This window comes from Nocardia sp. NPDC004340 (assembly GCF_053602575.1).
In genome coordinates this window covers 1-57671 of sequence record NZ_JBSGDW010000011.1, presented here as the reverse complement: position 1 = coordinate 57671, position 57671 = coordinate 1, and the positions used below count along the sequence as shown (strand labels likewise).

Annotated in this window: 51 protein-coding genes and 1 pseudogene (1 of these 52 running past the window's edge); 35 read left to right on the top strand and 17 right to left on the bottom strand. The window is 67.4% G+C overall.

Annotated features, from left to right (window positions below; translation table 11 throughout):
- A protein-coding gene (locus ACWEOI_RS30950) for an AAA domain-containing protein (RefSeq protein ID WP_452361863.1) crosses the window boundary here: on the top strand, positions 1–4134 show its 3' portion. The gene continues 1191 nt to the left of window position 1, outside the view; the window shows 4134 of its 5325 coding nt (coding positions 1192–5325); its start codon lies beyond the left edge, outside the window; it ends in the stop codon at positions 4132–4134.
- Between the two features lie 4 nt (positions 4135–4138).
- Here ACWEOI_RS30950 and ACWEOI_RS30945 read toward each other — a convergent pair whose 3' ends face one another.
- Positions 4139–6637, bottom strand: a complete 2499-nt coding sequence (locus ACWEOI_RS30945) for a DEAD/DEAH box helicase family protein (RefSeq protein ID WP_452361862.1) — start codon at positions 6635–6637, stop codon at positions 4139–4141.
- 217 nt (positions 6638–6854) lie between these two features.
- On the opposite strand from ACWEOI_RS30945, the gene ACWEOI_RS30940 reads away from it, so the two are divergent.
- The 3 genes from ACWEOI_RS30940 to ACWEOI_RS30930 all read left to right on the top strand — a co-directional run bounded on the left by ACWEOI_RS30940 (position 6855) and on the right by ACWEOI_RS30930 (position 9669).
- Positions 6855–8480, top strand: a complete 1626-nt coding sequence (locus tag ACWEOI_RS30940; RefSeq protein ID WP_452361861.1) for a DUF262 domain-containing protein — start codon at positions 6855–6857, stop codon at positions 8478–8480.
- 181 nt (positions 8481–8661) lie between these two features.
- Positions 8662–8985 carry a hypothetical protein gene (locus tag ACWEOI_RS30935; protein ID WP_433666906.1) on the top strand — a complete coding sequence of 108 codons (324 nt, stop codon included), beginning with the start codon at positions 8662–8664 and terminating at the stop codon, positions 8983–8985.
- Positions 8986–9288: 303 nt separating this feature from the next.
- Positions 9289–9669: a hypothetical protein gene (locus tag ACWEOI_RS30930; protein ID WP_433591114.1), complete on the top strand. Its 381-nt coding sequence runs from the start codon at positions 9289–9291 to the stop codon at positions 9667–9669.
- 122 nt (positions 9670–9791) lie between these two features.
- On the opposite strand, the gene ACWEOI_RS30925 is transcribed toward ACWEOI_RS30930, so the two are convergent.
- On the bottom strand, positions 9792–10385 hold the full coding sequence (locus tag ACWEOI_RS30925) for a YbhB/YbcL family Raf kinase inhibitor-like protein (RefSeq protein ID WP_452361860.1): 594 nt from the start codon (positions 10383–10385) through the stop codon (positions 9792–9794).
- Positions 10386–10593: 208 nt separating this feature from the next.
- Here ACWEOI_RS30925 and ACWEOI_RS30920 point away from each other — a divergent pair, with 208 nt between their 5' ends.
- Together ACWEOI_RS30920 and ACWEOI_RS30915 are read left to right on the top strand one after the other, a co-directional pair.
- Positions 10594–11730 carry a CapA family protein gene (locus ACWEOI_RS30920; RefSeq protein WP_452361859.1) on the top strand — a complete coding sequence of 379 codons (1137 nt, stop codon included), beginning with the start codon at positions 10594–10596 and terminating at the stop codon, positions 11728–11730.
- Between the two features lie 804 nt (positions 11731–12534).
- Positions 12535–14070 carry an alpha/beta fold hydrolase gene (locus tag ACWEOI_RS30915; RefSeq protein ID WP_452361858.1) on the top strand — a complete coding sequence of 512 codons (1536 nt, stop codon included), beginning with the start codon at positions 12535–12537 and terminating at the stop codon, positions 14068–14070.
- A 42-nt stretch (positions 14071–14112) separates the two neighbouring features.
- Here the strand turns inward: ACWEOI_RS30915 and ACWEOI_RS30910 are convergent, their stop codons facing one another.
- Positions 14113–14460, bottom strand: coding sequence for a hypothetical protein (locus tag ACWEOI_RS30910; RefSeq protein ID WP_452361857.1), 348 nt, complete (start codon positions 14458–14460; stop codon positions 14113–14115).
- 313 nt (positions 14461–14773) lie between these two features.
- Here ACWEOI_RS30910 and ACWEOI_RS30905 point away from each other — a divergent pair, with 313 nt between their 5' ends.
- The 4 genes from ACWEOI_RS30905 to gcvT all read left to right on the top strand — a co-directional run bounded on the left by ACWEOI_RS30905 (position 14774) and on the right by gcvT (position 18379).
- Positions 14774–15397: a hypothetical protein gene (locus ACWEOI_RS30905; protein WP_433666901.1), complete on the top strand. Its 624-nt coding sequence runs from the start codon at positions 14774–14776 to the stop codon at positions 15395–15397.
- 244 nt (positions 15398–15641) lie between these two features.
- On the top strand, positions 15642–16181 hold the full coding sequence (locus ACWEOI_RS30900; protein WP_433666900.1) for a hypothetical protein: 540 nt from the start codon (positions 15642–15644) through the stop codon (positions 16179–16181).
- Between the two features lie 2 nt (positions 16182–16183).
- Positions 16184–17269 carry an exonuclease domain-containing protein gene (locus ACWEOI_RS30895; protein ID WP_452361856.1) on the top strand — a complete coding sequence of 362 codons (1086 nt, stop codon included), beginning with the start codon at positions 16184–16186 and terminating at the stop codon, positions 17267–17269.
- A gap of 9 nt (positions 17270–17278) precedes the next feature.
- The gene (gene gcvT / locus ACWEOI_RS30890) at positions 17279–18379 is read left to right on the top strand and encodes a glycine cleavage system aminomethyltransferase GcvT (RefSeq protein ID WP_452361855.1); all 1101 of its coding nucleotides are present in this window, start codon (positions 17279–17281) and stop codon (positions 18377–18379) included.
- Between the two features lie 78 nt (positions 18380–18457).
- On the opposite strand, the gene ACWEOI_RS30885 is transcribed toward gcvT, so the two are convergent.
- Positions 18458–19228, bottom strand: coding sequence for a hypothetical protein (locus ACWEOI_RS30885; RefSeq protein ID WP_452361854.1), 771 nt, complete (start codon positions 19226–19228; stop codon positions 18458–18460).
- A 172-nt stretch (positions 19229–19400) separates the two neighbouring features.
- Between ACWEOI_RS30885 and ACWEOI_RS30880 the strand changes: the two genes are divergently transcribed.
- Positions 19401–20501 carry a branched-chain amino acid aminotransferase gene (locus ACWEOI_RS30880; RefSeq protein WP_452361853.1) on the top strand — a complete coding sequence of 367 codons (1101 nt, stop codon included), beginning with the start codon at positions 19401–19403 and terminating at the stop codon, positions 20499–20501.
- Between the two features lie 171 nt (positions 20502–20672).
- Here the strand turns inward: ACWEOI_RS30880 and ACWEOI_RS30875 are convergent, their stop codons facing one another.
- The 3 genes from ACWEOI_RS30875 to ACWEOI_RS30865 form a co-directional block, all read right to left on the bottom strand.
- Positions 20673–21386 (bottom strand): MBL fold metallo-hydrolase, encoded by a 714-nt coding sequence (locus ACWEOI_RS30875; RefSeq protein WP_452361852.1) that lies wholly within the window; start codon positions 21384–21386, stop codon positions 20673–20675.
- 109 nt (positions 21387–21495) lie between these two features.
- Positions 21496–22467 (bottom strand): carbohydrate kinase family protein, encoded by a 972-nt coding sequence (locus ACWEOI_RS30870; protein WP_452361851.1) that lies wholly within the window; start codon positions 22465–22467, stop codon positions 21496–21498.
- A gap of 127 nt (positions 22468–22594) precedes the next feature.
- A complete protein-coding gene (locus ACWEOI_RS30865; RefSeq protein WP_040815950.1) occupies positions 22595–22945 on the bottom strand; it encodes a HesB/IscA family protein in 351 nt (116 codons plus the stop codon).
- A 323-nt stretch (positions 22946–23268) separates the two neighbouring features.
- Here ACWEOI_RS30865 and ACWEOI_RS30860 point away from each other — a divergent pair, with 323 nt between their 5' ends.
- Positions 23269–23916, top strand: coding sequence for a DUF3043 domain-containing protein (locus tag ACWEOI_RS30860; protein WP_433666893.1), 648 nt, complete (start codon positions 23269–23271; stop codon positions 23914–23916).
- Between the two features lie 3 nt (positions 23917–23919).
- Here ACWEOI_RS30860 and ACWEOI_RS30855 read toward each other — a convergent pair whose 3' ends face one another.
- Positions 23920–24150 carry a hypothetical protein gene (locus ACWEOI_RS30855; RefSeq protein WP_452361850.1) on the bottom strand — a complete coding sequence of 77 codons (231 nt, stop codon included), beginning with the start codon at positions 24148–24150 and terminating at the stop codon, positions 23920–23922.
- Positions 24147–24269 carry a hypothetical protein gene (locus ACWEOI_RS30850; RefSeq protein ID WP_433666891.1) on the bottom strand — a complete coding sequence of 41 codons (123 nt, stop codon included), beginning with the start codon at positions 24267–24269 and terminating at the stop codon, positions 24147–24149. Before ACWEOI_RS30850 ends, ACWEOI_RS30855 begins: the two co-directional genes overlap by 4 nt.
- 86 nt (positions 24270–24355) lie before the next feature.
- Between ACWEOI_RS30850 and ACWEOI_RS30845 the strand changes: the two genes are divergently transcribed.
- The 6 genes from ACWEOI_RS30845 (at position 24356) to ACWEOI_RS30820 (ending at position 30331) form a co-directional block, all read left to right on the top strand.
- Positions 24356–25324 carry a helix-turn-helix domain-containing protein gene (locus ACWEOI_RS30845; protein WP_452361849.1) on the top strand — a complete coding sequence of 323 codons (969 nt, stop codon included), beginning with the start codon at positions 24356–24358 and terminating at the stop codon, positions 25322–25324.
- A gap of 29 nt (positions 25325–25353) precedes the next feature.
- On the top strand, positions 25354–25626 hold the full coding sequence (locus ACWEOI_RS30840; protein ID WP_433666889.1) for a hypothetical protein: 273 nt from the start codon (positions 25354–25356) through the stop codon (positions 25624–25626).
- A 65-nt stretch (positions 25627–25691) separates the two neighbouring features.
- Positions 25692–27644, top strand: coding sequence for a nicotinate-nucleotide--dimethylbenzimidazole phosphoribosyltransferase (gene cobT, locus ACWEOI_RS30835; protein WP_452361848.1), 1953 nt, complete (start codon positions 25692–25694; stop codon positions 27642–27644).
- Between the two features lie 3 nt (positions 27645–27647).
- Positions 27648–28394, top strand: coding sequence for an adenosylcobinamide-GDP ribazoletransferase (locus ACWEOI_RS30830; RefSeq protein ID WP_452361847.1), 747 nt, complete (start codon positions 27648–27650; stop codon positions 28392–28394).
- A 146-nt stretch (positions 28395–28540) separates the two neighbouring features.
- The gene (locus ACWEOI_RS30825) at positions 28541–29344 is read left to right on the top strand and encodes a bestrophin-like domain (protein ID WP_452361846.1); all 804 of its coding nucleotides are present in this window, start codon (positions 28541–28543) and stop codon (positions 29342–29344) included.
- 81 nt (positions 29345–29425) lie between these two features.
- On the top strand, positions 29426–30331 hold the full coding sequence (locus ACWEOI_RS30820; RefSeq protein ID WP_452361845.1) for a hypothetical protein: 906 nt from the start codon (positions 29426–29428) through the stop codon (positions 30329–30331).
- A 17-nt stretch (positions 30332–30348) separates the two neighbouring features.
- Here the strand turns inward: ACWEOI_RS30820 and ACWEOI_RS30815 are convergent, their stop codons facing one another.
- Together ACWEOI_RS30815 and asnB are read right to left on the bottom strand one after the other, a co-directional pair.
- Complete coding sequence (locus ACWEOI_RS30815; RefSeq protein ID WP_433666885.1) at positions 30349–31758, bottom strand: DUF1254 domain-containing protein; 1410 nt, start codon at positions 31756–31758, stop codon at positions 30349–30351.
- 75 nt (positions 31759–31833) lie between these two features.
- The gene (gene asnB, locus ACWEOI_RS30810) at positions 31834–33801 is read right to left on the bottom strand and encodes an asparagine synthase (glutamine-hydrolyzing) (protein WP_433666884.1); all 1968 of its coding nucleotides are present in this window, start codon (positions 33799–33801) and stop codon (positions 31834–31836) included.
- A 436-nt stretch (positions 33802–34237) separates the two neighbouring features.
- On the opposite strand from asnB, the gene ctaC reads away from it, so the two are divergent.
- Complete coding sequence (gene ctaC, locus ACWEOI_RS30805; RefSeq protein WP_357095242.1) at positions 34238–35236, top strand: aa3-type cytochrome oxidase subunit II; 999 nt, start codon at positions 34238–34240, stop codon at positions 35234–35236.
- 12 nt (positions 35237–35248) lie between these two features.
- Positions 35249–35665: a cytochrome c oxidase subunit 4 gene (locus tag ACWEOI_RS30800; protein WP_433666883.1), complete on the top strand. Its 417-nt coding sequence runs from the start codon at positions 35249–35251 to the stop codon at positions 35663–35665.
- 78 nt (positions 35666–35743) lie between these two features.
- Here ACWEOI_RS30800 and ACWEOI_RS30795 read toward each other — a convergent pair whose 3' ends face one another.
- Both ACWEOI_RS30795 and ACWEOI_RS30790 read right to left on the bottom strand, forming a co-directional pair.
- Complete coding sequence (locus ACWEOI_RS30795; RefSeq protein WP_452361844.1) at positions 35744–36559, bottom strand: SDR family NAD(P)-dependent oxidoreductase; 816 nt, start codon at positions 36557–36559, stop codon at positions 35744–35746.
- Positions 36560–36702: 143 nt separating this feature from the next.
- On the bottom strand, positions 36703–37962 hold the full coding sequence (locus ACWEOI_RS30790; protein WP_433666881.1) for an FAD-binding protein: 1260 nt from the start codon (positions 37960–37962) through the stop codon (positions 36703–36705).
- A 55-nt stretch (positions 37963–38017) separates the two neighbouring features.
- Here ACWEOI_RS30790 and ACWEOI_RS30785 point away from each other — a divergent pair, with 55 nt between their 5' ends.
- Positions 38018–39214 carry a hypothetical protein gene (locus tag ACWEOI_RS30785; protein ID WP_452361843.1) on the top strand — a complete coding sequence of 399 codons (1197 nt, stop codon included), beginning with the start codon at positions 38018–38020 and terminating at the stop codon, positions 39212–39214.
- A 72-nt stretch (positions 39215–39286) separates the two neighbouring features.
- Complete coding sequence (locus ACWEOI_RS30780; protein ID WP_452361842.1) at positions 39287–39841, top strand: NADAR family protein; 555 nt, start codon at positions 39287–39289, stop codon at positions 39839–39841.
- Here the strand turns inward: ACWEOI_RS30780 and ACWEOI_RS30775 are convergent.
- Positions 39818–40657 (bottom strand): site-2 protease family protein, encoded by an 840-nt coding sequence (locus tag ACWEOI_RS30775; RefSeq protein ID WP_452361841.1) that lies wholly within the window; start codon positions 40655–40657, stop codon positions 39818–39820. The two genes, ACWEOI_RS30780 and ACWEOI_RS30775, sit on opposite strands and share 24 nt — an antisense overlap.
- A gap of 66 nt (positions 40658–40723) precedes the next feature.
- Here ACWEOI_RS30775 and ACWEOI_RS30770 point away from each other — a divergent pair, with 66 nt between their 5' ends.
- Positions 40724–41266 (top strand): NUDIX domain-containing protein, encoded by a 543-nt coding sequence (locus tag ACWEOI_RS30770; RefSeq protein ID WP_433666877.1) that lies wholly within the window; start codon positions 40724–40726, stop codon positions 41264–41266.
- Positions 41267–41433: 167 nt separating this feature from the next.
- Positions 41434–41721 carry a hypothetical protein gene (locus ACWEOI_RS30765; protein ID WP_452361840.1) on the top strand — a complete coding sequence of 96 codons (288 nt, stop codon included), beginning with the start codon at positions 41434–41436 and terminating at the stop codon, positions 41719–41721.
- Positions 41722–41724: 3 nt separating this feature from the next.
- On the opposite strand, the gene ACWEOI_RS30760 is transcribed toward ACWEOI_RS30765, so the two are convergent.
- Positions 41725–42474, bottom strand: a complete 750-nt coding sequence (locus ACWEOI_RS30760) for an SDR family oxidoreductase (protein ID WP_452361839.1) — start codon at positions 42472–42474, stop codon at positions 41725–41727.
- 84 nt (positions 42475–42558) lie between these two features.
- On the opposite strand from ACWEOI_RS30760, the gene ACWEOI_RS30755 reads away from it, so the two are divergent.
- A complete protein-coding gene (locus ACWEOI_RS30755; RefSeq protein WP_357094813.1) occupies positions 42559–43386 on the top strand; it encodes a helix-turn-helix transcriptional regulator in 828 nt (275 codons plus the stop codon).
- A 112-nt stretch (positions 43387–43498) separates the two neighbouring features.
- Positions 43499–44671, top strand: coding sequence for an FAD-dependent monooxygenase (locus ACWEOI_RS30750; protein ID WP_452361838.1), 1173 nt, complete (start codon positions 43499–43501; stop codon positions 44669–44671).
- 170 nt (positions 44672–44841) lie between these two features.
- Here ACWEOI_RS30750 and ACWEOI_RS30745 read toward each other — a convergent pair whose 3' ends face one another.
- Complete coding sequence (locus ACWEOI_RS30745; RefSeq protein ID WP_433666873.1) at positions 44842–45762, bottom strand: helix-turn-helix domain-containing protein; 921 nt, start codon at positions 45760–45762, stop codon at positions 44842–44844.
- Positions 45763–46076: 314 nt separating this feature from the next.
- Here ACWEOI_RS30745 and cysD point away from each other — a divergent pair, with 314 nt between their 5' ends.
- From cysD to ACWEOI_RS30705, 8 genes and pseudogenes are all read left to right on the top strand, one after another.
- Positions 46077–46982, top strand: a complete 906-nt coding sequence (gene cysD, locus ACWEOI_RS30740; protein ID WP_357094822.1) for a sulfate adenylyltransferase subunit CysD — start codon at positions 46077–46079, stop codon at positions 46980–46982.
- Positions 46982–48844, top strand: a complete 1863-nt coding sequence (gene cysC / locus ACWEOI_RS30735; protein WP_452361837.1) for an adenylyl-sulfate kinase — start codon at positions 46982–46984, stop codon at positions 48842–48844. Before cysD ends, cysC begins: the two co-directional genes overlap by 1 nt.
- The gene (locus ACWEOI_RS30730) at positions 48844–50040 is read left to right on the top strand and encodes a hypothetical protein (RefSeq protein WP_433666870.1); all 1197 of its coding nucleotides are present in this window, start codon (positions 48844–48846) and stop codon (positions 50038–50040) included. The genes cysC and ACWEOI_RS30730 overlap by 1 nt, the downstream gene beginning before the upstream one ends.
- Complete coding sequence (locus tag ACWEOI_RS30725) at positions 50037–50834, top strand: SDR family oxidoreductase (RefSeq protein ID WP_379273674.1); 798 nt, start codon at positions 50037–50039, stop codon at positions 50832–50834. The genes ACWEOI_RS30730 and ACWEOI_RS30725 overlap by 4 nt, the downstream gene beginning before the upstream one ends.
- Positions 50835–50846: 12 nt before the next feature.
- Positions 50847–51986 carry a sulfotransferase gene (locus ACWEOI_RS30720; RefSeq protein WP_433673427.1) on the top strand — a complete coding sequence of 380 codons (1140 nt, stop codon included), beginning with the start codon at positions 50847–50849 and terminating at the stop codon, positions 51984–51986.
- Positions 51987–52187: 201 nt separating this feature from the next.
- Positions 52188–53399: a hypothetical protein gene (locus ACWEOI_RS30715; RefSeq protein WP_452361836.1), complete on the top strand. Its 1212-nt coding sequence runs from the start codon at positions 52188–52190 to the stop codon at positions 53397–53399.
- Between the two features lie 529 nt (positions 53400–53928).
- Positions 53929–54261: pseudogene (locus ACWEOI_RS30710) on the top strand (IS30 family transposase); the annotation flags it as partial.
- 530 nt (positions 54262–54791) lie between these two features.
- A complete protein-coding gene (locus ACWEOI_RS30705; protein ID WP_433666864.1) occupies positions 54792–55628 on the top strand; it encodes a hypothetical protein in 837 nt (278 codons plus the stop codon).
- A gap of 6 nt (positions 55629–55634) precedes the next feature.
- Here ACWEOI_RS30705 and ACWEOI_RS30700 read toward each other — a convergent pair whose 3' ends face one another.
- Entirely contained in the window at positions 55635–56315 is a 681-nt protein-coding gene (locus ACWEOI_RS30700) for a GntR family transcriptional regulator (RefSeq protein WP_433673426.1), read from the bottom strand.
- Between the two features lie 556 nt (positions 56316–56871).
- Between ACWEOI_RS30700 and ACWEOI_RS30695 the strand changes: the two genes are divergently transcribed.
- Positions 56872–57030, top strand: coding sequence for a hypothetical protein (locus tag ACWEOI_RS30695; protein ID WP_452361835.1), 159 nt, complete (start codon positions 56872–56874; stop codon positions 57028–57030).
- Positions 57031–57671: the final 641 nt, after the last annotated feature.

Sequence of the window (57671 nt, the reverse complement as noted above, 5' to 3'; positions counted from 1 at the left end):
CATCTGCTCGCGCAGGGCAAGCGGGTGCTGATCACCGCCCACACCGATCGCGCCCTGCACGAGGTGCGTGCCAAGCTACCGGAGGAGATCAAACCGCTCAGTGTCGCGGTGGTCGGCGATTCGCGTCAGGAACTCGAGGACCTCAAGGCCTCGGTCAATCAGATTTCCCACGCCGCCGCCGAACATGATCCCGCCGCGGGACGCGCCGCGGTCGCCGCGACCGACCGGGCCATCGCCGAGCTGCGCGAGCGGCGGGCATCGATCCAGCAGAAACTGCTGAGCCTGCGCGAGCGTGATGTCACCACGCACTCCGTCGGGGGCTACACCGGGACGATCGCCAACATCGCGCTGCACTGGCGCGCCCAGCGGCCGCGGTTCGACTGGATCACCGAGCTGGTGGACACCGAAGCGGAGCCGGTGAGCCCGGTCGCCGGAGCCCCGCTCGCCGAGTGGCGAAACCTGTTGCTGGACAACCGCCTCGCCGATCCGGAAGTCGCGGCGCCCGAACTTGTCGCGGCCACCGCGCTGCCGCCCGTGGAGCTGTTCGGCCAGTGGTGCACGGCTGAACAGCAAGCGGCGCAGCATCGACATCGCTATACGCAGTTCGACGGTGACCCGGCGGCCGCGCGCATCTCCCAGTTTTCCCCGCCCGAGCGTCATGAGGTGCACGCACTGCTCGGCGAGATCAGCGACCGGGTGCGGAACCTGCGGCATCGGCCGGAGCCGTGGGCGGCCACGGCACTGATGGATATCCACGGTGGACGGCTCTTCGAATGGCATGGCCGCGCCGTCGCCGTCGCCGATCTGCTCGGGCACGCGGACTCGGTGATCGCCGCGCTCGGTTACACGACCGTGCACGTGTCGGTCGACGACCCGGCGTCGTTGCTGGACCTGGCCGAGAATCTGAAGTCGCACATCGAGATCCACGGTGAGTTGAAGGTACATCCCGACGGGCGGCCCAAGATCGGATTCACCACCGCCCGAGTGGTCAAGCTCGCCGATCCGCTGTTCGACAGCGTCCGGATCGACGGACGCATTCCGACCACAATCGAACAGCTCACCCATTTCCTGAATGCGCAGCGCGGCGAACGGCTGGCCGACCAGCTCGATATGGCTTGGCCCGCAGCGGTTTCGGGTCCCGGACTCGTGCGCGATCGGGTGGCACGGCACCGCGCGGCCCACACGCTGCTGACTCAGCTGCTCGAATACGCGAGCCGGCTCGACTATGCCGCGACCCGCCTGACCGAACTGGGTCTGCCCGTACCGGACTGGGGCGATCCGATCGGCATACACAGCGCGCGTGAGGCATTCGATGCCGTCGAGGCACGGGAAGCGCTCGAGCGGACGACCGTGCCGCTCGCCGAGCTGGCTCGGCGGCTGGCCGCACTGCGGGACGACCTGCGTGCCACCGACAACCTGCACCGCCTCACCGAAGCCACGCTCGAACGGGACGCGCCCGCTTACCAGCTGGCACACGAGCGTCTGGCCGAGTTGAGCCACTTGCGCCGCAGTCTCGCCCGGCGCCACGAGATCGACTCCGACCTGTCCGATCTGCCGGCGTTGCGCACCGCCATCGCCGCCGATCCTGCCGATCCCGTATGGGACGAGCGGCTCGAGCGCTTCGACGAAGCCTGGAGCTGGGCTGTGGTGGGGCAGTGGCTGGCCGCCAACAACCGCGGCGGAGTCAACGAACTGTGCCGGGGCCTCGACGACATCGAAGCCGAACTGCGCTGCCACGCCGCGGCCCGGGCGGCCACCACGGCGTGGGATCTGGCGGTCGGGCGACTCACCAACCGCGCCCGCGCCGACCTGCAGCATTACGCCCAGTTGGTGAAGAGCCTGGGCCGCGGCACCGGCCAGTACGCCGACCGCAAGCGCTCTGAGATCCAGGAGGCTCTCGGCAACTGCCGTTCCTCGGTTCCGGTATGGATCATGCCGATCTACCGCGTCGTCGAACAGTTCTCAGTCACCGCGGACATGTTCGACGTCGTCGTGGTCGACGAGGCCTCGCAGGCCGGTGTCGAAGCGGTGTTCCTGCAGTACCTCGCGCCGCGGATCGTGGTGATCGGCGACGACAAGCAGGTGTCGCCGTCGGCGGTCGGTGTCGACGAATCCGAACTCGAGCGGCTGGCCGGACAATATCTCCACGATGACCGTTACCTGTCGTCGTGGCGGAATCCCAAGCGCAGCCTGTTCGACGACGCGATCATGCGGTATCCGAAGCGGCTCACGCTGGTTGAGCATCGGCGCTGCGTGCCAGAGATCATCGAGTTCTCGAACAAGATCGCCTACGAGCCGCAGGGTGTGCGGCTGGTGCCCGTGCGCCGCTACGGCAGCGACCGGCTCGACCCCGTGCGGACCGTGTACGTGCCGGACGGCCACGAGGTGTCCAGGGGCGTCAATCCGGCCGAGGCCGACCTGATCGTCGACCGGATCGAGCAGTGCCTCGCCGATTCCCGGTACGACGGCAAGTCGTTCGGTGTCATCTCGCTGCTCGGTTCCGCGCAGGCCAAGCACATCGCGCAGAAGCTGGTGACGCGCGTCGGACCTGAGGAGATGCAGCGGCGAGATCTGCACTGCGGCGACGCGGCCGACTTCCAGGGTGCGGAACGCGATGTGATCTTCCTGTCGCTGGTCGCCGCGCCGGGTCCGGACCGGCGGCTGCCCGCACAGACCCAAGACGGCGCCGTGCAGCGCTACAACGTCGCGGTATCACGAGCCCGCGACCAGCTGTGGCTGTTCCACTCGATGACGCTCGACCATCTGTCCAACAGCGCCGATATGAGATTGCAGCTGCTCGAGTACTGCCTCGGAGTCGAGAAGTCCTCCGGTGTCGATGCCGAACCGCCACAACGGTTTCCCGGCGACTATCCGGTCGAGCCCTTCGAATCGCTCTTCGAACAGCAGGTCTACAACGGCATCGTCGACCGCGGCTACCAGATCAGCCCGCACCACACCGAAACCGGCTACGACATCGATGTGGTGGTGTCCGGTGGCGGCGGGCAGCTGGCCGTGCAGTGCGATAGCGACCATTGGCACGGTCCTGACCATTACCGTGACGACCTCGCCCGGCAACGGGACCTGGAGCGCTGCGGCTGGCCGTTCCATCGAATCCGGCTGGCGGACTTCATCGTCGATCCCGAAGCCTGTCTGGACGAGCTGGTCGCGCTGCTCGAACGCCACGGGATCTACCCGATCGCCGAGGAAGAGCAGCGCCGGCTGGCCAAGCTGCTCGCCGACTCCGGACCGGTCAGGGTCGACCCGACCGATCACGAATTGCGGGAACGTGTTTCGCGGGTTGTCTGGGAATCGATGGCATCGGCGGACGATATTGCCGACTCACGCCTCTGTGTGTGCATAGGCGATTCCGATCATCCTGATCGAGCGGCCCGCGATGACGCGGAAGCGGTGTCTTCCGACCGTGAGTCATCGGCCGAGGATGGTGCTTTCGAGGAACCATCGGACGTGCCCGACGAGGTTCCCGCCACCCCGTCATCGGGTGCTACGTCCGAAGCGGCGAAGGACGATGCCGACGGCCTCATGGATGATGATGCCGAGCAGACCGTCGATGCCACAGCATCCGTGGCCAACACTCCGGCGGAATCCACCCTGCGGCGAGAAATCGAGTCGTACGCCGCCTTCACCGATCAGCTGGAGAGCCCGACGAGCGCCACCCACTCGACCATCGTCGGTGACTTCGTCCGGATCGTGGAGGTCGAGGGCCCGGTGACGGCCGCGCGGCTGCGCGCCGCCTACGTGACCGCGGCTCGGACCAGGGAACGCGATCATGTCCGCCAGAAGCTGGACATCGCGCTGCGTGCTGCGGTCGCCACCGGAAAACTGCTGGTGGACAACGTCCTCGATATCGACGACGCGGCACTGTTGACCTACCGCCTTCCCGGTCAGCCCGCGAGCCGATGGCGTGGACTGGGCCCGCGCAAGGTCGAGCAGATTCCGCCGCTCGAGCTGGCGGAGCTGATGGCCTACCAGTCCGAGCAACTCGGCATCGCAGACCGCGCGACCTTGTTCCGCGCGGTTCTGAACTCGGTCGGACAAACCCGGCTTACCGACAACGCGATCGCCGCGCTCGCAATGGTAGTGCCGCTGTCGCGCAGCATCGGCAACGGGAACTGATCAGCTACAAGAGATCTGCCAGTTCGCAGCCGCGCATGACGGCTGCGAAGCGCAGCATTTCGGTACGGCTCGGCCCCACCTCGCTCACGGCCCGATTGACCTCGAGGAACGAGTCGATCGGGTCGGCGGGCGACGCCGCCCAGTCGACGATGGCTCGCATGGTTCGCTGCCACGTCTCGGCATCGCCGTCCCAGGGGCGCGACAGGTAGTACAAGGTGTCTGCCTGCCACTCCACGAACTCGTCGAAAGCCATCAGTGAGGAGTCGGCGGCCGAGCGCGTCCACAGGCCGGAAGCATCTGCCACGCCGAGCATTTCCTCAACCTGCCTGCGATAGGTCGTCGCGGTGCGGGCTCTGTCGGACCGTGCCGGTGGCACCGGCTCACCGTAGGGGCGGCGCGTGCCGCCCGGCCGCTGCGAACCAGCGGCATGATCGCCGGGATTGTCCGAGCCTGCTGTCGGTGCATCATTTTCCGGACCGGTAGTGGGATAAGCCCGGTCTCCGGGTGCGGCGACGACAGGGGTTGGCTCAGTCGACGAATCAGGCTCCGCAGGACTGAAATCGGCCGGACCGCTGTCAGCTGTGGCTGGGGCAGGAGGCGTATTCAATCCCCGTGACGAGGAACCGGAGGCCTGTTCATCCGGCTCGGCGGGGAGCCGTCGCGTCGGCATCCGCGCAACTACCTCGAGTGGGGTGGGCATGTCCGTCGTGTCGCCGCTCGCCTGCGACGCCGACGCATCGAGTGTGGCCGGCACAGGCTCGCGAGGGGGTGTGCGGAACTCGGCTGGGGTTGGGGCAGTGAGCGGGCGAGGTTCTTGTGGGGGCGGCCTACGGAATTCGTGGGACGCGGGAGATTCGGGCGCGGTCGGGGTGTTCGGCTCGGTCAGCCAAGCGCGCAGGATCGCCGGGAGCCCGGCGGCGTCGGTGGTGATTCGTTCCTCGGCGATGGATTCCAGGTCTTCCAGAAATGCCTCGTGGGCACCCAGTGCTGGGTCCTCCGGGGTGCCGTACACGTACGCCACCACGAAAAGCGCGGCGCTGCCGTTGGACTTGGGCCGGACCACGCGGCCCATGCGCTGGATCATCTGCCGACGGGTGCGGCTGGCGGCCAGCACCATACCGAGTTGGGCGTCGGGGATGTCGATGCCCTCGTCGAGGACCCGGGGTGCGGACAGGGCGCGCAGGTCGCCGCGCCGGAAGTCGCCGATGATCTGCTCGCGCTCGGTTGGCCGCAGGGCGGAACCGACGCATCCGCAGGACAGACCCAGCTGGTCCAAGGTGGACTGGATCTGACCGGCCGTGGAGGTCCGTTCGGCGAAGAAGATCGATTGGGTGGCACGGAGTTCCGGGATCGGCAAGGTACGAATCAAGTCGAGCTTGCCCTGACAGTCGGCCAGTACTTCGCGGCGTTCGGCGAAGTACTTCAGGAATCGCTGGGCCTGCCGCGCTGCCTCACCCGTCTCCTGCTTCGCCAATCGCTGTGCGAAGGACATGAATTCGCCGAAGGAGTCCTCCGGCGCGCCGTAACCGTCGACCAGCACCGATTTTGCTTTGCGCGCGGCTTCGTCGGCGCGATCGTATTTGGCGCGCTCGCGAGCGGTGAAGTGCACACCGGTCAGTGCCAGCCGCACCGGTGCGAGGATTCCGTCCGCGCGGGCACGGGTGTAATCGCAGCCGGGGACCAGGCCACCGAAGTAGGGCAGCAGGATCTCCTCGACCGCATTGTCATTGCGCTCCAGCGTGGCGGTGAGACCCAGCCGCCATTCGTACTCGCCGGCCAGCGCTTTCGCGTAACTGCCGGCGCCGTAGCGGTGCACCTCATCGGCAACCAGCAAGGTGCCGGGTGGAATCGCCAACTGTGTTCCCGAAACGGTTTGCACCGTTGCCACCAGGACATCCCAGTGTGCCGGTGGCCGAGCTGCACCTTTGCCACCGACCCGGTCGATCCGAGTTCCGGGCAATGCTGCGCTCAGTCGCTCCCACCATTGTGTCTGCAGGTCGATGCCGGGGACCAGGATGACGGCCTGCCGCCCGTCGTCGATCGCCTCGGCGACCGCCCGGGTCCCGACTGCCGTTTTGCCGGAGCCGGTGACAGCTTCGACAATGCCTCGCCGGTCGCGGGTAGTCCAAGCGGCCAATGCCTCGGATTGCCAGGCGCGCAAGGGCGGGCCCGTATAACTCGTGGATGGTGTCGGTGTCCTCGGGGAGTCCGTGGGTTCCGGTTGCGGAGTCGGTGGTCGGGCCCATGTCTCTACCAGCGCCTCGGCCGCTTCCCGAACCGCCCAGATAGAGGGGTTCTCGGTACCCAGGATCTCGAACACCTGCGGCTCGCTGTACAACAGCGAGGTCACCACCTTCGGGGTGGCCTCGGGCAGATCGAGCCGGGCGCTGATCAGCTGTGCGGACTGGAACGGAGTACGCAGCAGCGCAACCGCGATCCGGCGCGTGAGGGCTGCCCGCGGGGTGTTCTCGTCAGCATGCCGCAACACGACTCCCGCGACCATGTTCACTCCTTTCCAGCGGAGGACAACTCCACAAATCCTAGCGTTCGCCGGACCGACCGATACGATGACCGATTTGGCGGAATGTGGCCTCACCTCGGGTTTCCCGCGGGTAGGGACCATCGAATCGGTCCCCGCGCGAGGGTGTCTCGGTAGGGTGATCGGCGGACAGCTCGAACCGTAAGGAAGACCGGTGTTTTCGCCAGATCAGTTGGTTGTCGTGGTGCCTCGTCAAGACATCGAGAGTGGGGACCTGAGGCCCGCAATCGAAGCCCTCAACTCGTGCTTCATCTCGCCGGACGCCGCGCGCGGCGCGCTCGGCGCGGTGGAGTTGGTGATCGAGGGCTACGAACACATCCCGACCGAACTGTTCGAGATGGAGCCGGTTCGGCACTACGTCCGACGGCTGGACAACGAATTTCCCTACTGGCTGTACTTCCTGGGCTTGCACGGTGGATCCCTGCGGCTGATCTTCGGGTGCTTTCTGCCACCGTTTCTCGGCGAGGAGGAGAGACGCCAGCAGTTCGCGCACCGGCTGCGAACGATGATGGAGAACCGGTGGTTGCCGGCCATGAACGATGTCGCGAGCTTCGCCGGTCTCTCGGCGGCAGAGCTCGCGGACCGCACCGACACCATCGTGGCCTACTTCCAATCCGGTGCTCCCTCAGCGGGCGTCACCGACACTGCCCAGACTCCCGCTGAACCGGTGGTCGAGGAGGTCTTCTACGGACAGCCGACCGGCGTCGAGATCGAGCAGAACGAGGACCGTTTCGACCAGCGGCCGCTCGCGCCGTGGGATCCCGAACAGATCCGAATCTCCACGCGCACCTTCTCGCTGCGCAACGTACTCGACATGATCGACGACGGTGATCTGGAGCTGGCCCCCGACTTTCAGCGGAATCGGGTGTGGAAGGGGCGCCAGAAGTCGAGACTCATCGAGAGCCTGTTGTTGCAGATTCCCCTGCCCGCCTTCTATTTCGCCGAGGACCGCGGTGGCATGTTCCGCGTGGTCGACGGTCTGCAGCGCCTGTCCACCGTGCATGATTTCGTACAGGGACGGTTCGCGCTCGACGAGCTCGAATACCTCGATGCCGAGCACGGCAAGACCTTCGCCGACTTCGAGACCGTGCTCCGCCGTCGGCTGCAGAACGCGCAGATCGTCGTCCACGTCATCGAGCCCTCCACACCCAACCGCGTCAAGTACGACATCTTCAAGCGCATCAACACCGGTGGCGAACCGTTGAACGCCATGGAGATTCGGCATTGTATGAGTAGCGTCCGCAGTCGAGACCTGCTCAAACGGTGCGCCGCCTCCGCTGCCTTCCATGAGGCGACCGCCGGCGTGCTGCGCGATCACGTGCGTATGAACGACCGCGAAGCGGTCCTGCGATTCCTGGCTTTTTACCGGCTGCCGAACCTCCAGGAGTACGACTCCTACGGCTCACTCGAGAACCTCCTCGACGCGACGACCGAACTCCTCGACGACCCGCGCCAAGTACCCGACGCCCAGCTCGAATCCTGGTTCGCGGCCTTCGAACGCGGCATGCAGAACGCGCGAATCATCTTTGGCGACTATGCCTTCCGTCGCTGGCCCGCGGGTTCCGATCGGCGCTCTCCGATCAACCGCGCGCTGCTGGAAAGCTGGGGCGTCGTCCTCGCCGCCTACCGCCCGGATCAACTCGAACCCGCCCGAGCCCGGATCGTCGCCGAGGCCCGCGCGGCAATGGCGAAGAAGAACGATTACATCGCCGCGATTAGCGCCTCCACCGCAGACCCCAAACGCGTCCGAATTCGTTTCGAGGTCCCCCGCCGGATAGTCGAGGGCGCGATCGCGGCGGGTCGTTGAGTCTGCGCCCGGCGGACCAGCTTCGCACGTCGCGTGTGCTCGAGCCCCCACCTAGCTCATGCTGCGAATGAAACGCATTCCGGCAGAGATGAATCCGTCGCTCAGAACGCCAGCTTCCTGCGTGGTGGGCAGCTGCGTGAAATTGGTTGCGGTACTCCGACTTCTGACAGGATCACCAGCTGTGTCCAACACGACTATCACGATCAACGGCGGTTCGGTCCAGCTCACGGACGACCAGGTCTTCCTCGCTACCCGCGGGCAGACGCCGGACAAGATTCAGACCTACGCGGTGCTGGTCAATGGAACTCTTTGGCCGCCGATCCAGCTGATCACCCTCGCCACCGGCACCCCCGGCTCCGGCGGCTCGGTCAACAACTACAACTCGCACGCGGCGCTGAAAGCGCTCAGCGAGTTGGGCTTCGACACCTTCGAACGGGTTGAGTTCAAGGGCAACGGCCGGGTCGAGGTTCGGGAGAGTCGCAAGCGGGCGGCCGCCAACGAGTAGCGGTGAGACCGAACGTCACGGCTTCAGCGCCCTCGACAGCCCGCTGATTGCAGCTCGGCACGGGGCTGCATTCCGTCGAGTGGGGTGAGGTGGCGTTGCAGCTCGATGAACATCTCGATTGGATCGGATTTCACGAAAACCTGACGGGGTCGACGGGTTCGCCATCAGATCAGCCGGAATCCTCCTCGCTCTAGCTAGCGGGCAGACGCCCGACAAGATTGCGAAGCGATAACGGGGCCGATCATCCCTTCTCTCGGCCATTTGGGTCTTGCTGCTGAGACCTTCGAAGGTGATCGTGGATTGATGGCAAAAGTTTCGATTCTGACCGCACCGGAACGACGACGGCTGGCCCAGAACACGCTGGACTCGCTGACGGACCGGGCGGGGCATACGTTGACGCAGGTGCGGTGCGGTTGTGGTCATCGTGTGGCGGCGGTGTTCGATACACCGGCCGGCGCGGTGTATCAGTCGGCGACCGGGCCGCGCGCGCATGGGTCGCGTGATTTCGTCGATGCCGCGCACAGCGCTAACGGGCATGGCACCCGGTATACGGATCTGCTTGCCGGTGATGGCTTTGTCGATGACGCGTTGCCCGCTGCCTGCGAGTGTGGGCCGCACACACTGTCGCGGTTCCGGCTCCAGGAAGCTGTCGCGAACCATGAGCATAAGATTCAGCTGCCCTGATCGGCCATCACAACGCCTGGTCGTCCAGCAAAACGGCTGCCGTCCACAGCGCTCCTCCCCGCGGCCCTCCGGTCCGAGCTCGGAACCGGCAGTCGCTTCGGTATGACATGCGCTTGTGCCACTCAGTTCGAGCTCAGGGCGGAGTTGAGTGTGTAGGTGCCGACGAGGTCGGCCTGCCCCAGGACGTGGCCGGTCATCGCTTGGCGTAGCTGTTTCCCGGTCACCGCCTGTCGCAGCGGCAGCCGTTCGACATCCAGGGCACAGACGGTGAACACGTAGTGATGGAGGCGCTGGTCGTTCCAGGGCGGGCAGGGGCCGTCATAGCCGTAATGATCGTTTCCCGCACTGCTGAAGTCGTTGAGGCCGTACCGCGCGTTATGGGGTGCGGTCGGATTGTGTGTGGTCTGGAGGCTGCCTGCGGCGATCTGCCGCATGTCGGCTGGGATATCGAACAACGCCAAATGGTAGAAGTCGTTGCGCGGCAATTCCTCCGGCACCGTTCGCCCCTCGACGTTCACGTCCGAGCCGGTGCTGGGCACGTCGGGGTCGCAGCACACGACCGCGAAGGATTGTGTTCCCGCGGGCACCTCATCCCACGCCAGATGCGGGTTGCGATTGGCGCCCGCCCGGACATGGTGCACGGCATCCGGTACGCCGTAGGCGAACGTGCCCGGAATGCGCGCATTATCGTCGAATGAATCACTTCGGACCTTCACAACGATGCCTTCCGCTCATGCGGCCCGATAAGCCGCCGCTATTCAGGCGAATAGATTCGTGCGATACATAGATTCTGCGCTTTCGCCCTGTCCCTGCCCAGAAGCGAAGGTCATCAGAGCGGTATCCCCGCCGCTACAATGGCCATTACATCCGTCGTCACGGACAGGTAGACAGCTCTTGGGCAGGCCGTGTTCTGGGGGCGAATCGATGACGCAGACGAGTAGTCCATCGCAACAGAGTCCGGTCACCGTGCTGCTTGGCGGTGATGTGATGCTCGGTCGTGGCGTCGATCAGATCCTGCCGCATCCGGGTGATCCGCTCTTGCACGAATCGTGGGTCGAGGACGCCCGTCGCTACGTCGAGTTGGCCGAGAAGGCGAACGGGCCGATACCGTACCCGGTCGACTTCGACTGGCCGTGGGGCGACGTCGGGCCGATGCTCGACCAACTGGCGCCCGACGTCCGGCTGATAAACCTCGAAACCTCGATCACCAGCGACGGCGTATTCGCGCCCGCCAAGGGCATCCATTATCGGATGAACCCCGCCAATATCGCGACGCTGAAAGCGTTTCGGCCCGACACGTGCGCGTTGGCCAACAATCACATCCTCGACTTCGGAAACCGTGGTCTGCTCGACACGCTCGACGCGCTCGACGCGGCGGGCATCCGCGCGGCCGGGGCGGGAGCGAGCATCGACGCGGCATGCCGCCCGCAGGTAGTGGAGCCGGCCGGGCGGCGGGTGGTTATCGTCTCGGTCGCCAGCACCAGCAGCGGCGTCCCGCGGGCGTGGGCCGCGCGGCACGATCGGCCGGGAGTGTGGCTGTTCGGTGATCCGGCGGGCCGTGATGTCGCCGACCATGTCGCGGCGCAAGCGGTCGCGTACAAGCGTCCCGGCGATATTCTGATCGTGTCCGTGCATTGGGGCCCGAACTGGGGCTACGGGATCGGGCGGAGCGAAATCCAGTTCGCCCACCGGCTCATCGACGCCGGCGTCGACATCGTGCATGGGCATTCATCCCACCATCCTCGCCCTGTCGAGATCTACCATGGCCAACCGATCTTCTATGGCTGTGGTGATGTCATCGACGACTACGAAGGCATCTCCGGATATGGGTCCTACCGTCCCGAACTGCGGCTGCTCTTCCTGGTTTCGGTCGAGCCCGGCGGGCAGCCGACCGGAATTCGGATGTTGCCCATGCGGATTCGCCGCATGCGGCTCGAACCTGCATCCCGGGCCGATGCCGATTGGCTGGTCAAAACGCTCACTCGCATCAGCCGCCGGTTCCACACCCATATCTACCGCGGAGCTGATGACCTGCTCGAGATCCGCCTGGCCACCAAATAGCCACCCGCTATTGCCGTGGCGATCGGGTGATCAAGATTGGCACCGTGTACCGCGCCAAGGGGTTCGACTTCCGTGCAGTCTTGCATCCCTTCTTCGCGAAGGCTCTTCCCACGGAACTGCTCACTGACGCGGCTCGTGACCGTGCCGAGTTTTATGATCAACCAGCGATTCGTCGCCATCACCAGGGCACGCGAGTACGTCTGGTTGGGGACTGTCGAGAGATGAGGTGGTAGCGGATCCACGCGGCTCTGCTATCGGGCTGTGGCGGCTGCTTCAGGCACGTGGGATTTGAAGAGCTGATGATTGTATTGTCAAGGCATACAACTTAATTCAGCTATCCGATTTCTACGGTCGGGGCGCGGCCGCAAGGCTGCGCCGAATTTCGCTATCGGTGATCGATGGTGCGGCGGCCGACAGCGATCCGATCGAGGGTTCGGTCCGCCTTCGAACCTTGGCGGCGGCGCGAGGTCCAGACGCGCTCTTCGGTCCGGTGCGGTGGCCAGTCCATACGGTCTCCTTGGCAAAAGTCGACCTACTCTGCAATTACCATACTTTATTTGTATAAAAGTTTGCCAACGTCTTCGATTACTGCACTTTTGTTCCAAAAGTGCAGCAGCTGGCGTCGGATCCCGTCACAAGCATGAGTGACTATCGGGTCGACCTCCCCGGCTGGCAGCTGGGGACCGCACCCGGGTTGTCGACGAGCTTGTTGCCGCGCCGCCCGGCATCCCCGGTCTGCGCACCCTGACCAGCTACGATCCTGGCTCAATCGAGCATTGTTGACCCCGGACAGGAATGTATTCGATGAGCGCACCGCGAAGTTCGCTCGCCGCTGCGGTATTCGCCGCGGTGTTCGCCGGGTCGATCCACGTCGGGTCGGCGCCTCTTGTGCAGGCCGCACCCACGTGCGATCGGGTCCCGACGCTGGTCGAGGCATCCGACTACACACTGGATTTCACGATGCCGCCGCACCTGATGCCGGATGCGATGTTCGACGGCCGTCCTGCCACGATCCGAGTGCATCGCGTGACGCCGGCCTACGCGCACGGCAGGTGCCCCGGGGTGCAGACTACGGCGATGGTGCTCGTGCACGGTCGCTCGATCCCCGGGTCGTCCACCTTCGACCTGCGTCATCCGACCTCGCAAGACCCCGGTGGTGGGGCGTTCAGCCTTCAGGAAGCCCTCGCTCGGTCCGGGATCGACACCTTCGCGCCCGACCTGCTCGGCTACGGCAAATCGACCCGATTCCCCGATGGCCTCGACGATCCTGCCAACGCCAGTCTTCCGGCATACGGTGCCGACAACAGCTGTGCGACACCGGAAGTCGGGTGCGACCGGACCCGGAATGCGGCCATCTTCCCGCTCAACCAGCAGGCCCACTACCTCGGCGACGGCAAGAATCCGCCGATCGATGGGCTCGGCGTGAATCCGCTGCACGGCGAAATGCGCAAGCACACCAGCGGCCACTACTTCGCCACCACCGACGTCTGGGCGCGCGACATCCTGCAGGTAATCGACGACGCCATCGCCAAGGCTCGGCCGCGGGCGGACAAAGTCGCCGTGCTGGGCTACTCGCTCGGTGGGGCGCGCGTGGCCCGTGCGTTGTACCGGCTCGGGGAACACGTCAACCGCAAGGTCAGTCGAATCCTGTTGCTGGCATCGGTTTTCAACCGCCTGCCCGGTGTGCCCGGCGACGTCAACCTCCCCACCGAGGAAGCCGACCTGCCCGAGTTGGAGCGGTCCACGTCTTTCCCGCTCGCGATCGGTCGCACGGGCGGCTGGGACGGCGTGCCGCCGGATCGTGAATCCGTCTGCACCGGCCGCGTGCCGGTCGGCGGACCACAGGATCTGCAACGGCAGGTGCTCGACCTCGATCCGCTCGGCAAGTCCTGGGGCGGTAGCGATCCCGCCCATCCGAGCGGGGTGTACCGGCTGCCGACGTTCACCAACTACGGCTGGAATCCCACCGTCGCGGCCACCTTCACGGTGCCGACGCTGATCCTGCAAGGCTCGGACGACCTGACCAACCCACCGGCCAACGCCGACAACATCTTCGACTCGCTCACCGGCGTCGCGAACAAAGTGATGGTGAAGATCGAATGCGGCGGACATTTCATGCACAGCGAGGGTTGTGCCGACGCCCGCTGCGACGACCACAATGATGCGACCATCCCGTATGGGCAAACCGCGCAGACTTGGCTCGGCCCTCACAGCACCGTCGCGGCAGCACTGACCGAATGGGTCGAACACGGCACCTTCGATGGCAAGGAATGCGGCCGATTCGCCGTCAACGCAAGCGGAATCGCTGCCCAAGGGACCACGACAGGCTGTCCGGCGTGACGGCTTCGCGCTAGCGGTTGCCCAGGGGACAACTCGATTCGGCTACAGCTTCTCGAGTTCGCCGACCAGGGTGATGATCAGCGACGTGTGTTGATCCGGATTCGGTGCAAACACGCGCGCCGTCGGCGTTTGCCCGGCCCCGTAGTACAGCGACACCGGGGTGGTGAGGTAACCGAGGTCGGGGTGGAACTTGGTCACGAAGTACGACACCCCCGCACCCTCGAGGACAATGACGTCGGAGACCTGGCCGAGTTGTGCGGAAACGCTGGTGAGATGCAATCGCTTCCCGGCGGGAACCGTTGGAAACGTGAACTGGCATTGTGATCCGGGGCAGGTCGACGAATCGGCGACGGACGCCTCTGCCTGATAGGGCTCGATCGAGCTTGCCATCTGCGAGATCCTCACTGTGCGATCGACGGTGGTCGATATCCGACCTCGGCAATGGCTTGTGGGAGCGGCCAACGGGTAAATGATACGACCGCGCCACCCGGACATGCCTCGAATACGCCGTGCGCGGCAATCCTCGGCGAGGTCACAACCTGGCTGCCGAGTAAAGCCCCTTGGTTCTGGGGTCATGGCCGGTGAGGCCGTTCGATTGCTGCGAAATAGCCATCGGCTATTGCTCTGGTGATCAGGAGGGGGCACTGTGAAGTGTGCCGGTGGCGCCACCGGGCGCTGCCTCTGTGGAGAAAGGAGGTGGGTCGTGTACGCACGGTCTACCACGCTTCAGGCGCAATTATCTGCTTTGGAATCCGGGATCGCGCATGTGCGGGACGAGGTCATGCCGGGGATTGAGGGGATTCCCGGGTGTGTCGGGCTTTCGTTGCTGGTCGATCGGCATACGGGCCGGTGCATTGTGACGAGTTCGTGGGAAACCGAGGAGGCGATGCGGGCGAGTGCTGGGCCGGTGATGGCGATTCGCGATCGGGCGGCGGCGGTATTCGGTGGGAGTCCGATGGTCGAGGAATGGGAGATCGCGGTCATGCATCGGGCGCATATGACGCCGGAAGGTGCGTGTGCGCGGGTTACCTGGGTGAAGACTGATCCCAGCAGGATCGACAGTGCGATCGACGTGTATCGGGGGCATACGTTGCCCGGTATGGAACAGCAGCTCGATGGATTTTGCAGTGCGAGCCTGATGGTGAACAGGGCGTCGGGGCGTGCTGTCTCGTGCAGTGTGTACGACAGTGCCGAGGCGATGGAACGCAATCGGATGGCGTCGGCCGCGTTGCGGGTGGATGCCGCTCGGCAGGCGCGCGTCGAGGCTGTCGACGTTCGCGAATTCGAGCTGGCCTTGGCTCATTTGCGGGTTCCCGAACTGGTTTGACCTCGGGCTCGAGTTGGCGGAACGGCTCATTCATCGAGGCACGGCCGCAGGGTGCGGCCGTGCCTCGGTCGGCAGGTGGCGAGTCGGGCATTGATGCTTCGGCCGCAGGGGTGGGTTGCGTAGTGGAACACCGGTCGGTCGGAATTGTTTGGCTCCGTTGATGATTCGCGTGGGGTTCGCGGAAATCTGTCGGCGGGATGCTCTAACGTAGCGCGGTACCTGTTCGCCACGACCGTGGAGCGTTATGGCTGCCCCCTCCGACCTTCATTCCCTTGCGGTGCTCGGCGCGGCCGGGGAACGGATGGTCATCTGGCATGTGAATGTGGGCGCGGCGGTGGGGGAGTCGCGGCTATCGGGCGCTTGGGTGCTGGATCGGTCGTGTGTGGCGGAGATCGAGAGTCTCACGAGCGGATATCCCGTCGCGATGGCGAAGGGCAGCGACCCGGATGCCGTAAACGTGCGGATTGTCGATATCGACGCGACCGTTGAAACCGTTCGTGCGGCAGTCGAATCCGCGGATGCGCGATTCACCGAGCATCAGGACGCGGGTGGAAAGCTGACCCGGCCGCAGTGGCCGGTGATCGCGGCGGCCGGTGGCGTGCCGTTGACGCGGTACCAGGTCGACGTGGTGGACGACCACATTCGGCCGGTGCTCACTCTCGCGCGGGAGGTCGCGGAATTGGCTGATGCCTGGGCGGCATTCGAGTCGCTGCGGCTGGCTCGGTCGTTCCTGGTCGAGCTCGGCGGGCCCGAGGCGCGGTCGCTGCCGCTCGCGGTGCGGTGAGCATGGCGGGACTTTCGTTCGCCGCCATCGATGTCGAGTCCGCCAACTCCTCACGGGGCAGTATCTGCGCTGTGGGAGTCACCGTCGTGCGGGACGGTCGTCGCGCCGAGGACGCGTCGTGGCTGTGCCGGCCGCCCGCGGGGCTCGACTTCTTCAACTGGCACAACATTCGCGTGCACGGGATCTCGGCGGCGATGGTCGCCGACAAACCCGAGTTCGCGCACCGGTGGCCGGAAGTAGTGAGCCTCATCGGCGACCTTCCTGTCATCGCGCACAATGCGGGGTTCGACAGTGGTGCGATCCGGGAAGCCTGCGCCCGCAGCGGTATTCACCCGCCCAGCTGGACCTACAGCTGCAGCCTCGCCCTGGCCCGCCGCCACCTCGCTCTCGACAGCTATCGACTGCCGCACGTCGCCGACGCCCTGGGCATCGACTTCACCAACCACCACGATGCGGCAGCAGACGCCGCCGCGGCCGCCGACATCGTGATCGCCCTGGCAAATCGGGCGGGCACCGATTCCCTCGCGGCTCTCGAACGCATGGTCGTCGACCGGCCGCTGCGGACGGAACGGAAACCTCGGCCCCTGCGGACCGAGCCCGTCGCCGCCGAGCGTGGGCCTCGCCGATCCTGGTTCGCCCGTGAGGAACTGGTGCTGCCTACTGTCACCGGCACCGACCCATCCCACCCGCTGTACGGCGAGACCATCGTCTTCACCGGCGATCTCGCGGCCATGACACGCCAGCAAGCTTGGGACGCCATCGCCGCGTGCGGGGCGACTCCCGCCCGCAACGTCACCAGGCGTACGACCGGGCTCGTGATCGGTGACGGCTTCCGCGGCGCTGATGTGTCCGCGTTCACGACGAGCAAGGCGCGGCGGGTCGCCGAACTGCGGATACGAGGGCAGCGGATCGAGGTCATGGATGAGGCGGCGTTCGTCGCGAGCCTCGGCGCGCGGTCCGGCCCGGCAGCGGCGGCAATCTTCGAACCCCCGGCGGTGGTCGCGATCGGGTCCGAGTCGCTGACCGGTGGTGATCCGGCGTTGCAGGCGGTCGGTTCCGATGTCACCCGGCTATCGGCAGACGGATAAACTGCCACGGTGACCGACGAGAAACTGCTGCAGGGACCCATTCACGCCGTCCATGTCGAGCTGGGCGCCACCTTCGCTCCGTTCGGGGGGTGGGAGATGCCGGTTTCGTACGCGGGGACGGTCGGTGAGCACACCGCCGTGCGGACCACGGTCGGACTGTTCGATGTCAGTCATCTGGGCAAGGCGACGGTCAAGGGCGCGGGAGCGGCGGCCTTCGTGAACTCGGCGCTGACCAATGACCTGAACCGGATTCGGCCCGGCAAGGCGCAGTACACGCTGTGCTGCACGCCCGAAGGCGGCGTGATCGACGACCTCATCGCCTACTACGTGAGCGACGACGAGATCTTCCTGGTGCCCAATGCCGCGAACACCGCTGCCGTGGTGGCTGAGATGCAGAAGGTCGCGCCGGAGGGGATCACCGTCACCGACGAGCACCGCGGGTACGCCGTGTTCGCGGTGCAGGGGCCGCGGTCGGCGGAGGTGCTGGCCAAGCTGGGGCTGCCCACCGACATGGAGTACATGGCCTACGAGGACGCCGAGTGGGACGGTCGCCCGATTCGGGTGTGCCGCACCGGGTACACCGGCGAGCACGGTTACGAGCTGCTGCCCAAGTGGGACGACGCCGAGGCCGTGTTCCGGGCGCTGACCAGCGAGGTGCAGGCGGCCGGTGGCCAGCCCGCCGGACTGGGCGCGCGTGACACGCTGCGCACCGAGATGGGTTACCCGCTGCACGGACACGAACTGTCCGTGGACATTTCGCCGCTGCAGGCGCGCACCGGCTGGGCGGTCGGCTGGAAGAAGCCGGAATTCTGGGGCAAGGAAGCCCTCGACGCCGAGAAGGCCGCCGGTCCGCGCCGAACCCTGCTGGGGCTCAAGGCGATCGACAAGGGCGTGCTGCGCCAGGGCCAGGCCGTGATGGGCGGTGACGAGAAGGTCGGCGAAACCACCTCCGGCACCTTCTCACCCACCCTCAAGGTCGGCATCGCGCTGGCGCTGCTCGACACCGCCGCGGGCCTCGAGCCCGGCGACCAGGTCGAGGTCGACGTCCGCGGCCGCCGCCTCCGCTGCGAGGTCATCCGCCCGCCGTTCGTCGAAACCCGCACTGCCTGACGGAGCTTCGCTCGCAACGATGAACGCCGCAGTCGAGACGACCGACTGTGGCGTTCATCGTTCGGTGTCCAGGTGAACTCAGCCGCACCAGGTGCCGACGACTTCGTTGTCCTGCTTGCAGTCCGCGAGGGCCAGGCCTGCCGGGCGGAGGGTGGTGTACATCTGGTGGAGGGTGTCGTCGGTGACCGCGCCGTCGACGTTCTGGTCGGCGTAGATGACCATGACCACGGACTGGCCCTTGTTGCCGGGGACGGCGATGGTGTGGACGACTGAGACAGCGGGGTGGGAGCAGTCGTTCGGGCCGGGGTTGGCGAGGGTGGCGGTTATGTGGGCGGCGGGTTTGCCTTGGATGGTGAGGGTTTCGGCGGGGGAGAGGGTGTAGGTGGAGTTGGGGCGGTCGTCGTTGGAGGCCACGACCTTGGCCCAGCTGCCGGCGACGTCCTTGGCGGCGGCCGCGGGGTCGCCCAGTTTGGAGCCGGTCACGCCTGCGAGGGCCTTGGTGTGATGGCCGTCGCAGGACTTGGGTTGCCATTCGGCGGCGCCACTCATGACCACGCGGCCGCCGCCGCCCTCGTAGCCGACGATGGTGGTCGGGGTGGGGACGGTCCAGTCCGCCGGTGCGTCGTAGGCGGCGTTGCGGTTGATGGAGTAGGCGGTCTGCCAGCCGGGGGTCAGGGCGGCGATCTGCTGTTTCGGGACGCCGGTCGTGGTGGTGGTCGTCGGCGCGGTGGTGTGGGTGGCGGTGTCCTGGGGGCCGTAGTCGTCCGCGGGGAGAGCCGTTCCGGGGATGGTGTGGGCGGGGACGAGGGCCGCGGCGGCGAGGATGGCGACCAGGCCCAGCGCGCTCACGGCGATCAATGCGATGACCAGGGGACGGTTCGAACGGGGCGGCTGCGCTGGCGGAGGCTCCGGATACACGTCGTCCACCCTATCCAGCGGCCGCGTCGACGGCGGGATGCTGAACGGTCCGCAAGGGTAGCCCGAACCGGCGTGTCGTGGGCGGCGAATTAGACTCCCGGTCATGACACTTGCCGCGCAGTTCACCCGTGTCCCGCATCCCGCGCCCGTTCCGGCGCAGCGGCGGCAGGAGATTCTCGCGGAGCCCGGGTTCGGGCGGTACTTCACCGATCACATGGTGTCGCTGGATTATGTGGACGGACAGTGGACCAACGGCCGCGTCGAGCCCTACGGGCCGATGGCCATGGACCCGGCCACCATGGTGTTCCACTACGGCCAGGCCATCTTCGAGGGTCTCAAGGCGTACCGGCAGGCCGACGGCTCCATCGCGACCTTCCGCGTCGACGCCAATGCCGCGCGTTTCCGCCGGTCGGCGGCCCGCATGGCGATGGCGCAGCTGCCCGAGGAGCTGTTCGTCGAGTCGATCCGCCAGTTGCTCGAGGTCGACGGCGACTGGGTGCCCGCCGCGGGCGGCGAGGACGCGCTGTACCTGCGGCCGTTCATGTTCTCCACCGAGGTCGGCCTGGGCGTGAAGCCCGCCTCCGCCTACAAGTACCTGCTGCTCGGCGGCCCGGCCGGCGCGTACTTCCCGCGCGGGCTGAAGCCGGTCAAGGTGTGGCTGTCCACCGAGTTCGTGCGCGCCGCTCCCGGCGGCACCGGCGAGGCCAAGGTGGCGGGCAACTACGCCGCCTCGCTGCTCGCCCAGCAGCAGGCCTCGGAGAAGGGCTGCGACCAGGTGGTGTGGCTGGACGCGTGTGAGCACCGCTACGTCGAGGAGATGGGCACCAACAACCTGTTCTTCGTCTTCGGCAGCGGCTCCGACGCGCGGCTGGTGACGCCGGAACTGTCCGGCTCGCTGCTGCCCGGCATCACCCGCGACTCGCTGATCACCCTGGCCGCCGACTCCGGCTACAAGGTGGAGGAGCGCAAGATCTCCGTGGAGGAATGGCGCAAGGGCGTCGAATCCGGTGAGATCACCGAGGTTTTCGGCTGCGGCACCGCGGCCGTCGTCATCCCTGTCGGTTCGGTCCGCTCCGCGGAAGGCGAATTCACCATCGGCACCGGCGAACCCGGCGAGGTCACCATGGCCCTGCGCGACACGCTGACCGGCATCCAGCGCGGCACCTTCGCCGACAGCCACGGCTGGCTACGCACGATGGCATAGCCTCCCACAAGCGAAACACGACCGCCCCGAAAGAGTTTCGGGGCGGTCGTGCTGTATCGAGGGGTGGTCGGCCGCGTCCGCCGGACGAACGCGACCGGGCCGCAAGCAGCCCGGCAGCCGATGCGCTCGTTGTCGCGATCGGGCTGCTGCGAGCGCCTCGGCGGGATGTCGTCAGCTGGGCATGAACATGTGCCACTGTTCGAGGGTCTGGGGGCGCATGACGTAGTTGTGGTCGCGGATGTGGGACAGCGACGCGCTGGGCTCCTCCGAGTACCAGTGGCCCGGGAAGACCGTCGGGTTGGACTTCAGGTCCGCGAGGTAGCGGAGGCTGCGGAACATGGCGTCGGAGTCGCCGCCGGGGAAGTCGGTGCGGCCGCAGCCGTCGACGAAGAGGGTGTCACCGGCGATGAGGCGGTCCTCGAAGAGGAAGCACTGGCTGCCGGGAGTGTGGCCCGGGGTATGCAGGAGTTCGATCTCGAAGCCGCCGACCGCGACCTTGTCGCCGTGCGAGTGACCGGTGAGCTCGGAGGGGGCGATGCCGGTGACATTGGCCACCCACGGCAGTTCCTCGGCATTGACGTGGACCGCCACGTCGGTCTTCTCCAGGAGTTCCTTCACGCCGCGCAGGGTGAAGCCCATCATCGAGCCGCCGACGTGGTCGGGGTGGTGGTGGGTGGCCAGGACTCCGGTGAGCCGCATGTCGTCCGCCTCGGCGATCTCCACCAGCTGGGCCGCCTCGTAGGCGGGGTCGACGACCACGCATTCGCCGGTATCCCGATCACCGATCAGGTAGGCGAAGTTGCGCATCTGGGTGGCGATCGGGTCGCCCACGGCCCAGTCGCGGCCGGAGAGCAACTGGCGGAAGTACAAACGGTCGGAGGCCATGTCCCTCAGCATATTGCGGGACCCGGCGGCATATTGCGGGCAGGGCGTCCGGTTTTGCGGGTCCGGCAGTACGCCGGTACCCGGCCGGAGCCGGGCACCGGGACTCGCGTCAGCGCAGGATCGGCTCGATCTCGTTCGCGGCCTCGGCGCCGTAGGCCTCGCGCAGGCGCTTCATCGCCACGTCGTGGTCCAGGGTCCAGTCCTGCGGCCCAACGGTTTCCAGCACGTGCACCGCGACCAGCGAACCCAGCTGGGCCGAGCGCTCCAGCGACAGGCCCGCGGAACGGCCGGTCAGGAAGCCCGCGCGGAAGCCGTCGCCGACGCCGGTCGGGTCCTCCTTGGCCATGTCGGGGACCACGTCCACGAACAGCTCGGAGCCGTCGCGGTCGACGATCTTGGCGCCCTTCGAGCCCAGGGTGGTGATGCGGATGCCCACGCGCTCAGCGACTTCGGCTTCGGACAGGCCGGTCTTCTGGAGCAGGATGCCCCACTCGTACTCGTTGGTGAACAGGTAGTCGGCGCCGTCGATCAGGCGCTGGATGGTCTCGCCGTCGAGGAAGGCCAGCTGCTGGGAGGGGTCGGCGGCGAAGGGGATTCCGGCGGCGCGGCACTGATCGGTGTGGGCCAGCATGGCTTCCGGATCGTCGGCGCCGATCAGCACCAGCTCCAGTTCGCGGCCGGCGGCCAGCTCGGTGATGTCGATCTCGCGGGCCTCGGCCATGGCGCCGGGGTAGAAGGACGCGATCTGCGCCATGGTCTCGTCGGTGGTGCAGACGAAGCGCGCGGTGTGCGCGGTCGCGGACACCCGGACCGCGGAGCAGTCGACGCCGTTGTCCTCCAGCCACTTCCGGTAGTCGCCCCAGTCCTGGCCGACCGCGCCGACCAGCAGCGGGGTGCGGCCCAGTACGCCCATGGCGTAGCTGATGTTGCCGGCGACGCCGCCCTTGCGGATCACCAGATCATCGACGAGGAAGCTGAGCGAAACATGCTGCAGCTGATCGGCCAGCAGCACATCGGAGAACTTGCCCGGAAAGCGCATGAGGTGATCGGTCGCGATGGACGCGGACACGGCGATGGTCACGGGTGGATCCTTCGAGTGGGGGAGGCGGCCGACAGTGGTCCGCACCTACGAAAATAACCGGACACGCGACAGCGCGGAACATCCTGGAAGATGTTCCGCGCTGCGCGGTGCTAACTCGGGAGCTAGCTCAGTTGAAGCTGTCGCCGCAGGCACAGGAGCCGGTGGCGTTCGGGTTGTCGATGGTGAAACCCTGCTTCTCGATGGTGTCGACGAAGTCGATCGAGGCGCCCTGGATGTAGGGGGCGCTCATGCGGTCGACCGCGAGCTTCACGCCGTTGAACTCCACGACCAGGTCGCCGTCGAGGGTGCGGTCGTCGAAGAAGAGCTGGTAGCGCAGGCCCGCGCAGCCACCGGGCTGAACCGCGATGCGAAGGGCGAGGTCGTCGCGGCCTTCCTGGTCCAGCAGCGCCTTCGCCTTGAGGGCGGCGGCCTCGGTCAGAGTCGCACCATGGGTGGTGGTCTCGTTCTCAACAGTCATGAACTCTCCTAAGGGACCCATTTGTGGTGGCGTGTGGGCCAGCCCGTGAGGGTATGGCTCGAAGCCTGTCAACACCCGTCGGCGGGCGACTATTCCCTATCCTACGCGGCGCTTATCCAGCGGAACGGTCAGGCTGCGTCGTCGCTGACAAATAGCTCCTGGGGGTGTGCCGAGGTGACAACTGATTTCGGGTGGCGAGGGTAACTCGCCGGGGACGTCCAGAATCGGGTTGGCTCTCGACCGCCGGCCCGCATGCGGGTCGGCAAACGGCTCTCAGCTGGGCGCTGAAGTTTCGGAGAGGCGGGATTGTTAGCCTGGTCGGCGTGAAGTTCCTGCGCCGTGGCGAGTCCACCCCCACCTCCGACAGCACCAGCACCGACGCCGGTGCCGCGGTGGCGGACACGACCGTCACCCTGGGTAAAGGGCGTCCGACCCCGTCGCGCCGCGAGGCGCAGGGTCGCCGCCGCGGTCCGGTCGCGCCCGCGCCCAAGACCGCCAAGGAGGCCCGGGCCCGCCGCAAGGCGCTGCGCGGCACCAAGGAGGAGCGCAAGGCGTCCTCGGCCGAGCGTCGCGCCGACGTCAACAACCGCCGCGCCCGCATGCTCGCCGGTGACGAGCAGTACCTGCTCCCGCGCGACAAGGGCCCGGTCAAGAAGTACGTGCGCGACATCGTCGACGCCCGCCGCAACCTGCTCGGCCTGTTCATGCCGCTGGCGCTGGTGCTGATCCTGAGCATGATCCTCTCGCCCGCGCTGCAGGCGATCGTGACGCTGGCCATGCTGGTGATGATGCTGTTCATGATCATCGAGGGCGTGGTGCTCGGTCGGATCGTGAGCAACCGGGTCCGGGAGCGCTTCCCGGACAGCACCGATTCCGCCTTCTCGCTGGGCTGGTACGCCTTCGTGCGCGCCTCGCAGGTGCGGCGCATGCGCGCGCCGAAGCCGCAGGTGAGCCCGGGCGACGCGATCTAGCGATCAGTTCTGCTCTCGGTAGGCCGAGAGCGCCCGCAATTCCAGGGCGACGCGGGCGTGGTCCCGATCGACCACGTTCGTCGAGCCCGCGAATTCCCAGGTGTTGTCGCGGTGCAGCGGGACCGCGCGGCTGGCCGCGGCGAACAGGGCGGTGATCCGGCGGACGGCGAGGCCGGCGCGGGAGGTGGCGGTCGCGGAGCGGTAGTGGCCGTGTCCGGAGGTGATGGCGGTCATGCGCGGGCCTCTTCCTCGTCGAGGTGTGCGGTGGTCTCTGCGGCCATGAGGCCGAAGGTCAGGGTGCCGAGCGCGGTGATCGCGGTTCCGGCTGCGACGATTGCGGACAGTGCATCCATGGCAGTAAGTTTTCAGTAGGGAACTTTCGGCCAACAGTGGCTGTTCTGACATAGTTCGCAAATATCCGGCCAGATGGGATCGCGACATGCTCTCCAAGGTCGCCGTCGTACTCAACGACAACCTCGCCATGTTCGAATTCGGCGTGGTCTGTGAGGTTTTCGGGCTCGACCGGACCGCGCAGGGCCTGCCCCTCTTCGACTTCCGGGTCTGCGGGCTCGAACCGGGGAAACCGCTGAAGTCCAGCTCGCCGGGCATCCACGTCACGCCCGATTACGGGCTCGAGGAACTGCGCGACGCGGATCTGGTTGCCATTCCGGCCTTTCCGATCCGCGACGGCAAGGCGAAGATCGACGCCCGGGTCATCGACGCCGTGCGCGACGCCGCCGTGGCCGGGGCCACCGTGCTGACCGTGTGCTCGGGCGCGTTCCTGGCGGGCGCGGCCGGACTGCTCGACGGGCGCAAATGCACCACCCACTGGGGTTATGTCGACCTGCTGGCCGAACAGTTCCCACTCGCCACCGTCGACCCGGACGTGCTGTTCGTCGACGAGGGCAATCTCATCACCAGCGCGGGCACCGCGGCCGGCATCGACGCCTGCCTGCACCTGGTACGCCGTGAACTGGGCAGCAGCGTCGCCAATGCCATCGCCCGGCGCATGGTGGTGCCGCCGCAGCGCGACGGCGGACAGCGGCAGTTCATCGAGCGGCCGGTCGTGGCCTGCGAATCCGAGGGGCTCAGCGAGACGCTGCACTGGATGGGCGAGCATCTGGACCTGCCGCATTCGGTGGAGTCACTGGCGGCGCGCAGTTCCATGTCGACGCGCACTTTCGCACGGCGCTTCGCCGCCGAGACCGGGACCACGCCAGTGAAATGGCTGACCGGGCAGCGGGTACTGCTGGCCAAACAGCTGCTGGAGGACACCGACCTGGACCTCGAATCGCTGTCCCACCGTTGCGGATTCGGGTCGGGGGCGCTGTTGCGGCACCACTTCCAGCGGTTGGTGGGGATCGCGCCCGTGGAGTACCGGCGGCGATTCGGATCCAGGGTCTCCTGAGCGGGCTCGAGCCGTTACGATGCGCACTCATGCGGTGGGCAGTGATGATCGCGGCGGTGCCGCTGGCGGTGGCGGCGGTTTCGGCGACGGCGGGATGCACGGATCCGCGCACCGCGGTGGGGGAGTGCATCGTCGGCGGTGCGACGAGTAACCACGACAAGCTGGTGGCCTGCTCCAAGCAGCACGACGGCAAGATCATCGCCAGCGTGGCGCACGGCTCGGACTGCCCGCAGGGGACCGATTGGTCGTACACGGCCAAGGACCTGAAGGTGCAGTGCGTGCACAACGAGAAGAACCACTGACTCCCGCACCCGGGATGGCCGTGCCTACTCGGCCGGAGCACGGGCACAGTTGATACCGTGCTGACGTGTCGCACAGTGCTCAGACAACCGATCGGCCGCTGCGGACCCTGGTGCTCGGTGGCGCCCGGTCCGGCAAGTCGGCCTTCGCGGAACAGCTCGTCGCGTCGGAGGCGGTGCGGTACGTGGCCACCGCCGCGGTCGACCCCGCCGACGCCGACTTCGCCGAACGCATTGCGGCGCACCGGGCCCGGCGGCCCGCGAGCTGGACCATCGTGGAGGGCGATCCGATCGCCGCGCTGGGCGAGCCCGCCGCCGCCACCCTCGTCGACGACCTCGGCACCTGGCTGACCGGGCGCATCGACGCCCGCGCCGCCTGGGAATCGCCGCGCGGCACCATCGGGCCGGACATCGACGCGCTCGTCGCCGCCGTCTCCGGCTACGCGCAGCGGTTGATAATCGTCAGCCCCGAGGTGGGGCTCGGCGTCATTCCCGCCACCGCCTCCGGGCGGCTGTTCCGTGACGAGATCGGAACGCTGAACCAGCGCCTCGCCGAGGTGTGCGACGAGGTCTTCCTCGTGGTCGCGGGGCAGCCGGTGCGGGTCAAGCCCGACCGCGCGGTCGTCTCCGGCGCCGCGCTGTCGGATGCGACCGGTGCGGATTCATCGCTCACGGTGGCGACTTCGATCGATGCCTCCGATGGCGGAGCGGATCAGGTTGCGGTGGCGTCGGTTTCGGCGGCCGCCGTGGCGCAGGCCGCCACCGACGGCGGATCGGGCCGACCGGACGGCTCGGGTGCCGACGTCGAAAGTGGAACCGCCGGTGCCGAACTCGGCTCGGCGACCGCCGATTCCGCGGCCGCCGCCGGGGTGGGCGTCGCGTCCGCCGACGGCGAGACGGGTGGAGAGTCGCTGGCTGACGGCGCGCAGAGCGCCCCAGTGCTCACCAAGCCCGCCCGCATCTCGTTCGGTCCTGTGACCGGACCGGATCCGCTGGTGTGGGCCGCCGCCGAGGAGCGGCAGGCGCAATTGACCAAGCCCGCAGGGGCATTGGGCCGACTGGAGAAGCTGGCCAACTGGGTCGCCGCGTGCCAGGGCGTATGCCCGCCCAAGCAGTTCGAGCGGGCCCGCGTCGTGGTGTTCGCCGGGGATCACGGGGTGGCGCAGCACGGCGTGTCCGCGTATCCGAGCGAGGTGACCGGGCAGATGGTCGCCAACTTCCTGCACGGCGGCGCGGCCGTGAATGTGCTGGCGCGCTTGGCCGATGCCAGCGTGCGCGTGGCCGACATCGCCGTCGACGGCGACACCGCGCCGGAGATCTCGCGGCACAAGGTGCGGCGCTCCAGCGGCTCGATCGACCGCGAGGACGCGCTGACCGAGGCCGAGGTGCAGGCGGCGCTCGCGGCCGGCGCGAGCATCGCCGACGAGGAAATCGATTCCGGCGCCGACCTTCTCATCGCCGGCGACATGGGTATCGGCAACACCACGCCCGCCACCGTGCTGATCGCGGCCATCACCGACACCGAGCCGGTGGTGGCGGTCGGCCGCGGCACCGGCGTCGACGACGCGGGCTGGATCCGCAAGACCGCCGCCATCCGCGATGCCATGTGGCGCGCCCGCCCCGTCCTCAAGGACCCGGTCGCCCTGCTGCGCACCGCCTCCGGCGCGGATCTGACCGCCATGGCGGGCTTCCTGGCCCGTGCCGCGGCCCGTCGCACTCCGGTCATCCTCGACGGCGTCGTGGTGACCGCCGCCGCCCTGGTCGCCGACCAGCTCGCCCCTGGCGCCCGCGCCTGGTGGATCGCGGGCCACCGCTCCAGCGAGCCGTCCCACACCATCGCCCTGAAGCGTCTCGACCTCGAGCCGCTCGTCGACATGAACATGCGCCTGGGCGAAGGCTCCGGCGCGGTGGCCGCCCTCCCGCTGCTGCGCGCCGCCGTCGCCACCCTCGGCGAGATGGCCACCTTCGCCGAAGCCGGAGTCAGCACCGCCGACGCCGACGCGGAAGCCGCTGAGGCCTGATCGGTGAACGGGCTTCGGCTGGCGGTGTCCTGGCTGACGGTGCTGCCGGTTCGAGGGCCGGATGAAGTCGACCGGTCGGTTGCTGCCCGGGCGATCGGGTGGGCTCCGGTGGTCGGGGTGTTGCTCGGCGGCGCGGCGGCCGGATTGCTTTGGGGGCTGGGCAAACTCGGGGCCTCGGGGCTGTTGGCCGGGTTTGTCGTGGTGGCCGGGCTCGCGTTGATCACGCGCGGGATGCACGTCGACGGGTTGGCCGACACCATGGATGGGCTCGGGAGCTACGGTCCGCCGGAGCGGGCTCGCGAGATCATGAAGAGTGGCGGAGCGGGGCCGTTCGGGGTGGCGGCGTTGGTGTTCGCCGTTGCCATTCAGGCGATTTCGCTGGGGGTGCTGGCCGAGCAGGGGCGGTGGGCGGCGGTCGTCGTGGCTGTTGCGGTCGGGCGGGTCGCGGTGGTGCTGGCGTGTCGGCGGGGGATCGAGGCGGCGCCGGGGGCCGGGTTCGGCGCGTTGGTGGCGGGGACGCAGGCGCCCGTGGTGGGGGTCGGGTGGAGTGTGATCGCCTGTGGGGCAGCGGTGTTCGTTACCGGGAATGTGTGGCAGGGGCCGGTGGCGGTGGTTGTGGGGCTGGTGGGGGCCATGGTGCTGGTGCGGCATTGTGTGCGGCGATTCGGGGGGTTGAACGGCGATGTGCTCGGCGCCGCACTGGAATTGAGTGTCACTGCGGCCGCAGCGGTATTGTCGCTCGGTCGCTGAGAGTGGACCGGAAAACGCGTCCCGGCCTTGGCGGGGTTGGGATTCGGACACTCGTATAACAGTTCGTCCTCCGTTCGCAATCCGACCGACCCGTGGCCGCGAATACCTTCTGATCGCATGCACCCGGCCGGAAACGGAGTCGCGAAATGCTCGGAATTCTGTTGCAGCTGGGGGTATTGGCACTCTTCGCGGGCATCGCGGTGGGAATCTTCGTGCTGGGGGACCGGGTGCGCCCGAGGTCCTGGCGGCACGGCGACGATTCCGGCGCGGGCTCCATGACCTTGGACATGGTCAATATGTTCTTCGCCGCGATCGTGGCCTTCGTGGTGGTGATCCTGTGGCAGCAGTACGACACCTCGCACGCGCACACGGTCGCCGAGGGCAAGGCGCTGGTGAATGTCTACGAGAGCGCCAACGGCATGCCCGAACAGGACCGCAAGCAGATCCAGGCCCTGGTGACCGCCTACACCAAGCAGGTGATCGGCGACGAGTGGAAGGTGATGGACGAGCAGCGCCGCCTGAGCCCGGCCGCGCAGTCCACCCTGGACGATCTGCGCGAGGCCGTGGACGCCGCGCCCGCCACCGACCCGGACGCCAAGGTCACCCAGGACAAGGCGGCCACCGCGGTCGAGGCGATCACCGACGCCCGCTACGACCGCGGCCTGGATGCGGGGTACCGACTGCCCGGATTCCTTTACGTGGCCCTGTGGTTCGCGACCGGCATGCTGTTGTTCGGCACCGTGTTCTCCGGTGTCGTGGTCACCAAGCGCAGCATCCTGATGACCGGTCTGTTCGGGCTGGTGATCGGCGCGGTCATCGTGGCCGTCTATCAGCTCGATCGGCCCTTCTCCGGCGGCAACCACGTCGCCAAGGACGCCTACGAACTCGCCCTCGCGCGCTTCCAGCACATCGCCGCGGAAACGCCGTCCAGCGGCGGCAGTCCCCGCTGACCGTCGCGACCGCGTAACCCGCTCGGCTTCTCGGAGGCACCTGTGAACGGAAACCGCAGAACAGCACGAGGATTCGCGGCGGTGACAGCGGTCCCGGTGGCCGCGGCGCTGCTCGCCCTCCATCCCGATGTCGCCGCCGCCGACCCGGGGCTGCCGTCGATCGGGGAGATCATCAGCGGCAGCGCGGGCGGGGGACCGGATCCCGGTGATGCCGCCGCGCCGATCGACGCGCCCACCGGCAGCGCGCTCGGGTTAGGCACTGGCAGTAGCTATTCCGGCAATCAGGGCCAGCCGGGCGGCCGGGTCGTCACCGGCAACCCCGCGGGCCCGAATCCGATGACCGCCTTGGATCTCGGCAGCAGCAGCCCGGACATCCCGCGCGAAACGACCGCGGGGGCATCGGATCTCGTGCCACCCGAACCGCCCGTGACTCCGATCGCCATCCCCAACACCCTCGGTGGCCTCCTCGGCCTCGACTCCGGCAGCGTTCTCACCGCCTGCGCGGGCAGCGCCGTGGTCGGCAGTGCGGCGCTGGGCATGGGCATCCTCACGGGCAGTGGCATGGGTTCGGGCCTGATCGGCCCCGGCTTCATCCCCGGCTCCAGCGGACTGGTCGGTCCGGGCTCGGCCGGGGCGGGCAGTGTGGTGGTCGGCAGCGCCGCCACCGGCAGCGCCCTGCTGACCTGCATGCTGTTGCTGCCCGTCCCGATGGCGCCGGAACCCGGTATCCCCCTGCTGATCCCGCCGGCCGCCCCCGCGGTGGTCCCGGCCGCCGCTCCCGTCGTGGCTCCGCTGCCCGCGGTGGTCCCGCCCGCCCCGGCGCCGATCCCGCCGCCGCCTCGGCAGCCGGACGAAGTCGCCGCGCCGGAACCGCCGCCACCGGCGGCCGGCCTGACCGCGCTCCAGGTCATGACGGTCATGATCATCACGATCATCGCGGGTGCGCGCGCCCGCCTCGCCCGCGGCCACCACGCGCCCGCCGACTGACGACGGGCGCGCCCGGGTCAGGACAGCTTCTCCAGCTTCGGGACCTCCCACTTCCCGTTCAGCACGCTGTCCTTCGGCGCGTACAGCCGCAGCGTGAGGGAGAACCGCCCGGACTCCGGGATCGGCAGCCAGTGCCCGGTCGGTACCTCCGACCCGGGATCGGCGTTCTGCACCGCGATCGTGATGGTGCCGTCCTCGGCGGGGGAGAGCGGGACCAGATGCCCGACCGAGTAGATGCGCGCGGGGTTCTGCACCAGGTAGGACTCGCCGTCATAGGCGGTGAGTGACCAGAACGCCCCCACCGGCGGCTGCTGGTCCTGGGCGAAGGTGACCCGGAATCGGCTGTCGCCGTCCGCATTCGCGTCGATCGTCGGATACACCGCGTCCCGGGGCAGATTCGCGCCCAGGCCGAGCGCGGCGATCTGCGCGCGCAGCGGATAGTCGGTGCCGTACGCGCCGACCTCCAGATTGAAGAGCCACCCGTTCTGGTACTGCGACTTGGGATCCCGGTACTCGGTGAGCGCGCGGCGGCCGTCGGCGAGGCCCGCGTTGAGCACGTCCGCGGGCACGGTGGCCGCTCCGCCCGGTGTGATGCCGATGGTGGCGAAGCGCTTCATGGCGTCGACGGCGTCCTCGTCGGCCGGATTGACCGCCATGACCGTGCACATGCGCGCGAAGAACGTGGGCCCGTCCATGGCCCCCACCATCTGGGCGGGCGCGCCGCCGCCCGCGGCCAAGGCCCCCGGACCGCCCTGCACCTCGCCGGAATCCCAGACGCTGAGCGGGGCCAGCTTCAACTGGTGCTGGAGCGCCCGCACACGCTCGATGTCGCCCTCACCCTTGTATTCGATACGGCCGAGCAGCCAGGTGGTGCCGGTCGGCATGGCCAGCTGGGTCATGCCGTCGGGCACCGTGCCCTTCCAGCCCGGTCCGGTGACGAGGTAGGTGTAGGGCGCCTGCTGCGGCGCGTTCTTGACGCGCGGATTGGTGCTGGCGGGATCGTGCACCGTATTGGTCCAGGCGTCGAGGAACTGCATGAGCCAGTACCGGCCCTTGATCTCGGGTACCTGCAACACCATCGGTTCCGGCCGCAGATCCAGCCAGGCCTGCGAGTACAGGGTGTCGAGGTTGAGCCGCACCACCTGCCGCACCTCGGGGGTGGGCGGATTCTGGTGCACGAATTGGTTTGCCGGGCCCCCGGTTTCGCGGGTGACGTCCATGAGGACCAGCGGGTAGCCGAACACGTAGGCGTCGGCGGCGATGTCCTTGGCGTCGCTGGAGGCCGAGGTGGCGCCGGTGGTGCCGGATCCATTGTCCGAGGTGCCGCAGGCGGTTAGTCCGAGGGCGGCCGCAGCGCCCATGCCGAGCGTCCGGGCGCCCAGTTCGAGCATCCGGCGACGCGAGAAAGGTGCGAAGGGGTGGCTCATGGCCAGCACCGTACTGCGGCGACGCGGGCCCGGAGCGCCCTCACGGGCGTGGCGCTCCGGTGTGTCGCGTGCGGGTCAGAGGTTGACCGGGTAGGTCGGCTCCTGGATCTCGGGCTTGATCCGGTTCTCCACGAAGATGCCGTGCCAGATCATGAACACGATGAGCGTCCACAGGCGGCGGCTGTGGTCGACCGGACCGGTGCGGTGCGCCTCCAGCATGGCCAGGATGGCCTGCTTGTTCAGCAGGTGGTCGGTGCCCGACTCGGTGATCTGGGCGCGCGCCCAGTCGTAGAGCTCCGGGCCGCGCAGCCAGTGCCGCAGCGGCACCGGGAAGCCCAGCTTGGCCCGGTTGAGCACGTGCGGCGGCACGATGTCGGTGAGCGCCCGGCGCAGCGCGTACTTGGTGGTCTCCTTGGTGATCTTCTGGTCCACCGGGATCTTCTCGGCGACCTTGAACACCTCGGGGTCCAGGAACGGGACGCGCAGTTCCAGCGAGTTGGCCATGGTCATCTTGTCGGCCTTGACCAGGATGTCGCCGCGCAGCCAGGTGAACAGGTCCAGGTGCTGCATGCGCGCCACCGGGTCCCAGTGGTAGCCCTGCATGGCGTAGATCGGGGCGGTGACGTCCTGGTGCGTCCACTCGGGCCGGAACTCGCGCAGCACCGACCGCAGCTGGGCGTCGTTGAAGCTGCGCGCGTTGCCGTAGTAACGCTCCTCCAGGGTGAGCGAGCCGCGGTGCAGCAGGCTCTTGCCGCGGGTGCCCTCCGGGATCCGGTCCGACACCTTGCCCGCCAGCTTGCGCAGCGGCTTGGGCAGGTACTCGAAGGGCTTGAGCGACAGCGGTTCCCGGTAGATCGTGTAGCCGCCGAACAGCTCGTCGGAGCCCTCGCCGGAGAGCACCACCTTGACGTGCTTGCGGGCCTCCTTGGCCACGAAGTACAGCGGCACCAGCGCCGGGTCCGCGACGGGTTCGTCGAGGTACCAGACGATTTCGGGAATCGAGGCCGCGTACTCCTCGGGGGAGACCATGCGGATGTAGTGCTTGGCGCCGATGGCCTCGGCGGTCTCGGCGGCCACATCGGCCTCCGAGTAACCCTGCCGCTCGAACGCCGAGGTGAAGGTCAGCAGGTTCGGGTTGTGGCGGATGGCCAGCGCGGCGATGGCGGTGGAGTCGATGCCGCCGGACAGGAACGCGCCGACGGTGACGTCCGCGCGCATGTGCTTGGCGACGGAGTCCTCGAGCGCCTCGGCGATCTCCTTGTAGCGCTTGGCCTCCGAGCCCGCCGCGAACTTCTGCACCCGGAACTGCGGGTTGAAGTAGCGGGTCACCTGCGGGGCGCTGCCGGGCTCGATCCAGGCGTAGCAGCCCGACTCCAGGCGGCGGATGTCCTTGTGCAGGGTCTCGGCCTCGGGCACGTACTGCAGCACCGTGTAGTGCTCGAGCGCGCGCGGGTCCAGGGCGTCGGTCAGCTCCAGCTCGGCGAGCAGGCCCAGCAGGCTCTTCTTCTCGCTGGAGAAGGCCGTGCCGCCCGCGCCGGTGGCGATGAACAGCGGCTTGATGCCGAACGGGTCGCGGGCCAGGAACAGCTTGTTCAGCTCGGTGTCCCAGATGGCGAAGGCGAACATGCCGCGCAGCCGGCTCGCGGCCTTGGCACCCCAGTAGTGGAAGGCGGCCACGATGGCCTCGCCGTCACCCTCGGTGCGGAACATCGGCTGGTCGCCGAACTCGGCCTCGTGGGCCTCCTTCAGCTCGGCGCGCAGCTCCAGATAGTTGTAGATCTCGCCGTTGAAGGTCATGGCGTAGCGCTCGGGGTTCTCCGGGGGACCCCAGCGCAGCGGCTGGTGCGAGTGCTCGATATCGATGATCGACAGGCGGTTGAAGCCGAAGATCATGCGCTCGTCGTTCCAGGTGCCCCGCTCGTCCGGGCCGCGGTGGCGCTGGCAGTGCAGCGCCTCGTACACCTGTGCAGCGGTGGTCTCGACCGTCCGCCCGTCCGGAGTAGTAGCTGTGCTAGCTGTCAGAAATCCGAGCAGACCACACACTGCGCCGAGAACCTCTTTCCGGAGTCATAAGGATTGGGGCGTACCCGCACGGGCACGCTGCACGCGAAACCTACTGCCCGAGTATGCCGTACCCGTGCAGATCCCGCCGCCAGAGCCCGTATCCACTGCATATGAGGTTTCCGGAGTGTCGGACAGGACCCCGTCGCAACGGGGGCCCCTTGTTGGTCTACGCTGCGTAGTACTTGGGAAACTCTCAGGGTCGGTTGCGCGTTCGCGTGTACCCTTCCCCGAGCTCCCGAACTGTGCTGATTATGTGTCGTCCGGCGGAAGGGAGCCCGGGCGGCGCGGTGTCGGAATGACGACCAGGAAGGCGTTGAGCGTGGCGCACAAGGCGAGCGAGGCGATAGGGGCACGACCCGCCCAGGGTCGGCGGGGCCGCATCCTTCGGCGGGCCGGGCTGGCGGTGTCCTTGGGGATGACCGCGATGCTCGTCTCCGGCTGCTCGATCGACAACGTTTGGCTTCGATTCGGCTGGCCCTCGGGCATCACGCCGCAGGCCACCAGGATGCGCGAGCTGTGGACCTGGTCCGTGCTCGCCGCGCTGGCGATGGGTGTGCTGGTCTGGGGTCTGACCTTCTGGACCATCGCGTTCCACCGCAAGAAGGCGAACTCCCCGGAGTTCCCGCGGCAGACTGGTTACAACGTGCCGCTGGAGCTGAGCTACACGGCGATCCCGTTCGTGATCATCGCCGTGCTGTTCTACTTCACCGTCGTCGTGCAGAACTACGTGCACGAGAAGGTCGAGAACCCGGACGTCGTGGTCGACGTGACGGCGTTCCAGTGGAACTGGAAGTTCGGTTACCAGAAGGTCGACCTGAAGGACGGCTCGCCGGTCTGGGACGGTGTCGACACCGAGCGCCAGGACATGAACGAGGACATCAAGGATCGCTACAAGGAAGCGACCAAGGATGGCCACCCGCAGCCGGGCCCGAACAACGGCCTGCCCGCGAACGACATCTCCTACCTGCACTACGACAAGGTCGAGACCGTCGGTACCTCCAACGAGATCCCGGTCCTGGTGCTGCCCTCGGGCAAGAACATCGAGTTCCAGCTGGCCGCGGCCGACGTCATCCACTCGTTCTGGGTGCCGGAGTTCCTGTTCAAGCGCGACGTGATGCCGAACCCGAAGCAGAACAACTCGGACAACGTCTTCCAGATCACCAAGATCGAGAAGGAAGGCGCGTTCGTCGGCCGTTGCGCCGAGATGTGCGGCACCTTCCACTCGATGATGAACTTCGAGATCCGGGTCGTCTCGCCGGACGACTTCAAGAAGTACATGGACGCGCGGATCAAGGACCACAAGACCAACGGCGAGGCGCTCTCCGCGATCGGTCAGTCGCCGGTGGCGACCTCCACCAAGCCGTTCAACACCGACCGCAAGGCGCGCGGCAACGAGCTCGCCGACGCCAAGTGAGGATGAACTGACATGAAGGTCGAAGCTCGCATCTTCGAACTGCTCACGGTCTTCTTCGTGATCGTGGCCGTGATCTACGGCTACTTCACCGGCCAGTCCCGCACCGGAGTCGAGTGGGCGGGCACCACCGCCATCGTGCTGACCGGCGGCCTGGCGCTGATCGTGGCCACCTACTTCCGCTTCGTCGCCCGTCGTCTGGACCTGCGTCCCGAGGACTACGAGGAGGCCGAGATCGTGGACGGCGCCGGCGACCTGGGCTTCTTCTCGCCCGGCTCGTTCTGGCCCATCCTGCTGGCCGGTGCGGGTTCCATCACCGCGCTGGGCCTGGCATTCTTCCAGTTCTGGCTGATCGGCATCGGCGTGGTCTGCGTGCTCGCGGCCGTCGCCGGCCTGGTGTTCGAGTACCACCTGGGCCCGGAAAAGCACTGATCCGGAGCACAACTCGAAGCGCCCCATCCGAATCCGGATGGGGCGCTTTGCTGTTCGGGGGGAACTGTTCGGAGGTCTTCAGATGCCGAGCGCGTGTTTGAGGCGGGTGGTGCGCGGCGACATCGACGCCAGACCCAGCAGGGCGCGCGGGAACCTCGGTGTCAGTTGGGACGGGCGGGTGTGGATGGCGGTCTCGATCCAGCGGGCGGCCTCGGCCGGATCGATGGTCCCGTATTCGGCGTGCGCCCGAGCGCTGGTGGCGCCGGTGAAGATCGGGTACTGGACCGTGGAGACGTGGATGCCGCGCGGGGAGAGCTCGGCGTCGGCGCACTGGCCGAAGGTGGTCCAGGCGGCCTGGGCGGAGGCGTAGGAGGCGAAGTTCGGGGAGGGACCGGTCTCCGGGCTCCACGGGCCGACGTTCACCACGTGGCCGGAACCGCCCGCGAGCATGGCGGGGAGCAGGCCCAGGGTCAGGCGCAGCGGGCCGAAGTAGTAGGCGGCCATCATGCGCTGGTAGTCGCGGAACCGGTCCAGGGATTGCAGGACCGGGCGGCGGCTGGGGCGCCCGGTGTTGTTGACCAGCACGTCGACCGTGTCGAATTCGGTGAGCAGCCACTCGACCAGCTGGTCGACATCGCCGAGGGCGGCGATGTCGCAGCGGTACCAGTGGGCGCGGCCGCCGGCTTCGATGATGGTGGCGCAATCCTCGACCAGCTGGGCGCCGGTGCGCGCGACCAGGATGACCTCCGCGCCGTGAAAACCGAGTAGTCGGGCCGTTTCTCGGCCGATCTCGGACGTGGCGTCGGTGATGACCACGCGTTTGCCCTCGAGCGGGCGTTCGCCCTCGGGGCCACCGGCACTACGGGGGCGGCGGGCAGCACGGAATTCGATCATGGGACAGGCAACCTTCATCAGAGGATTGAGCATGAACCATGCACCGATACCCCGCCGACAGTATCGATACCGCCGCGCCTCCCGGCTGCCAACCGATAGCTGATTTGCGCTACGCGATTGCTGGGTGAGCGGCGGAACACATTCTATTCGGTCGGGTCATAACGCCGGGCGCGTTCGGCCACACAGATCTCGTCGATTCCGGACACGATGTCCCGCAACAGTTCCGAGGGCAGCGCCGCCGGACGCAACCGGCAGGTGAAGGTGATGAAGCCGTGGTCCTCGTCGTCGAGTTCACGCAGGTAGCGGGAGCGCACACCGTAGGTCATGGCCGAGATCACGGTGAAGCAGCCGGTGCGCTCGCGGTGCCCGGAGAACAGGTCGTGCAGGCCGTGGAACACCCGCGCGTAGTTGGACATGGGCGCGAAAAGCGAGATGCGGTAGGCCGGTCCGCGCTCCGAGGAGCTGATCACGGTGTCGGCCAGGTACTCCGCGTCGCGCAGCGTCAGCACCTTCGGAGCGAACATGAGCGCGCCCGCCGCGGCATTGCGGACCGGCATGCCGGCGCGGCCGCCCGCCGAGGCGGCGATGGCGCCCAGCGACTTCCGGGCGCGGGCGCCGACCTCACGCCGGGCGCGCAGCGACAGGTTGGGGGTGGTGGGGTGCAGGCTCGACCACTGGCCGAAACGGACCGTGCCCAGCTGCACGGTGCCGGTGCCGACCGGGCGCGCGACCTTCAGCGGCGCGGTGTCGATCCAGCGGCCAACCTGCAGCATGGAGTCGCCCGGGGACTGGATCTCGCGGAAGGAGTGCTCCACCCAGGTGTCGAAGTCCAGGAAGCGGTGCGCGTCGGTGGTGAGCCAGGTGCGGTCCTTGTCCACGCCGGTCACCTCGAGGGTGAGCGCGGTGATGATGCCGGTGCGCCCGCCGCCGCCCAGGATCTTGCGGAAGCGTTCCGCGTGGTGGGTGCGCCCGCAGGTGCCGAATCGCCCGTCCTGATCGACGTATTCGAGTTCGACGACATTGTCGGAGAACATGCCGAAGCGATGCGACGCCGCCGACAGCCCGCCCACCGCCGCGAATCCGCCCGCCGTGATGTCGCGATGGTCGCCCACGATGGGCAGCCCGAGCCCGTGCGCGCCCAGGGTGCGATCGATGTCGGACAGCCGTGCCCCCGCCTGCACGCGCACAGTCCTGGCATCGGCGTCGACAACCTGTACGCGGTTCATCTTCCGCATGCTCAGGGTGGTGCCCTGCACGGGCAGTCCGAACTCCTCGTCCGGACGTTCCCCACCCCGGATGATCAGCGGTTTCGTCGAACGACGTGAATCCCGAACGGTCCGAACCACATCCGCGGTGTCGCGGGGCAGAAACTCGTCGGGGTGGGTGGAGACGGGCGTGCTCATGGCGCTACAGCTAACCACAACCGCGCGAATTGCGCTCGCGCGTAGAGTCCGGCCTATGAGTTTCCTGGGTGGGGTTTTCGGGTCGCCGCGAGATCGGTTCGGCAAGAAGATCTTGGAGCAGGTGCGGGGGTACGAGGTGGTGGAATTCGCGCGGTTCGACCCGGAGGCGTTCGAGATCGCGTGCCGGCTGCGGAACGGGTACGCCGCGACACTGAAACTGGAGACGCTCTATCGCCGGTTCGGGGGGAAGGTCGGCGCGGAGCTGTTCGCCGTGATCGACAGCATGCTGTTGCCGCCCGCCGCGCGGGAGAGCTGGGACGAGGTGTCGCCCAAGCTGCGGCCGGTGGTGCGGCGGGCCGGGTACGGGGCGGTGCGGGTCGCCGAGGCGGACGGCCGGGACATGGTGCTCACCCGGCCGGCGCTGCCGTATCTGTGCGAGCTGGTGGTGATCGATCTGCCCAGCACCGTGCAATTCGTGACACGGCAGGATCTTTCGCGCTGGGGAGTGGACGAGGAGCAGGTGTACGCGGTCGCGCACGCCAATCTCACCGAACTGGCCATGAGCACCATGACCGCCTTCGATCAGGCGGAGGGCGTGCGGGTGCTGGATTTCACCGATGACGACGGCGAGAACTACGTCGGCTCGCTGCCGCTGGTGGCGGGCTGGCTGGCGGGGGTGGGGGCCCGAACCGGCACCACGCCACTGCTTTTCCTGCCGGGACACCTCGGCATGCTGGTCGTGCTCGGCGCGACGCCCGCGGCCATGCCGCAACTGCTCGCGCTGGCCTCCGAACGGCACGAGGCCGCGCTGCGCCCCTTGTCGGCGGTGCCGTACACCGTGGACGACAACGGCGACCTGACGCCGCTGCGGGTGCCCGAGGATCATCCGGCGTACGCGGAGATCCGGCACGCGCAGGCGCAACTCGTGGTCGGCGCGTACCGGTCTCAGACCGAGAATCTGCGCGAGGAGGACGACCGCGAGGGCGCGATCATGGAGCTGCTGCTGGTGAGCGCGCCCGACGGCAGCGAGTACACCATGACCTCCTGGACCGACGGCGCGACGAATCTGCTGCCCGCCGCGGACTACATCTGCTTCGTCACCGGCGACGGCGATGTCTTCCGGGTGGCCTGGGACGACGTGTCCGGGCTGGTGCCACTGGAACTCGCCGACGAGTACGACCCGCCGCGTTTCCGGGTCCAGGACCATCCGCCCGCCGAGGTCATGGCCCGACTACGCGCGCTGGCCCGCTGATTCGGGCGGCGCGTCGCCGGTGTGGCGGGATTTCTTCACGACTGTGTCATCTGGGTCGGCTAGGGTCGCGGCGTGGACAGGGCGCAGCTTGCAGCGGATATGGCGGCCGGAGCGAGACCGGAGTTCCTCTTCTTCTGGGGGCACACCCGCACCCCCGGGCACGAGGTCGGCACATGGGTGCTCAGCCAGTGGTGGCCCGTCGACTTCACCGTGGACGGCCAGACCTACTCCAGCGCCGAACATTTCATGATGGCCGAGAAGGCCCGCCTGTTCGGCGACGAGGACATGCGCACCCGCATCCTCACCAGCGACACCCCCGCGGACGCGAAACGCCTGGGCCGTGCCATCTCCGGCTTCGATCAGGACACTTGGGAAGCCCACCGCTTCGACATCGTGCTGCGCGGCAGCATCGCCAAATTCGGCCAGCACGACGCGCTGCGCGACTTCCTGCTCGCCACCACCGAGAAGGTGCTGGTGGAAGCCGCACCCCGCGACACCATCTGGGGCATCGGGCTGGGCGCCGAGAATCCCGACGCCGCCGACCCGGCGCTGTGGCGCGGCGAGAACCTACTCGGCTTCGCCCTCATGGACGCCCGCGACGCGCTAGCTCCCGCCCGCCAGCTCTGACGCGACGCCCACGCGCCGCTCGTAGAGTGCGAGCACGGCCTCGACCTGCGGTGTGCGCGGGGCGTTCTCGGCCAGCCAGGCGATGCGGGTGCCGGTGAGCTCCAGCTCGGCGGCGGAGAGATCGGGTTTGGTGAGCGCGATCTCGCACAGTGCCCGGACCGTTCCGGCGGCCCGCTGGAGGGTCTCGTCGCTGGAGGCGGCGGGCTGAGGGTCGGGCGGCGGGGAGCTGTCGAAGTCGATGCGGGTCCGGTCGGACAGCGTCGGCACGGCGTCGGCCGGGACGGTTCCGAAGAGCTGCGCGCCGTCGCTGTAGCTGCCGTCGCGAGTTCGGAACGGCAGCAAGTTGCTCAGCCCGAGCATTGCCGAAAGCGCCGTCAACGAAAACCCCACCGGCAGCGGCAGAGCTGCTTGCGCCCAGACCGCGGCGAAGATGCCCGCGGAGATCAGGTTCGCGAGCGGCCCCGCGGCAACGGTCAGCCGCTCGCCGCGCGGGCTCGGTCGCACCGACCAGTGCACCCGTCCGCCCGGATACAGACCCAGCCGCACCGTCACCGAACCGAATTCGAAGCGCAGACCACCGGCGCCGGGCCGCGTTCCGATGCACACGATCAGGGGATACGCGCCGAAAAGTCGTCCTACCGCCAGGTGTCCGAGTTCGTGTATCAGGACTGCCAGCATCAGCGCGCCGTAGTAGTACCAGGGGAACAGCGCCATCAGCGGATGGTCGCGCCAGTAGATCGCCGTGAATCCAGCCGATACCGCGGCCACCGCGGCCACGGCCGCGCCCTCGGTCACCTGCTTCCCTCCCACACGCACGGCCGGATAGTAGCCCGCGATCTCCGGACTCCGCTGATCTCGGTCCGGATGAGGGAGGATCGGGGCATGGAGACGGTGAGCGGTCGTGAGGTGTATTCGAATCGGTGGATCACGCTGCGGGAGGATGTGGTCCGGCAGGCCGATGGGGAGGAGTCGATCTATGCCTTCATCCGGAAGTCGGACTTCGCGATCGTGATTCCGTGGGACGGGGAGCGGTTCCATCTGGTGGAGCAGTTCCGGTATCCGTTGCAGCGGCGGTGCTGGGAGTTCCCGGGTGGGGCGGTGGCGGGAGAGGGCGATCTGGTCGAGGTGGCCCGGCAGGAGCTGCGGGAGGAGACCGGGTTGCGGGCGGGGACGCTGACGGTGCTGGGGAAGGTGGCTCCGGCTCCGGCGACCAGTACGCATTACGGGACGGTGGTGCTGGCGACCGAGCTGACCGAGGGGCCGCACGAGCGGGAGCCGTCGGAGGCGGACATGGAGTCGGGGTGGTTCACCCGCGACGAGTTCGAGGACCTGATCCGGACGGGGGCGATCGTGGACGCGCAGACCGTTGCCGCGTATTCGCTTCTGCTGCTGCACGAGAAGACGAGCGGGCGTCCAGTCGTATAGACGGTTTATTACGTCCGAAAGCGGAAGATCCGCTGAAAGTGGATCCCGGTGACCCTTGCGGCGTGACGCGGGCGGCGTTCAATGGTCGTCGCGGTCCACGCCTGGAAGGGCTGGGGGATTGGTCATGGATCGTATTGGTGCACTCCGTGATACGAAGAAGTGATCCTATGTTCGGAAGAACTCCCGCGGCCGCGCTGGCGGCCGTGCTGGTGACGGCGCCACTGGTGACGGGCCTGGCCGCGGCCCAGGCCGCGCCGGCGACCACTGCGGTGGCGAGCCCGGTCGCCGCTCGCCACGACGACCAGGGCTCGGACCGCGATGGCGGCGGCGATCAGGGCGACGCCTGGTTCATCCACCACTGCAAGCAACTCCACGAATGGTGGCAGCCGCGCTGTATGCGTGATCGCAACGATATGTGGCACCGTGGCGACCCGCCGTCGACGGGCAGCTGGTAGCCCTCACCAGGCGAGCCGCGCGTACTCCTCGCTACCCCACACGTGGCCCCAGAAAGTGCCGGTCGGTCCGTCGGCGGGCAGGGTCGCCAGGTACACGCTGGGTTCGGCGCCCTGTTCGGGGGTGCGGAAACCGCTGTGGCCGTTCAGATCCGTGGCGGTGTAGCCGGGGTTGGCGGCGTTCACCTTGATCGGGGTGTCCTGCAGCTCCTGCGCGTAGAGGACCGTCACCATGTTCACGGTGGTCTTGGACGCGGTGTAGGGGATCGCGGACGGCATCCGCGACAGCGGGCTGTCGGGATCTGTGCGCGCGGTGAGGGAGCCGACTTCGCTGGACACGTTGACGATTCGCGCGGCCTCCGCGCGCCGCAGCAGCGGCAGCAGCGCGTTGGTGACCGCGATCAGGCCGAAGACGTTGGTGTCGTACACGTGTCGCAGGGTGGCGAGGGTGCCCGAGGACGCCTTGCCGTCGCCTTCCAGACCGCCGGTGATGGCGGCGTTGTTGACCAGCACGTCGAGCCTGCCGAACTCGGACTCGATGCGGGTGGCGGCGCGGGTGACGGAATCCTCGTCGGCGACGTCGATCTGGATGAAGTGGGCGTCCGCGCCCTCGGCCCGCAGCTTGTCCGCGGCGGCCTGCCCGAGTCCGGGGTCGCGCGCGCCGATCAGGACGGTCATGCCGCGCGCGGCCAGCTGCCGGGCGGTCTCGTAGCCGATGCCCTTGTTGGCTCCGGTGATGAATGCTGTTCTGCTCATGCGAAAAGCTTCGCGCGGCAGCGGATTCCGTGGGAGGGCCGGTTTGTACCACCCTGAACGGGAATATCGGCCCACACTGGAGTAATGGCTGACCGTAGCGAGCTCGCGGCCTTTCTCAAGGCCAGGCGCAACCGGCTGACACCCACCGACGTCGGACTGCCCCTGGGCCTGAACCGCCGCGCGCCCGGCCTGCGGCGTCAGGAGGTGGCGCAGCTGGCCGGGATCTCGGTGGACTACTACATCCGCATGGAGCAGGCGCGCGGGGCGAAACCCTCGCGGCAGGTGCTGGCGGCGATCGGCCGCGCGCTCATGCTGACCGTCGACGAACGCGAATACCTGTTCCGGATCGCGGGGGAGGCGCCGCCGGTGGTGGCGGGGCCGAACAAGACGGTGCCGCAGTCGGTCCGGACCATTCTCGACGCGCTCGCCACCCCGGCCTACGTGGTGGACGCCACCTACGAGGTGCTGGCCTGGAACCGGGCCGCGACCCCGTTCGTCGGCGATCTCGACACCGTGCCCGGTCACGAGCGCAATATGATCCGCTGGATGTTCCGGGAGGCCGTCGACCACCCGCAGTGGGCCGAGGCCGACACCCGCGACTTCGCCCGCGCCCTCATCGCCGACCTGCGCGCGGCCTACGCCCGCTACCCGGGGCATCCGGCGCTCGCCGCGCTGGTCACCGAATTACTGGGCACCTCACCACGTTTCGCCGACATGTGGGGCGCGCACGACGTGGAGGTGCGCCGCACCCACCGCAAACGCATCCGCCATCCGGAACTGGGCCCGCTGGATTTCCAGTGCCAGGTGCTGCACATCTCCGACACCGATCAGCGGGTGATCGTCTACTGCGCGACCCCGCACAGCCGCACAGCGGGAGTCTTCCAGTCCCTGGCCGCGGCGACCGACCGCTGAAAGGTTGCCAACAATCGTTGGCCAACAAGTGTTGACATCGCGCTGACCGAGTCGTACCGTCTAATTCAACAGACGTTGGCCAACAAGTGTTGGCATAAATTCGGGAGTTGTCATGAACGCAGTGCCCGCCACCGCCCAGGTCGTCATCGTGGGTGCCGGTCCCGCCGGCATGACCGCCGGAATCGCGCTCGCCGACGCGGGCGTGGACGTGGTGCTGCTCGATCGGCTCGCCGAAGGGGCCAACACCTCGCGTGCCGTGGTGGTGCACGCTCGCACGCTGGAGGTGCTCGAGGAGTTCGGGGTCACCGAGCGGCTGCTGGAGCAGGGGCTCGTGGTGCCGAACTTCGTCATGCGCGACGGCGACCGGACGCTGGCCCGCGTCTCCTTCGCGGGGCTGCCCACCGAACACCCCTACACCGTCATGCTCGGTCAGGAATCCACCGAGGCGATCCTGCTGGCACGGCTGGAGAAGGCGGGCGTGCAGGTGGTCCGGCACGCCGAGGTCACCGGGCTCACCCAGGACGCGGACGGCGTCACCGTCGACTTCACCGATGCCGACGGCGTCGCGAATTCGGTTCGCGCGGAATGGGTCATCGGCGCGGACGGCATGCACAGCAAGGTGCGGGAGGCGGCAGGGATCGGCTTCACCGGCGCCACCTATCCCGAGTCCTTCGTGCTCGCCGACGTCCGCATGACCTGGCCGGAGCCGCGAGACGAAGTCTGCCTGCAGCTCTCGCCCGAGGGTGTCACCGTCATCGCCCCGCTGCCGGACGCGCGGCCCGACCGCTTCCGCATCGTCGCCACCGTCGCCGAAGCGCCCGAGCACCAGGACCTCGCCTACGTACAGGGCCTGGTCGACGCCCGCCGCCCGGGCGCTCACGCGAAGGTCGAGGAGATCGTCTGGAGCTCACGCTTCCGCGTCCACCACCGCGTCGCCGACCACTACCGCGCGGGCCGCGTCCTGCTGGCGGGCGACGCCGCGCACGTCCACAGCCCCGCGGGCGGTCAGGGCATGAACACCGGCATCCAGGACGCGGTCGTCCTCGGTCGCCTGCTGGCCGCCGTGGTCGCGGGCGCCCCCGCCTCGCTCCTCGACGACTACGAGAAGACCCGTCGCCCGGTGGCTCTCGGCGTCGTCGCCTTCACCGACCGGGTCACCCGCATGGCCACCCTCCGTGCCCGCCCCGCCCGCATGATCCGCAACCTGGTGATCAGCACCCTCGCCCGCATTCCGGCGTTCCGCTACAAGCTGGCCTTCCAGCTCGCCGAACTGGCGAATCGCTGACGTCGCAGTCTGATTCGACGGCCCGCACCGACTCGGTGCGGGCCGTATTGCGAGTGTGCGAGGAGATCCGCGGCCCGCGCGAGTTGTCACAGCGCGGCGACGTAGTCCGCGGCGCGGCGACGCCGCGCACTGCGCTATGACTCGGCTCCGTTGTCGGTGGCCCGCGGGTGTCAGCTGCGGAGGGAGGTGGTGACGGTGTCGGCGGCGGCGATGGTGGCGGCGGCCAGGTCGCCGAGGCCCGCGGCGGAGAGATTGGTGTCGGGGCAGGCGACGATGGAGGCGATGACGGGGCCGTCGGGGGAGAAGATGGGGGCGGCTACGGACACGACGGCGTTCTGGTCGCCCAGTTCGTCGGGTAGGTAGTCGATGGTGATGAGGTCGGCGATCATGGCGCTGAGGCGGTGGCGCAGGGGATCGGTGACGGGCGAATGACGTAGGGCGCCCAGGGCTTCCAGCATCGGGGCGGAGTCGTCGGCCAGGCGTTCGACGGAGTATCCGCGGGTGGCGATGGCGTCGAGGACGGCGGCGAGGCGGTCGCGGTGGGCCGGGTCGGCGGCGGCGAGCCAGGCGGCGCGCTCGGATTCGGGCGCCCAGGCGACGAATTCGCGGCAGACCGGCGGGGCGAACGGCATGCGGCGGGCCGGGCGGATCCAGGGGGCCGAGGGGGTGCCCAGGACTTCGGTGATGACGATCGTGTCCGGGGCGGCGTCCGGCTTGGCGGCGGCGCGGGAGCCGCTCTGGAATTCGCGTTCGGCGAGGAAGACCGGCACGCCGGCGTCGGCGGCGAGGGTGTGCATCGCGCCGAGGGCGAGGCTGCGGACCGGGAAGGCGGTGTCGGCGCGGCGGGCCACGGCGAGCAGGCCCAGGCCGAGGCTGTAGTTGCCCTCGGGGTCGCGGACGGTCCAGGCGTCGGCGCACAGCTGGGTGAGCACGGCGTGCGCGGTGGCACGGGACATGCCGGTGGCGCGCACGATCGCGGCCAGCGACAGGCGCTCGCCGGAATGCCGGGACAGCAGTTCGATCGCCTGCACGACGCGGTGGGTCGGGGGCGACGCGCAGGGTTCGGTCACCGTCGCGGGGGTGGAAGCCACTGGTGCGGTGGTGGATTCAGGCAACTCGATTCCTGCATGTGTCGGTCCCGCGGTGCGGGAGGGGCGCGCGGAAATCGTATCGGTCGGTGTATCGGTCACGCACGGCGGCGTGACCCCGACCGGGCCGGTCCCGGCGGTGGCGCGGCCGATTCCGGTGATGACGGTGCGCGCCAATTCGGGCGTGGGTATTGACCGTCGCCCGGTACCGACTTATCGTCGGTGTCACATTATCGAACAATAGCGTCGAATATTCGACACCGCAAGGGTTGGCAAGAACCCGACCGGTTCGACAGACGCGGCGAATGGGACGAGAGATGCGCACGGGATATGAGCTGTCGCACCTGAACGCCTTGGAGGCGGAATCGGTGCACATCATTCGGGAGGTGGCGGCCACCTTCGAGCGGCCGGTGCTGTTGTTCTCCGGTGGCAAGGACTCGGCGGTCATGCTGGAACTGGCGCGGCGGGCGTTCTGGCCCGCGCCGCTGCCGTTCGCCCTGCTGCACATCGACACCGGGCGCAACTTCGACGAGGTCATCGACTTCCGGGATCGCACGGCGGCGCGACTGGGCGCCCAGCTGCTGGTCGGCAAGGTGCAGGACGATATCGACGCGGGCCGGGTCACCGAGCGCCCGGGCGAGACCCGCAACCGGCTGCAGACCGCCACCCTGCTGCGCAGCATCCGCGAGCACCGCTTCGACGCGGTCTTCGGCGGGGCGCGGCGCGACGAGGAGAAGGCGCGCGCCAAGGAGCGGGTGTTCAGCTTCCGCGACGAGTACGGCGCGTGGGATCCGCGCGCGCAGCGGCCGGAGGTGTGGAACCTCTACAACGGGCGGCATCGGAAGGGCGAGCACATTCGCGTTTTCCCGCTGTCCAACTGGACCGAGCTCGACATCTGGGAGTACATCGACCAGGCCGAGGTGGAGCTGCCGTCGTTGTACTACGCGCACCGCCGCACCGTGGTGGAGCGCGATGGAATGCTGCTGGCGGAGAACCGCTTCCTGGAATTCGGCGCGGACGAGCGGCGATTCGAGGCGACCGTCCGGTTCCGCACCCTCGGCGACGCCGACTGCACGGGCTGCGTGGAATCGGGCGCGTCCAACCCGGTCGAGGTGATCGCCGAGACCGCGACCACCCGCCTGACCGAGCGCGGCGCCACCCGCGCCGACGACCGGATCTCCGAGTCCGGCATGGAAGATCGCAAGCGAGAGGGCTACTTCTGATGCGCCGCAACCTGTTACGGATCGCCACGGCCGGCAGTGTGGACGACGGCAAGTCGACCCTCATCGGGCGGCTGCTGTTCGACTCCAAGAGCCTGTTCAGCGATCAGCTCGACGCCATCGAGCGGGCCAGCCTCTCGCGCGGCGGCGACGGACCCGACCTGTCGCTGGTCACCGACGGCCTGCGCGCCGAGCGCGAGCAGGGCATCACCATCGACGTCGCCTACCGCTACTTCACCACGCCGCGACGCAAGTTCATCATCGCCGACACTCCCGGGCACGTGCAGTACACCCGGAACATGGTGACCGGCGCGTCCACCGCGGACCTGGCGCTGATCCTGGTCGACGCGCGCAAGGGCGTCTCCGAGCAGACCCGCCGCCACGCCTTCCTGTCCTCGCTGCTGGGCGTCGGGCACCTGGTGTTGTGCGTGAACAAGATGGACCTGGTCGACTGGTCCGAGCAGCGGTTCGAGGAGATCCGTTCGGAATTCGCGGATTTCGCCACCAAGCTCGATGTCGGCGACCTCAGCTTCGTGCCGGTGTCGGCGCTGCACGGCGACAATGTGGTGGACGCCTCCGAGCGCACCGCGGGCTGGTATCCGGGGCCGCCGCTGCTGCGGCACCTGGAGGAAGTGCACGTCGCCTCCGACCGCAACCTGATCGACAACCGGTTGCCGGTGCAGTACGTGATCCGGCCGCACGGGGAGAGCCAGCGCAGTTACGCGGGCACCGTCGCGGGCGGCATCTTCAAGCCGGGCGACGAGGTCGTGGTGCTGCCGTCGGGACGCACCAGCCACGTCAACCAGATCTGGGGGCCGGGCGGCGGCAAGGTGGACGAGGCGTTCACCGGCATGGCGGTCTCGCTCACCCTCGACGACGAGATCGACATCGGCCGTGGCGATATGCTCGCCCGGCCCGGCAACCAGCCGCACACCGATCGCGAACTCGACGCCATGGTGTGCTGGTTCTCCGACGACACCGAACTGCGCGCGGGCGCCTCGTACTCGATCCGGACCGCCACCCAGACCTCCAAGGTCGAGGTGACCGACCTGGACTACCGGCTCGACGTGAACACCCTGCACCGGCAGACCGACGCGGAAACGCTGGGGCTCAACGACATCGGGCGCCTCACCCTCGAGAGCCGGCAGGCGCTGCTGTTCGATCCCTACCGTGAGAACCGGGCCACCGGCAGCTTCATCCTCATCGACGAGACCACCAACCAGACGGTGGCCGCGGGCATGATCACCGGACGCTCCACGGGCGCGCCGAAGGTCGGGCACAAGGCCTCGAACGTGGTGTGGCACAGCTCCGCCGTGGAGCGCGGGCAGCGGCTCAGCACCGGCGCGACGGTGTGGCTGACCGGGCTGTCGGGCTCCGGGAAATCCACCATCGCAGTGGAACTGGAGCGTCAGCTCATCGCCTCCGGGCAGCCCGCCTATCTGCTCGACGGCGACAATCTGCGGCACGGGCTGAACAAGAACCTGGGCTTCACCGATGAGGATCGCCGCGAGAACATCCGCCGCGTGTCCGAGGTGGCGGCGCTGTTCGCCGACGCGGGCGTGGTCGCGATCGTCTCGCTGATCAGCCCCTTCCGCGCCGAACGACGCGAGGCGCGAAAACTGCACGACGCCAAGCATCTTCCGTTCCGGGAGATCTTCGTCGACACGCCCCTGGAAGAGTGCGAGCTGCGGGACCCGAAGGGCCTGTACCGGAAGGCCCGCGCCGGGGAACTGCCCGAATTCACCGGTGTCAGCTCACCGTACGAGCGGCCGGAGTTCGCCGACCTCACCATCACCCCCTCGGACGGGACGCCGGCCGAGATCGCCCATCGAATTCGAGAGACACTAGGGATCGCTGACAGCTGATGACAGACAACGACAAGGCCGAACAGCCGCTCACGGAACCGTTCCTGGCGGCCGTCGCGGAGGCCGAGAAGCTCATCGCCGGTGCGGATTTCATCCGCGACCCGCACGACCTGGCCGAGGGATACGACTATCTGCAGGCCGGTATCGCCGCGGTGCTGCAATTGTCCCGGGCGCACGGCACCTCGCACCCGTACCTGGTCACCGCGACCGGGCCCTACACCAAGATGGGCCTGGATAATCCGGACACGCTGTACTACAGCGCCAATATCGAGCCGGGTGCGGAATACCTGCTCACCGGTGTGCGCGGCAGCACCGTCGACCTGAGTTTCCAGGTGCTCAAGGGCGATTACACCGCCTCCGATGTGCCCAACGGCGACGACGCGTTCGACGACCGGCGGCTGGAGATCAACGCGGACGGCAGCTACCAGTTGCGTTTCGGGCCGCCCAAGGAGAACCCGGAGCCGAACTACTTCGTGCTCGCCGAGGGCGCGTCCATGCTGGCCGTGCGCGAGGTGTACGGCGACTGGAACGCGGAGCGCAAGGGCACCATTCGCATCGAGCGGGTGGACACCATCGGCACCGCGCCGGTCGAAGCGGGCGTGGAACAGCTGCGCAAGCGGTACCGGGCGGCCGGGCGCATGCTGCTGACCCGGGTGCACACCTGGTTCAACTTCCCGAAGTGGTTCTATCTGAACCTGCCGGTCAACACGCTGACCGAACCGCGGCTCACGCCGGGCGGGCTGAGCACCCAGTACTCCTCGGTCGGGCACTTCGAGCTCGAGGACGACCAGGCGCTCATCATCACCGTGCCGAAATCCGATGCGCCGTACCAGGGATTCCAGCTGGGCAGCCGCTGGTACATCTCCCTCGACTACGTCAACCACCAGACCTCGCTGAATCACCGGCAGGCGCAGGTGGATCCGGACGGGATGATCCGCATGGTCGTGTCGGCGCGGAATCCGGGCGTCGCCAACTGGATCGAGACCACCGGGCGCAAGCTCGGCATCCTCCAGTTCCGCTGGCAGCGGGTCTCGCGGACGATGACGCCCGAGGACGGGCCGACCATCGAACTGGTGCCGTTCGACAAAGTGGCGGAACGCCTGCCGCACCATGAACTGAATCGAATCGACGAGGCCGGATGGCGTGAGCGGATCGCCGCACGCCAGCGCGCCTTCGCGGAAAGGATGCTGGGATGAGCCGTCTGAAGACCGGTCTGCTGGACGGCAAGGTCGTCGTGGTCAGCGGAATCGGGCCCGGTCTGGGCCGTTCCATCGCGCTCGAGGCGGCGGCCGCCGGAGCCAAGGTCGTGCTGGCCGCGCGCACCGAATCCAAGCTGAAGGAGGTCGCGGACGAGATCGCGGCCGAGGGCGGCGCGGAAACCCTGTGCGTGCCCACCGATATCACCGATGAGGCGACCGTCGAGAACCTCGCCAAGCAGACCCTCGAGACGTTCGGCCGGGTCGACGCGCTGGTGAACAACGCGTTCAAGGTGCCGTCGATGAAGCCGCTGGCGCGCACCGACTTCGAGCAGATCCGCGAGAGCGTGGACCTGACCGTGCTCGGCAATCTGCGCATGACGCAGGCGTTCACGCCCGGGCTGGCCGAGACCAAGGGGTCGATCGTCATGGTCAACTCCATGGTGCTGCGGCACAGCGAGCCCCGCTACGGCAGCTACAAGATCGCCAAAGCGGCGCTGCTGGCCATGTCGCAGACCCTGGCGACCGAGCTGGGGGAGAAGGGTATTCGCGTCAACAGCGTGCTGCCCGGCTACATCTGGACCGACCAGCTGAAGTGGTATTTCGCGGAGATCGCCAAGAAGTACGGCATCACCGAGGAGCAGGTCTACCAGCAGACCGCGTCCAAGTCCGACCTGAAGCGGCTGCCGCTGCCCGACGAGATCGCGCAGACCATCGTCTACCTGATGTCGCCGTTCGCGAACGCCGTCACCGGGCAGACCATCGACGTCAACTGCGGCGAATACCACGTCTGAGCAAGGAGTTTCATCACCATGACCGGACGTACCAACGTCGGCACCGTCGAGGACCTGCACGCCTCGGCCACCAAGGTCTGCGGGCTCACCGACTTCGGGTCCGATGACCACCACGAGGCGCTGGGCGTGCTGCTGGATTCCTACCAGCGCGACGCCGGGCTCACCGAGATCGGCTCCAAGATGAGCCGCTACTTCCTGCGCGGCGCGCTCGTCGCCCGCGCGCTGAGCGAAGCCAGCTGGAAGGCCAACCCCGGGTACACCGAAACCAAGGTCACCCGCCCGATTTTCGTCACCGGCCTGCCCCGCACCGGCACTACCGCCCTGCACCGCCTGCTCGCCGCCGACCCGCAGCACCAGGCCCTGGAAATGTGGCTCGCCGACTTCCCGCAGCCGCGGCCGCCCCGCGACACCTGGGCCGACAACCCTGTCTACCAGGCCGTCGACAAGGGCTTCGCCCAGCACCGGATCGAGAATCCGGAATTCATGGGCGTGCACTACATGACCGCCGCCGAGGTGGAGGAGTGCTGGCAGCTGCTGCGCCAGACGGTGAAATCCATCTCCTACGAATCGCTGGCCTACCTGCCGACGTATTCGGAGTGGCTGCGCAAGCAGGACTGGACCGACGCCTACACCCGGCACAAGCAGAACCTGCAGCTGATCGGGCTCGGTGACGAACGGCGCTGGGTTCTCAAGAACCCCAGCCATTTGTTCGCCCTGGACGCGCTGATGAAGGTGTACCCCGACGCGCTGATCATCCAGACCCACCGCGACCCGGTCACCATCGTCGGCTCCTCGTGCAGTCTGTCCGAGCAGGCGACCGCGGGCTGGTCCACCACCTTCGTGGGCGAGAAGATCGGTTCGTCCCAGCTGGAACTGTGGTCGCGCGGCCTGCGTGAATTCAATACCGCACGCGCCCGGTACAACCCGGATCAGTTCCTGGACATCGAATTCGACGAACTGCGCGCGGACCCGTTCGCCACCGTCGAGAAGATCTACTCGAAGTTCGGGCTGGACTACACCGACTCGGCGCGGTCCTCCATGACCGCCCTCGACGAGGAGAGCAAGTCCGGCGACCGCAAACCGGTCCACAAGTACTCGCTCGCCGACTACGGCCTCACCGAAGACCAGGTCCGAGCCGAATTCGAGCTCTGACCGTTCCTCGGCCGATGGCCGGGCGCATTCCAGCGTCCGGCCATCGGAGTCTGGGGGCGCGGATGCAGCCTGGCAAAGCACTTCCGCGAGACGCGAGGCGGGAGGTCTCGAGGCGTCGACAAATCAGGCGTGCACTGAGTGGACTGTCGGTGGCACACGATAGCCTGCGCTCGGACGATCGGGCCAAGCTTGGGGGATGCAGTGAGCACGCTGCCGGCACACGAAGATGCACTGCGACAACGCATCAGCGAGATCGCGGATTGTATTGCGCCGCACGTCGGTGCGTGGGACTCGCACTACTCTGCACAGCTGCAGGATGAGGTGGACAAGCTCACCTACCGAGTCGCGGACGCTGAGCTAAGGGTGCAGCGATTCGAGCGGGTCATCACGCGCATAGTGCCAGGAATGGTGTTGCTTCTCGCACTGATCTTGCCGCCTGCGCTCGAGGCTTGGTTCCTCGGACATCAGTGGCAGCGGGTGCTGGGGTTGATCGTCGGAGTGCTGACCATCGCGATAGCCGGACTGTGTTACGAGTGGCTGATCTTCTTGTTGACCAGGCTCGATGGTTTCGCGAGGAAGGACTATTTCCGGTCCGGGCTGGAACGCAGTCAACGGGTTGGCGGCAAAGCGGATACAGACATTCCGGCACTACTCCTCCCGTTCGTTGTAGCTACGTGGTGGCCGATCGTCTACCTACTGTCGTTTGGATCGGTCGAACACCCTGGGTGGTGGGCGTTTCACTTGGCGTGGCTGCAAGTAGACGGCGCTTTCGTCGCAGTCGTGCCGGTGACGATGCTGGCGGCCTTGTCGGCCATCGCGTTTCGACGACACTTGGCGTTGGATCCACGCTCGGGCATCTTCTTCCAGGCCACCAAGCTGCTCAGGATGAGAAGGGAACCCGATATCGCCTTCGGCGATGAGATCTCCAGAAAGCTATGGTTGCAGCGACTTGGGTATATCGCCCGCGATATCGAACGAGTAGTCCCAAGCACTGCGAACAGGGCCGACAGGGAGCGAATCCAGCTAGCGGCGCAGTACTTTCGTGAGTTGCGTACCTGGGTGCTTTTCCCTCAGGTGAACACGGAACGCGATATTTTCAACCAGGTGGTCGACCTGCTCGGCATCATCGCCGCCGAGCGCTACCATGATCTGCCGCTGTCCCCGAATCCTATAGAGGCACAGCCGATGAGAGTCACCCAGCGGATTGCCGCCGTCGCAATCGCTATCGCACCGCTGGTGGGCGTTTTTGTGCTCATACAACAAAAGATCACGCTGCTTGACTGGTCCGGCAGCTCATTGCTGATGCCGGCCGTAGTTTGGGCTCTGCTTTGGATCGTCGTGACCGGGCTCGTGGGCAAGGAACGGTTGGATACCCTCAAACAAGTCGTAGAGACCATCAAACCCGGCAAGTGAGCTTCGCCACCAATAGATATGGCAAACCTAGTGCGCGGGCCAACGGGACAGCACCTGGGTAGCGACCGAGGTCGCAGCCTGGCAGGCCTGCCCAAGTTGGATTTGGGTTGGGAGAATCACCTGGGTGTAGAGGAGTTCGCTGCACGGCCGGTCGGGATTCGGAATGGTGTTGGCCAGGCCAGGGGCCCCAGTGCTTCGTCGTCGTAGTGATTACGCATCGGCCGGCCGCTCGTCGGCTGATGTTCCACACGCGGGCTGGAAGTCCAACGATGGTGGAGCGTTGCTCATTAGCAGGGTCGGGTCGTTGAGCGGGACCGAAACCACCGCTCCGGGTGGACTGTCGGACCGTCCGCGGCGTGCCACTGACAGTCCTGTTGGGCAGGCATGGACTTGTCGGTGAGATTGGTCAGATTCACCCCGGTCTCGACCTCCAACACGGAGATCGAGCCCCACACGTCGTAGCGGCGCAGTGAGTCGCACCCGGCTCGTCAGCCCCCATCGGCTTCCGGCGGCCGCGAGATAGGGAAACGTCGCCGAGGCCTTGGCCACGAAAGTCGTGACCCTGCCCGCCGCGCTACGACGAACCCTGACCTGGGACGCAGGCATCGAAATGACCGAACACGCCGCCTTCACCGTCGCCACCGGTGTCCCGGTCTATTTCTGCGATCCGAAGAGTCCATGGCAGCGGGGCAGCAACGAAAACACCAACGGCCTTCTACGCCAATACCTTCCCCGCCACCTCGACCTTCGCACCTACAGCCAAGCCGATCTCGATGCCATCGCCGACGAACTCAACGGCCGTCCTCGACAAACCCTCGGATTCCGCACACCATCAGAAGCACTCAACTATGTGTTGCGATAACCGCCTGAGCCCGCACCGAATTTCGTACGTCTGGTATCGACGTGCGCGGGGTGTCTCGACATGTCTCGACGAAGCTCGGAGGTGTGAATCGATGCCGGTTCGCGCACGCTCGGGTCTGAACGTGAAGGGGCGCAGAAGGGTTCGGATGCTGGTTAATACAGGTTGTGTCGGGGACGGGTGTTACGGTCTGGCCCAGTTGTCGAAGACTGACGGCCTTGTCCATAACGGCATTTCAGTGGCGCGGCGGTTGACTCACAAACATCCGCTCATGCCGCTGATCGCTCGATCCGGCCCCTGTCGAATCCTCCTGGAGCGAGACGATCGGGCCAAAGAGAAAGGGCGAGGCCAACAGCGGGGTGAGGCACTGCGGGGACATGCCTGCGCCCGATTCGGTGAGGCGGGATCGACTGGGGTTCCTCACTCGATACGTTCGGTGCGGAGGTCAGAAGTCGACGGGCCGGCTGGGCCTGACGTGCCCGATCATATTGAAGTGGAACTACATTGATCGGCGGACAGGCAGAATTGGGGTCATGGCTGATCTCGCGCTGACTCCCGAGCGGCGGAGTGAGCTGGCCGCGCTACTCGGTGACGAGCAGGGCTTGCGGGCACGGTACCCGAGGGTCGCGGAGTACCTGGAGACCGCGCCGATGTTGCCTGGCACGGGTGATCAGGATGCCGACGCAGCGTTCGATCTGAAGCTTGTGCACTACATGACGGGCGGCGAGTCGCCGAGCGGGAATCCCTACTGGGACATCGTGGAGTCTTCGGTGTCAGAGCGGGATGGCCGATGGGTTGTGGATGGCGGCAAACCGTCCGGTAGCGCTCGACTCGCGTTCGCTCAAACGATCCTTCAGTCCGCATACGCGTACGCCATCCCGTCCCCACGAACGGTCATGTGGGTCCGGGAGTTCTGCGGAGCAAGTAGTGTCGTCGAACTCGGTGCAGGGCGTGGGTATTGGGCTGCGCAGCTCGAGCGTGCAGGGGTGGAGACAGACGCCTACGACTCGGAACCGCCGGATATCGCCGATAACGTCTCGTTCCCCGACGCCGCTGGTCAGCGTGATGTCTGGCATGGCATCGGCAGTGTGGAACAGTACTTGGATCGGACCGACGGCAAGGCCGATCACACGCTTCTGATGTGCTGGCCGCCCGGATGGGGAAGTCCGATGGCCTCCGAGGCTCTCGCACGGTTTGCCGCGCACGGAGGTCAACGACTGATCTTCGTCGGTGAACCCAAGGGCGGCAAGACCGGTGATGATGCCTTCTTCGATGCACTGGTCGAAGGTTGGGAGCTTAAATCTGCTCCATCCCAATATGTTTCGTGGTGGAACCTGTCCGACGTCGCTCAAGGGTGGGTGCGCCGGTAGTCGCCTTCAGGACTCGTCGTCACCTGTGAGTGCCATGCGGAACACGAACGCGTCGTACCGGTTGAGCGGATAGGACACGTCGGAAATCATGATCACTCGGCCATCAGGGTCGACGAAGCGCTGATGGACCGTCTTGACCAACTCGCCTGCGGGCGTACCAAGCCATGTGGCATGGGCTTGTGTCGGTAGTCGGTCGGCGATCGTCTCCTCCAGGAACGCCGCGGCAGTCGTGCCGTGGATGCCCACGGGTTGGTAGGAATCGGAGATCGAGATCGGTTTGCCGTTCTCGCTGGTACGGGTGGCGACGTGGGTGATCTCAGCGCCATTGGCGAGGCCCAGCGGCTCCGCGATGGTCGCGGGAGCGTGTATGCGCTGTGAGTCGCGTTCGATTCGAACCGCGTGATCAGACTCATGACCGAAGGTTGTTTCGGGACTTTCCATTTGCCGTTCAGGCGAGACCCGGATCAGGTTCGGTCGATCTGCGACGAAGGTCCCGCGACGCTCGATCGTGCGGACCAGGCCTTGGCTTAGCAGGAGCTTGATCGCCCTGCGGATCACAATGTCCGAGACGCCGTTGTCGGCGGCCATCTCGGCGAGGCTGGGCAGCTGAGATCCGGGTGACAGTATCCCCGTTCGGATTCGGTGCGCGTACTCGCCTGCGATGGAGACGTAGGCAGGTTCTCCCACCACGTTTCAGCCCCCTCGATGCTTGGTGCAGTGCAATGGATGATCTTCAGTATACGCAACTGCGTATACCCATTGTGGGTGTTGGCAGTCATGACACATCAAAACCTGTGCGTGCGTGAGCCTTGTGCGTATACGCATCTGCGTATACGCACAAGGCGCGTTCGGGCAGTGCGGGGACGGATTTTGACTACAAGGGGGTGCCGATGGCAGCCGGGGCGATGGCAGAGGCGGCGGTGCTGGGGGTGCTCGCACCCGGCGAGAGGCTGACCGCAGCGCAGATCAGCGAACAGGCTGGGATCACCGGCTGGTCGGCCCGCCGGGCGATCGGGCAACTGGAGTCACGCGGGCTGGTAATGGCCGTCCCGCACGCGTCCCGATGGTCGATCACCCCCAGGGGGCGTGCGGCCTGGACCACGAAGTTCCGGAGGTACGCGCGATGAGCCGCCGAAGGGCGCGGCCCGCAAGGCAATCCGCGCCGCGGCGCGTGGAGCCCGGGGGTCGCTACCTCCAGGGCTCGGACGGGTCGTGGTCGGTGGTAGGCGCGGACGGTTGGCCCGTGCCCATGGACGAATACCCGGCGCATTTGCGCGAACTGGAGACCGACGTGTCGGCCCTGGAGCCGCTGGGCGTGACCGTCATCGAAGTGGAGCCCGTAAGTGTTCGTGAGATTCATTGGAGTCCAACAGATTTGGCGCGAGAGGACCTGGAGAGATGATCACTTGTCTGGCCCACCACGAGACCGCCCTGTTCTGGGGATGGATTATGGCGTTCTTGGTCCCCGGCGGCGCACTGCTCCGGGCCACGCTCTGGCCGGAGCGAATCCCCCCGGAGAACAGTGTGAGTGCGATCAGAGTGCGGATCGAACGGGAGCGACGGGCCACTGCCGCCCACACGAGACGACCGCGGCCGGTGAGGGACGCAACGCCCGCCCGAAGGCCCGGGTCACACCGCATCGCAGCCTGATCACTGCCCGGACGGACGAATGCCCCGCCGGGACCTATCCGGTGGGGCATTCGTGTCGTTCAGGGTAGGCGCTCGGCCGGGGACTTCGGCGATATCCGGCGCTGATGGTGTGCCCTCGGCAGGATTCGAACCTGCGATACCCGCTTCAGGGGGGCCTCCTGAGTCTGTTTTGCCCGGCATGTGAGTGGTTGGCGGCGTTGGCGGGTTGGTCTGACCGGGGCGAATCGTCGTTGGGCTCGTTGGTGAGAGCCGGTGCCGTGTGGCGCTGCTGCGTACGGACTGCGTACGCGCTGTAATACCGAATTCAGTGCAGTGAGCGGTTCATGGTGCCAGAGATGGCCAGGTTGTGAACTTGGCATCTTGAACGCGGTAGGTAATCTGTCGATTTCGCTG

What these genes read in the sequence shown, in the direction of transcription:
- ACWEOI_RS30725 (WP_379273674.1), top strand. Translation starts at nt 50,037, where the DNA reads ATGAGCCGTCTGAAGACCGGTCTGCTGGACGGCAAGGTCGTCGTGGTC.
- ACWEOI_RS30865 (WP_040815950.1), bottom strand. Translation starts at nt 22,945, where the DNA reads ATGACTGTTGAGAACGAGACCACCACCCATGGTGCGACTCTGACCGAG.
- ctaC (WP_357095242.1), top strand. Translation starts at nt 34,238, where the DNA reads ATGACCGCGATGCTCGTCTCCGGCTGCTCGATCGACAACGTTTGGCTT.
- ACWEOI_RS30795 (WP_452361844.1), bottom strand. Translation starts at nt 36,559, where the DNA reads ATGATCGAATTCCGTGCTGCCCGCCGCCCCCGTAGTGCCGGTGGCCCC.
- ACWEOI_RS30750 (WP_452361838.1), top strand. Translation starts at nt 43,499, where the DNA reads ATGAACGCAGTGCCCGCCACCGCCCAGGTCGTCATCGTGGGTGCCGGT.
- ACWEOI_RS30875 (WP_452361852.1), bottom strand. Translation starts at nt 21,386, where the DNA reads ATGGCCTCCGACCGTTTGTACTTCCGCCAGTTGCTCTCCGGCCGCGAC.
- ACWEOI_RS30880 (WP_452361853.1), top strand. Translation starts at nt 19,401, where the DNA reads ATGACACTTGCCGCGCAGTTCACCCGTGTCCCGCATCCCGCGCCCGTT.
- ACWEOI_RS30845 (WP_452361849.1), top strand. Translation starts at nt 24,356, where the DNA reads ATGCTCTCCAAGGTCGCCGTCGTACTCAACGACAACCTCGCCATGTTC.
- ACWEOI_RS30910 (WP_452361857.1), bottom strand. Translation starts at nt 14,460, where the DNA reads ATGGCAAGCTCGATCGAGCCCTATCAGGCAGAGGCGTCCGTCGCCGAT.
- ACWEOI_RS30765 (WP_452361840.1), top strand. Translation starts at nt 41,434, where the DNA reads ATGTTCGGAAGAACTCCCGCGGCCGCGCTGGCGGCCGTGCTGGTGACG.
- ACWEOI_RS30790 (WP_433666881.1), bottom strand. Translation starts at nt 37,962, where the DNA reads ATGAGCACGCCCGTCTCCACCCACCCCGACGAGTTTCTGCCCCGCGAC.
- ACWEOI_RS30825 (WP_452361846.1), top strand. Translation starts at nt 28,541, where the DNA reads ATGCTCGGAATTCTGTTGCAGCTGGGGGTATTGGCACTCTTCGCGGGC.
- ACWEOI_RS30705 (WP_433666864.1), top strand. Translation starts at nt 54,792, where the DNA reads ATGGCTGATCTCGCGCTGACTCCCGAGCGGCGGAGTGAGCTGGCCGCG.
- cysC (WP_452361837.1), top strand. Translation starts at nt 46,982, where the DNA reads ATGCGCCGCAACCTGTTACGGATCGCCACGGCCGGCAGTGTGGACGAC.
- ACWEOI_RS30850 (WP_433666891.1), bottom strand. Translation starts at nt 24,269, where the DNA reads ATGGATGCACTGTCCGCAATCGTCGCAGCCGGAACCGCGATCACCGCG.
- ACWEOI_RS30920 (WP_452361859.1), top strand. Translation starts at nt 10,594, where the DNA reads ATGACGCAGACGAGTAGTCCATCGCAACAGAGTCCGGTCACCGTGCTG.
- ACWEOI_RS30800 (WP_433666883.1), top strand. Translation starts at nt 35,249, where the DNA reads ATGAAGGTCGAAGCTCGCATCTTCGAACTGCTCACGGTCTTCTTCGTG.
- ACWEOI_RS30915 (WP_452361858.1), top strand. Translation starts at nt 12,535, where the DNA reads ATGAGCGCACCGCGAAGTTCGCTCGCCGCTGCGGTATTCGCCGCGGTG.
- ACWEOI_RS30855 (WP_452361850.1), bottom strand. Translation starts at nt 24,150, where the DNA reads ATGACCGCCATCACCTCCGGACACGGCCACTACCGCTCCGCGACCGCC.
- ACWEOI_RS30815 (WP_433666885.1), bottom strand. Translation starts at nt 31,758, where the DNA reads ATGAGCCACCCCTTCGCACCTTTCTCGCGTCGCCGGATGCTCGAACTG.
- ACWEOI_RS30900 (WP_433666900.1), top strand. Translation starts at nt 15,642, where the DNA reads ATGGCTGCCCCCTCCGACCTTCATTCCCTTGCGGTGCTCGGCGCGGCC.
- ACWEOI_RS30730 (WP_433666870.1), top strand. Translation starts at nt 48,844, where the DNA reads ATGACAGACAACGACAAGGCCGAACAGCCGCTCACGGAACCGTTCCTG.
- ACWEOI_RS30760 (WP_452361839.1), bottom strand. Translation starts at nt 42,474, where the DNA reads ATGAGCAGAACAGCATTCATCACCGGAGCCAACAAGGGCATCGGCTAC.
- ACWEOI_RS30930 (WP_433591114.1), top strand. Translation starts at nt 9,289, where the DNA reads ATGGCAAAAGTTTCGATTCTGACCGCACCGGAACGACGACGGCTGGCC.
- ACWEOI_RS30945 (WP_452361862.1), bottom strand. Translation starts at nt 6,637, where the DNA reads ATGGTCGCGGGAGTCGTGTTGCGGCATGCTGACGAGAACACCCCGCGG.
- ACWEOI_RS30840 (WP_433666889.1), top strand. Translation starts at nt 25,354, where the DNA reads ATGCGGTGGGCAGTGATGATCGCGGCGGTGCCGCTGGCGGTGGCGGCG.
- ACWEOI_RS30770 (WP_433666877.1), top strand. Translation starts at nt 40,724, where the DNA reads ATGGAGACGGTGAGCGGTCGTGAGGTGTATTCGAATCGGTGGATCACG.
- ACWEOI_RS30755 (WP_357094813.1), top strand. Translation starts at nt 42,559, where the DNA reads ATGGCTGACCGTAGCGAGCTCGCGGCCTTTCTCAAGGCCAGGCGCAAC.
- ACWEOI_RS30895 (WP_452361856.1), top strand. Translation starts at nt 16,184, where the DNA reads ATGGCGGGACTTTCGTTCGCCGCCATCGATGTCGAGTCCGCCAACTCC.
- cysD (WP_357094822.1), top strand. Translation starts at nt 46,077, where the DNA reads ATGCGCACGGGATATGAGCTGTCGCACCTGAACGCCTTGGAGGCGGAA.
- ACWEOI_RS30785 (WP_452361843.1), top strand. Translation starts at nt 38,018, where the DNA reads ATGAGTTTCCTGGGTGGGGTTTTCGGGTCGCCGCGAGATCGGTTCGGC.